The sequence below is a fragment of the Pseudomonas sp. KH_046_2 genome (assembly GCF_057838985.1).
On record NZ_CM174480.1, the window covers coordinates 683,379 to 741,049 of the forward strand.

Sequence of the window (57,671 nt, forward strand, 5' to 3'; positions counted from 1 at the left end):
CTTCCAGCCACTGATGCCGCTATAACCGGCCATCCGTGGTTTGAGGCCGAGGGCGAGCATCATCTGGGTCATGTTGATGTCGTGGCTGAGGGCGTGTTGCGGTGCCTGCTTGAAGGTCACCTCGCGGTTGCAGCTTTTGATTGTCAGCGGGTAACGGGTGGCTTCGGCCAATGCCTGGGCGCTGCCCAGCAGCATCACGAGAGGGAGGCAGGAGCGCAGCAGGGAACGCAAAGTCATGATTGGGTTATCCAGGTGATTCGTGGGTAGCCGTGCAGTGGATGTTCATCGATCAGTGCTTCGACGCCGAACACATTGCGCAACAGCGCAGCGGTCAGGACTTCTTTCGGTGTGCCGCTGGCGACGATACGGCCATGGTTGATCACGTACAGCCGGTCACAAAAAGCCGCCGCCAGATTGAGGTCGTGGATGCTCGCCAGGGTGCCGATGTCCAGGCGTTTGACCAACTGCAAAAGCTCAAGCTGATAACGCGGATCGAGGTGGTTGGTCGGCTCGTCGAGGATCAGCAATTGTGGTTGCTGGGCCAGGGCGCGGGCGAGGATGACCCGCTGCTTTTCACCACCGGAGAGAGTAGCGAACCCGTGGTCTTCGAAGCCCTTGAGGCCGACGGATTCCAGGGCCTGGTTGATCAGGTCGCGGTCTTCAAGGGTGTCGCCATCGAACAGGCCTTTGTGCGGCGTGCGGCCCATGGCGACCACTTCCTCGACGGTCAGGCCGAAGGCATCGGGGAACTCCTGCAACACCACGGCGATGCGTTGCGCGCACCAGCGCGAGGATTGTTTCCAGACGTTCTGGTGATCGAGCCTGACCTCGCCGCTTTCCGGTCTGTTGAAGCGCCAGGCGCACCGCAACAGGCTGGTCTTGCCGCTGCCGTTGGGGCCGATCAGCCCGACGAACTCACCGGCAGCCACGTGTAGCGAGGCGTCACGCAGCTGGAACTGGTGGTGGCAATGGCCGTGACCCAGTGGGGACCAGGTGAGGTTTGTGAGGTTCAGCGAGGTCATGCAGTGGCTCTTGAGGTGATGCTGATGGCCCCTTCGCGGGCAAGCCCGCTCCCACAGGATTTGCGCGAACCCTGTGGGAGCGGGCTTGCTCGCGAAGGGACTGAGGTGATGCGCGGGGAGTTTACAGTGCCTTTCGCCCCGCGCATCTCGCCTGTTTCATGATGAAGATGAGGCGCTCTCAGTCTGCCGGGTGAAGCGCGACAGCAGCACGCGATCGAGCACCCACACCGCCACCAGCGAAGCGCCCACTAACGGAAAGGCCACCGCCAGGGCGAACATGATCACCATCGCGGTTTTCCATTTCGGCAGGTCGTGGCGCAGCGGCGGCACGCCGAGTTTCCCTTGTGGGCAACGCTTCCACCAGATCACCACGCCACTGACGGCGCTGAGCAGAATCATCAGGCAGATCAGCAACACGACGATCTGATTGAACGTGCCGAACATCTTGCCTTCGTGCAGCATCACGCCGATTTCCGTGGCGCGGGCGACGGTGCCGTACTGCTCGAAACGTACATCGGCCAGGACCTTGCCGGTGTACTGATCGATGTGCATCGTGGCGTCATTGCGCGGATCGTCGGCGAACAGCGCGATGGTGAACACACCCGTTGCGTTGGTCGGCAAGGTGATGCTGTAACCCGGGTCGACCTTGCTCTGCCTGGCGATGTTTTGTACGTCTTGTAGGCTGATGGTCGGTGCGGCAGGAGCGGTTGATGCACCGGCGTTGGCCATGTGTTCGGCATGGTCGCCGGACATCGGCATCGGCGTATTCTCCATGGCCCACGGCACGGTCTGGCGGGTCGCGGTGTTGAGGCTGCGGGCCTCGACGTCGGATTTCGGCACGTCATCCCACATGGTTGCCGGGAACACGTTCCACACGGCGGCGTATTGCTGGCCCCAGAACCCGGTCCAGGTCATGCCGCTGAGCAGCATCACCAACAGTAGGGAGGCGCCCCAGAATCCGGTGACCGCGTGCAGGTCGCGCCACAATACGCGACCACGACTGTTCAGGCGTGGCCACAAAATGCCTGCCGCCTGACCGCGCGGCCACCACAGGAAGATGCCGGACACCACCAGCACCACGCCCCAACCGGCGGCCAGTTCGATCAGCCGATCGCCGACGGTGCCGATCATCAGCTCGCCGTGAATCGCGCGTGCAATGGCTTGCAGGTTTTTCTTGGCGTCTTGTTCGCCGAGGATGTCGCCGTGGTACGGATCGACGAAAACGTTCAGCTCCTTGTCATCGTCAAGCACGACAAACTGTGCGCTGCGCTCGGCGTTGACCGGCGGCAGGTACTGGGTGACCTGACCTTGTGGATAAGCCGTTTTCACCCGAGTCAGGAGGTCGTCGGCGGGGACGGTGTGATGACCGGCCGGGACGTTGAGCAGGCTGCTGTACATCAGCGAGTCGAGCTGCGGTTTGAACAGGTAGACGGTGCCGGTCAGGGCCAGCATCACCATGAATGGCGCAACGAACAATCCGGCATAGAAATGCCAGCGCCAGGCCAGGTTGTAGAAATTCACTTTGGGCTGTTTCATCACGTTTGCTCCGCTTGGCTGGATCTTTTAGTTGTTTGATTGGCGGTTGCTTTGCAACCGATCGCGAGCAGGCTCGCTCCTACAGGGGAGCGAGCTTGCTCGCGAAGCTTTTAGAAACTCATGTCCACCTTGGTCCAGAGCGTTCGCCCCGGTTCCTTGATGGCTTGCGGGTCATTGGCGGGGTAGCCGAAACCGGCGTTGCCGGCCAGGTTCAAGTGCTCGGCGTAAGCCTTGCCGAACAGGTTGTCGACGCCGCTGCTGACCTTCCAGTTGCTGTTGATCCGATAGGCACCGTTGAGGGAGAACACGCCGAAGCCCGGCGTCTTGCCGAAATCCTTGCCGACCACGTTGCCCTTGTTCTGGTCGATGCGGTTTTGCGTGGCGACCAATCTCCACAGTGCGCCGGCGCTCCAGTTGTCTTCGCTGTAGGTCAGGCCGAAACGGGCATCCAGCGGCGGCATCTGCGGCAACGCACTGCCATCGCTGCTGTTCTTGCCCCAGGCGTAGGCCAGGGTCGCGTCGGCTTTCCAGTTGTCGGTGAAGTTGTAGGCGGCACCCAGTTCGGCGCCCATGATTCGCGCGTCGATGTTTTCGGCTTGCGAGGTCGTACCCATCATCGTCGGGGTGTAGTTGAACAGGATGTAATCGCGCACCTGGCCGACGTAAGCCGAGGCCCAGGCTTCGAGGTCTTCGGTCTTGTATTGCAGGCCGAAATCGAGCTGGGTGGTTTTTTCCGGTTTGATCGAATCGAAGGCATTCACCGAACCGGCGGGGCCGGACTTGGGTGAGAAAAGCTCCCAGTAATCCGGGAATCGCTGGGTGTGACCGAGGCCGGCGTACAAGGTGGTCGGGCTGTCGGCCAGGTCATGCTCGTAGCGGATGAAACCGCTGGGCAGGGTATCGGCGCGGGTGTCGTCGGCGGTCGGATTCGGACGGGTCATCATGCCCGAGCCGGTGGTCTGCCGATAATCTTTGGCCGAGGCGCGGTCCAGGCGCGCGCCGCTGATCAGGCGGTCACGGTCTGCGGCGTACCAGGTCAGTTCGCTGAACACACCGTAGTTATGGAAGTCGGCATCCTTGGTGTACGGCAGGTCCTTGTAGGTGTCGACACCCATGGCGCCGCGCTGGCGATGTTCGTTGGTCTGCGCGTCGATGCCGCTGATCAGTTGCACATCAGCCCAGCGCCAAGTGGCCTTGACCCGTGCGCCGAGGGTGCGGCGGTCGACGTTGGAAGCCATGGGGCCGGCCATCATCCCGGTGCCGGACGGCGTGCGCAGGGTGTAGTTGTCCATCACGTGGTCGGCGTAGTTGTAGTAGATCTGCGCCTCGACCTTATCCAGTACCTCGCCGATGTTGGACTGCTCGAACCGCAGGCCGAGGCTCTCGCGCAGGAACTGCGAACCGTCCATGCCGCGCCCGGCGTAGCGGGCTTCACCATCGCCACGGCCGGCGGTCAGCTCCAGCAAGGTGTCGGCATTCGGCGTCCAGCCGACGGCCACGTCGCCGTTCCATTTGTCATAGCGCGACGCCACGGTGTCGTTGTTGCCGTCCAGGTAGTCGTCGGAGTGCGCGGTGTTGCCGATGACCCGCACATAGCCCGACTGACCGCCGGCTGCGGCGTCCACCAGTTTGTCGAAGCGACCGTAGGAGCCAGCCAGAACGCTGGCGTTGACCCGCGTGCCGAGTTCGCCGAAGTGCTCCGGCTCGCGGTCGAACAGAATGGTCCCGGCCGAAGAACCCGGCCCCCAAAGCACGGTTTGCGGGCCTTTGATCACGGTGAGCTTGTCGTAGGTTTCCGGCGAGATGTAGGAAGTCGGCGCGTCCATACGGCCCGGGCAGGCACCGAGCATCATGCCGCCGTTGGTGAGGATGTTCAGCCGTGAGCCGAACATGCCGCGCAGCACCGGATCGCCATTGGTGCCGCCATTGCGCACCATGGCAAAGCCGGGGATGGTTTTCAGGTAATCGGCACCATCGCTGGCCGGCACCGGTTGGCGCGGCTCCTTGGGGTTGGTGACGATGGTCAATGGCGAACTCGGGGCAACGGCGGTGATCACCGTCGGGCTCAATTCTTCACTGTGACCGGCATGGTCGTCGGCGAGCGCAGAGGGCGCCAGCAAGGCACCGCACAGGATGGCGGTGGCGTGCCTGAAACGAACGCCGGATTCGTTCAGGGCATAAGAGGCTTGGGCAGGGCTCAAGCACGGGACAGCGGAAAACCTGGACATGACAATTTCCATCGAACAGTCGTAAACGACACGGCCGGCAGCCCGCGCAATCCCTGTGGGAGTGAGCGTTGGCTGTCTTGCGGACCGTGTGAAATCAGAAGTGAGTGTTTACGCGACGACGGGCGGGGCGCGGGTGCGGGCGCCGGGGAAGAAGGTTTGCCGGGCATGGCCAAGGCGCACAGAGGGTGTGGTGAAGGTGTGGACGGGCGGGATGACGAAGTTGGCGAAAGACACGCCACCGGTTAGCGCCGGGCAATTGAACAGCAGGCTGCAATAGCCGCATTTTTCCCACAGCACATGGTGCCCGGGGGCTGGCGGGCAATGCTCGGCGTTGGCTTGCGTGGCTTGCATGCCATGGTCGGCATGCTCCATCGCCGACATGTCCATGTCCATGCTCATACCTGCCGGCATGGTCATCGACATGGCGCGCGAATCCATCGGCATCGACTGAGAAATCAGCGGGCCGATAAAGATCATCAGCATGGCGAACAGGCTGATCCAGCTGCCGCGTGTCAGGCTCAATGCCTGATTGCGTGACCTGGATGACCTGGCGCTAAGCGGGCGCATGGGCGCTTTCAGCTCAGGCGATTACGGCTTGTGCACGTGCGCTTGCATGGTATCCGGCGCCTGCTTCTGCACCGCGACTTCGACCGTCACATCACCGGACTTCTCGAAGTGCAGCGTCATGGGGAAGCGCTTGCCGTCAGTGAGCAGGCTGCGGTCCTTGAGGCCCAGCAACATCACGTGATAGGCCATGGGTGCAAAAGTGACCTCGCCACCGGCGGGCACTTCCACGCTCGGTACGTGCTGCATTTTCATCATGTCGCCTTGCATCACGTGCTCATGCAGTTGCGCTTCGCCCGCAATCGGGGTGTCGACGCCGAGCAGGCGGTCGGCGGTCTTGCCTTCATTGTTGATCACGAAATACGCCGCAACGGTGGGCGCATTGGGTGGCAACTCCTGGGACCATGGATGAGCGATTTCCAGTGCGCCGACCTTGTATTCGTGGGCATTGGCAAAGCAGGCAGGCAGCAGCAACGCAGCCAGAACGATGAGTTTGTTCAACATGGCAGTTCTCCGGAACGATTTAAAACGCAGTCAATTGCGAGAAAAAATCACACCAGAGGGGACGCGCGGGGGTTGAGACTCGGCCATTGCTGGCGCGGTGACGGGCTGTCGAGCGAGGTGGCGGGCAAGCCGCGGTTGGACTCGAAGCGGGCGAAATACAGCTGTGGCGAATGCCCCGGCAACGCCACCAATGGCGCAGAACCCGAGCAGCACCAGCAATGCTGCATGTTGGAATGATCGTCGTTTTGCGGGGCTTTCTGTTCAAGGTCCCCGATGGAAATCGCCACCATCCTGGTGCCGCTGGAGCTGCAGAAACTGCCCCACAACAACTGTTCGGCAGGTGACTTCGCCGTTTGCGCCATCGCTCCGGACATCGGCATGGCGAGCATGTTGAACAGCACTGCGAAGCAGGCTATCCAGGCAATTGCGAGCCGTTGTCGGGACATGGGACAGAATCCGTTTGAGTGGGCGATCAGGCGCGGGCTATTTAGCCTGATCAAGGCCGATAAGTAAAAAGGCGGTGTGCGGTTTGGTGTCGCAGCGTAATCAGACAGCGATGGCATGCAAGCGCAGACCCAAGGCTTTCATAACTTTCATGATAGTCGCGAATTCCGGATTGCCACTACTGCTCAGCGCTTTGTAAAGACTCTCGCGTCCCAGACCCGCATCACGGGCAATTTGTGTCATGCCCTTTGCTCGGGCGATATCGTTGAGCGCTGCACGTATCAGCACGCCGTCTCCAGCATCCTCTTCAAAGCAGGTACCCAGATAAGCCGCCATTTCCTCCGGCGTTTTGAGAAACTCGACGGCATCAAAACGGGTAAATTGTTCGGCCATGATTTACTCCTCATTACCGATATTGTGTGCCGGGTGCGCTTGATTGGTTCAGGAGGAGGCGAACTATAGGATTGAGGCCGTAGAGTCGATAGCCAGCTTCGTCTGAGAATACTGTCAGCGGAATCGTAAGGTTTAGCGGGTCTAAGGAATAGTCCTACACTGATAGGGCATCCAGCATATCTGCCACCGAACCAAACTCCCGTTCCACACCTGGCAATTCGGGGCGCTTCAAAACAATCACCGGTACCCCACGCTCACGCGCCACTTCCAGCTTCGGCTCGGTCGCCGTGCTGCCGCTGTTCTTGCTGATCAGCACGTCGATGTTTCGCCGTTCGAACAACTCACGCTCATCGTCAATTAGGAAGGGGCCCCGTGCGCCGATCACTTCGCAGCGCTCGTTGCCCGGATACACGTCCAGTGCGCGCAGGATCCAGAATTGCTTCGCAGGAATTTCGTCCAGGTGTTGCAGGGGCTCGCGGCCGAGGGTGAACAGCGGGCGACGGAAGGGTTCCAGGGCTTCGATCAGTTCGGCCCAGTCGGCGACTTCCCGCCAGTCGTCTCCCGCCTGGGCTTGCCAGGCCGGACGCCGTAGCGCCCAGCAGGGGACGCCGCTCAAATGCGCGGCCGTCGCGGCGTTGTGGCTGATTTGGGCGGCGTAGGGGTGAGTGGCGTCGAGCAGCAGATCGATGCCTTCATCGCGAACAAATTGCGCCAGACCCTCGGCACCACCGTAGCCGCCGACGCGCACCTGGCATTGCAGGTCGGTCGGCACCCGACCGACACCGGCCAGGCTGTAGATATGCTGCGGTCCCAGCGTGCGGGCAATGACCATGGCTTCAGTCACGCCGCCGAGCAACAGGATGCGCTTCATTGAAATGCTCCGGCATGGCCAACGATCCCGCCCTGGCGATCGATGGCAAAGACTTCCACCTGAACCTGCGACGGCACCACGCTACGGGCAAAGTCCAGGGCGTGTTGACAGACTGCATCACCCAGGGCGACCCCGGCGGCGGCGGCCATGGCCAGTGCCTGCTGGCTGGTGTTGGCCTCGCGGATGCTCTGCTGCAACGCCGCATCGGCGCCGACCTGCGCCGCCCATAACGCCAGTTGCGGCAGGTCAATGCTCGAATGACGACTGTGCAAATCCATGTGCCCGGCCGCCAGTTTGCTGATCTTGCCGAATCCACCGCACAGGCTGAGTTTATCCACCGGTACTTTGCGCAGGTGCTTGAGCACGGCACCGACGAAGTCGCCCATTTCAATCAGGGCGATTTCCGGCAGGTTGTAGACCCGGCGCATGGTGTCTTCGCTGGCGTTGCCGGTGCAGGCAGCGATGTGCAGGTAACCGTTGGTTTTGGCCACGTCGATGCCCTGGTGGATCGAGGCGATGTAGGCGGCACAGGAAAACGGCCGGACAATGCCACTGGTACCGAGTATCGACAGACCGCCAAGAATGCCCAGGCGCGGGTTCATGGTCTTCAGTGCCAGTGCTTCGCCGTTCTCGACATTGACCGTGACCTCGAAACCGCCGCTGTAGCCGAGTTCGTCGGCCAGTCGAGCCAGGTGTTCGCTGATCATTTTGCGCGGCACCGGGTTGATCGCGGGCTCGCCGACACCCAGCACCAGCCCGGGGCGGGTCACGGTGCCGACGCCGCGGCCGGCCTTGAAGCGAGTCCCCGGTTCGGCGCTGAGGCGCACCTGGGAGTAGAGCAGGGCTCCATGGGTCACGTCCGGATCGTCACCGGCGTCCTTGAGAGTTCCCGCTTCGGCGCCGTCCTCGGTGAGGCGGCAGAACTCCAGGCGCATCTGCACCTGTTTGCCCTTGGGCAACACGATTTCCACCGCATCGGCCGCCGTGCCATCGAGCAGCAGGCGCGCGGCGGCGAGGCTGGTGGCCGTGGCGCAGCTGCCGGTGGTCAGGCCACTGCGCAGGGGGGCAGGTTGTTCGGCGGTTTCGTCACGCATCGAAGGGTTTCGTCACGTCCAGCAAGGTAATCGGCAAGGCCTGGCGCCAGGTGTCGAAGTCGCCCAGGGGTTGGGCCTGGGCGATATGAATGCGCGTCAGCTCCCCACCGTGTTGCTCGCGCCAGGCCATCAGGGTCATTTCACTTTGCAAGGTGACTGCGTTGGCAATCAGCCGGCCCCCGGGTTTGAGTTCGGCCCAGCAGGTATCGAGCACACCTTCGCGGGTGACACCGCCGCCGATGAAAATCGCATCCGGCCGCTCCAGCCCGGCCAGAGCCTGTGGCGCGCTGCCGCGAACCAGTTGCAGGCCGGGAACGCCGAGGACATCACGGTTGTGCTCGATCAACGCTTGTCGGCCCGCATCGGCCTCGATGGCCAGTGCGCGGCAACTGGGGTGAGCGCGCATCCATTCGATGCCGATCGAGCCGCTGCCGGCGCCGACGTCCCACAACAATTCGCCGGGGATCGGCGCCAGGCGCGCGAGGGTGATGGCGCGCACATCGCGTTTGGTCAGTTGGCCGTCGTGCCGGAACGCGGAGTCCGGGAGGCCGGCCAGTCGCGACAGGCGCAGCGTGTTCGGCTCGGCGATGCATTCGATGGCGATCAGGTTCAGGTCGGCGATCGGCGGATCGCTCCAGTCGCTGGCAGTACCGTCGACACGCCGCTCGGCTTCTCCGCCCAAGTGTTCCAGCACGGTGAGACGGCTAGGGCCGAAGCCACGTTCACGCAGCAGGGCGGCGATGGCGGTGGGGCTGCTGCCGTCGTTACTCAACACCAGCAAGCGCACACCACTGGACAATTGCGCGTTGAGTGCGGCAACGGGACGGGCAACCACTGACAACGTGACAACTTCCTGCAAGGGCCAACCCATTCGCGCTGCTGCGAGCGAGCAGGAAGAGGGGGCGGGCAGAATAAGGATTTCATCGCTGGATAAATGTCGGGATAGACTGGCACCCACCCCGAAAAACATCGGATCACCGCTGGCCAGGACGCAAACGGGTTCTCCCTGTTTCGTCAAAACCGGTTCAAGGGCGAAAGGACTGGGCCACAATTGCCGTACACCGCGGATGCAGGCTGGCAACAAGTCCAGCTGCCGTTGACCGCCAATGATCCGTGTAGCGTTCAGCAGAGCGTGTCGGGCATTTTTGCCAAGCCCCTTGTAGCCTTCTTCTCCAATGCCTACCACTGTCAGCCAGGGGGTCATGCTGTTCCTCTTCTATCAAGCGAAGCCAAATCATCACGCTGCCGGTCTGTGTCGGTCTGTGCGGTTGTGCATCATAGCGCGGTGTGGATTGAGTTCGCCTCTCGTCAGTGTCTATAAATGTGGTCAGGGCTTATCCGGTTAATGGTTTTTTTCAGGTCGAATCTCTTCATTCTTATGTCGAGCCGCTTGCGTTCCATGAGCGGTCTTTTGCTTTCGAGTATGTTTTTGTCCAGTTTAAGATATGCGCGTTGCTGGGTGATTTTTGCAGTGTGGTCTTCCGTGTTGAAAAATAGAAAACCACTTTTTTTAATCGTGGTAACTAATTCAAGATTAAAGACTGCGATTTCAAGAAACCCCTTTGAATCGTAGCGTGCGGGTATTACTTGAAAGCGCTCTCCCAGGGAGCTTTGTTGGTCCAGTGAATAAAGTGCCGGCTGGTTGGGCTTCAGTGCGTCGAGTGTGTCAATCATGGCGTTTCCTTGCCGGCTATCCGGCATGGTTTGAGCGCTTTGGACCAAAAACTCGGCAATGCTTTTCGAAACGGAGTGTTGAGAGCGGGTGAAGATGGCATCCTGAAAGACAGACCAGCCTAAAAAATTCAACGTCGTAATGTATTCATTCAACCATATTGTCGAGTCGGCGAAGCGGCTGCCGACCATGTCTGCGGACTGGGTGGCTATTTGTGTGCAATGGGTGAAGTCGTCGTAATCTTGCAGTGAAATTTCTTCAATGCATGAAATAATATTGTGGGCAGTCAATATTCCAGTCGTTTTTTCAAAGTTCATTTTTTTGTTCCTTTGATATAGCTGAATTTTTACTATTGTTCTTCTTTTGGGTGTTGTGAAAAGTACAAGAGTTGGTGTGTGGTTTAAATAAGTCTGGTTGGTTGAATTGATTCTTGCTGTTAGCATTTTTCGCTGGGTGTTCAAATAGAACTTGCGATGGCGGTTCAGGCTTGCAGCGAAAAGCCTGGGCCCGGGATCACGCTTTTCGTCGTCAACCTGCCAGGGTTTTTCATCAGGCCGGGCAAAGCAGGCATAATGCTGTCCTTTGTCTTGTACCGGTCGTCCTGTGAAGTCACGTCAGATACCCAACCGCTTGCGCCCTTCCGCCTGTCCAGGGTTGTTGCGTGTCGTCCAGGCATTGGACGGTGGTATTTGCCGGGTCAAACTCGACGGTGGCGCCATCGGTGCGCAACAGGCAATCGCTGTCGCCGATGCCGCCGAGCGATATGCCAGCGGAGCGATCGAGGCGACCAACCGGGCCAACCTGCAGATCCGCGGCATTGGCAACGAGCAAGCGGCGTTGATCGACAGCCTGCTGGCCGCCGATCTGGGGCCGCGCACGGCGGCTGGCGACGATGTGCGCAACCTGATGCTTAGCCCCGGCGCCGGGATTGATCGGCGCATGCTGTTCGACACTCGCCCGCTGGCCGGGCAGATCCTCGCCACACTGCAAAGCCACGAAGCGTTCTACGACCTCAGTGCCAAGTTCGCCGTGCAACTCGATGGTGGCGAAGACCTGACGATGCTCGAACATCCCCATGACCTGTGGCTCTCGGTGTTTGAGCAAGCCGGCGAACTACGGCTGGCGTTCGGTCTGGCGGGATGCCCGACGGACAGCCCCGCCGGTTCGGTGGCACTGGCTGACGGGCACGCCTTGGTGGTTGCGGTCCTTGAGTTGTTCCTTGAACGGGCACGCCCCGAGCAGACGCGAATGCGCCATTTGCTGGCCGAGTACCCGATCGAGGGTGTTCTGCTTCGACTGGCCGAGCGAGTGCCGCTGCAAGCCGTTGTCGGTTGGCAGCGGGTTTCGGGCTCCAGTGATTTGCACATGGGTGCCCATCCCCAGGCCGAGTCCGGCGTTGTCTATGTGGGGGCCGTCCCGCCACTGGGGCGGCTCGATCCGGCGATGCTGCGGGGGGTGGCACAACTGGCACGCGAGTTTGGTGATTCCAGCCTGCGCTTCACACCCTGGCAAAGCCTGCTGCTGCCCAATGTCCGCATGGAAAACGCCGCTGAAGTCTTGGGGCGTTTGCAACGCTTGGGCTTGTCCTGTGAAGCCGGTCAACCATTGTCCCGGTTGATCGCCTGCACCGGTTCCAGCGGTTGCGCCAAGGGGTTGGCCGAGACCAAGGGCGATGCCCTGCAACTGGCCACGCTGCTGCACCGCCATGGATCGGCACTGAACATTCACCTGAGCGGTTGCCCGCGCTCCTGCGCCGCCGCGCATACGGCGCCCGTCACATTACTGGCCGTCGCCCACGGTCGTTACGATCTCTATTTCCGCGATGCAGCGCAGCCGGGCTTCGGCGCGCTGCACGCACGCAACCTTACTATTGAAGCGGTCGCGGCCCTGCTCGACGCCCGCTCACGGAGCCCCCTTGATGCTTGATTACATCCGCGACGGTCAGGAGATCTATCGCAACTCCTTCGCGATCATTCGCGCCGAGGCCAACCTCGACCGAATCCCGGCCGATCTGGAGAAACTCGCGGTCCGTGTCATTCACGCCTGCGGCATGGTCGATGCCATCGACGGCTTGCAGTTTTCCGCAGGGGCGGGCAAGGCCGGGCGTGATGCGCTGGCGGCCGGCGCGCCGATTCTGTGCGATGCGCGGATGGTCTCCGAAGGCGTCACCCGTGCGCGGTTGCCAGCGAACAATCCGGTGATCTGCACCTTGCGCGACGAGAGCGTTCCGGAACTGGCCCGTGAATTGGGTAACACCCGCTCAGCCGCTGCGCTGGAACTGTGGCGCCCGCACCTGGAAGGCAGCGTGGTGGTCATCGGCAACGCCCCGACGGCGCTGTTTTACCTGCTGGAAATGCTCGACGCCGGTGCGCCGAAACCTGCACTGATCCTCGGTTTTCCAGTGGGCTTCGTCGGCGCCGCCGAATCCAAGGCCGCGCTGGCCGCCGACAGCCGTGGCGTGCCTTTTGTCATCATGCAGGGTCGCCTGGGCGGTAGCGCCATGGCCGCCGCCGCCGTCAATGCCCTCGCCACGGAGATCGAATGATGCAGCAATCTGGACGTTTGATCGGCCTTGGCGTCGGCCCCGGTGATCCGGAACTGATTACCGTCAAGGCCTTGCGCTTGCTGCGCGAGTCGCCGGTAGTGGCGTACTTCGTGGCCAAGGGCAAGAAAGGCAACGCCTTCGGCATCATCGAAGCGCATCTGCAGGACGCGCAGAATCTGTTGCCGCTGGTGTACCCGGTGACCACCGAAGCCTTGCCGGCACCGCTGTCCTACGAGCAAGTGATCAGCGACTTCTACGATGACGCCGCCGACGAACTGGCGACGCATCTCGATGCCGGTCGAGACGTGGCGGTGATCTGTGAAGGCGATCCGTTCTTCTACGGCTCCTACATGTACCTGCACGACCGGCTCGCCGATCGTTATCAGGCTGAAGTCGTGCCCGGTGTGTGTTCGATGCTCGGCGGGGCCTCGGTGCTCGGTGCGCCGCTGGTGTATCGCAATCAGAGTCTGTCGGTGTTGTCCGGTGTGCTGCCGCACGACGAACTCAAGCGTCGCCTGGCCGACGCCGATGCGGCGGTGATCATGAAGCTTGGGCGCAACTTCCCCAAGGTTCGCCAGGTGCTGGAAGAGCTCGGCCTGGCCGGGCGCGCGTTGTACGTCGAGCGCGCGACCATGGCCAATCAGAAGATCGTGCCGCTGGACCAGGTCGAGCCGATGTCCTCGCCGTATTTCTCGCTGATCATCGTTCCCGGTGAAAGGTGGCAAGGCTGATGACCCGTCCAGTTCCGGCGATTGTCATTCTCGGCAATGGCAGCCTCGCTACCGCGCGCAGCATTCAGCAGGTGTATCCCGAAGCCCTGATCCATGGCCTGGCCGAACGGGTTGAAGGCGCGGATCGGGTCTATCACGAATTCGGTGCGACCCTGCGCGAGTTATATCAACAGGGCACACCGATCATTGCCCTGTGCGCGGCCGGGATCGTGATCCGCACGCTGGCGCCCTTGTTGCTGGAAAAAGGCGCCGAACCACCGGTATTGGCGGTGGCCGAAGACGGCAGCGCCGTGGTTCCACTGTTGGGCGGTCTTGGCGGAGTAAATGTGATGGCGCGGGAGATTGCCGCCGCGCTTGAAGTCGCCGCGGCGATCACCACCAGCGGCGAGTTGCGTTTCGGCACCTGCCTGCTCAACCCGCCCAGCGGTTATGCCCTTGGCGATCTGGAGCTGGGCAAGCGTTTCGTTTCCGATCTGCTCGCCGGCGAAACGGTGCGCATTGAGGGTGAGGCACCGTGGCTGGCGCAGGCGCAGTTGCCCGAAGATGCGCAGGCCCGACTGGCGGTGCATGTCAGTCATGTCGAACGGGTACCTGCGGCCAACGAATTGTTGATCTACCCGCGCAATGTGGTGGTCGCCGTGGACGCTGGCCTGGTGAACGTCGCGGGGGCGGTGCGCGAGGCGTTGCATCAGGCAGGGATCGCCGTGCAGTCGCTGGCCTGCCTGTTGGCCGCCGATATCGAAATGGCCAGCGCGGCGTTGCGCGAAGCAGCGCTTGAATTGGGCGTGCCGTTGCGCTTTGCCCACGCACGGAAGGTGCTTGGCGAACGTCTGCGTACTGTCATGGGTCAACCCGTTTCCATGCTTGGTAACGACACTGTTGCCATTGGGGTAGCAGACCAGCCGCTGGACCCGTTGCAGATCGGCCGCCCTCGCGGACGCCTGGCCGTGATCGGCTTGGGGCCAGGTGCCGCCGAGCTGATGGTGCCGGCCGTGAAGGCGGAATTGGCCCGGGCAACCGACGTGCTGGGTTACGAAACCTACGTGCGCATGGCCGGGCCGTTTCGCGACGATCAGGTGCTGCATTGCACCGACAACCGCGAAGAGATGCAGCGTGCCCGCCACGCTTTCGAACTGGCGGCCCAAGGGCGCTCGGTGGTGGTGGTTTCTTCAGGCGATCCGGGTGTTTTCGCCATGGCCGCGGCGGTGCTTGAGGCGCTGCACGAGTCCACCGACGTCCATTGGCACAACGTCGATCTGGAGATTCTGCCAGGGGTTTCCGCCTCGCTGGCAACCGCGGCCCAAGCCGGTGCGCCGCTGGGGCATGATTTCTGCGTGCTGTCGCTGTCGGATAACCTCAAGCCATGGGCAATCATCGAGAAACGCCTGGACCTGGCAGCGCAAGCTGATCTGGCAATGGCGTTCTACAATCCGATCTCGCGTTCCCGACCTTGGCAATTGGGGCGTGCGCTGGAGATCCTCGCCCAACATCGCGCACCTGAAACGCCAGTCGTGCTAGGGCGTGATGTCGGACGCCCGGGGCAGACATTACGCGTGACGACGCTTTCTCAATTGACTCCAGACCAGGTCGACATGCGGACCATGGTGTTGATTGGTTCATCCACGACTCGCGTGTTTCATCGTTCGCAAGGAATGCCGTGGGTTTATACGCCGCGTAGTTATGGTGATAAATTAAGCGATATCAACTAATTTAATATCATGGTTTAGTGCAGTGTTGTTCGAGCTGAACTGCTCGACAACTGCTGCATGGTTGATGCGTGCTTACATATGTCGACATTCAATCGGGTTTGATAGCGGTGTTGGGGTGATTTAGATTCGTTTTGTCTCTGCTGGAGACTTAAACGAATTTAAAAGGAATAGTTCGATATGGAAATCGTGGAAGGTTTTATCACTCACAAACAATGCACCGATATTGGGAGAGCTCGTCTTGCCAGGTCAAAGGCGTTGTTGAGCAGTGCTCCTCGTGCGAAAGCATTAATGTCGACCACTGCGTCGAGCTCACCCAAGGCATTGGACGATTCGAGTCCTACCAGGGAACTGGATGCTTTGGTTTTGGGTAATACGCTCATTGGTTATGGCGATAATATTTCGCTTGAAAACATGACGATTATCGAAAACCTCATAAAGTTTTCGAAGTTGGAGGCCGATCGCGAGACTAAAGACAGCCATAGCCCCGCCGCTTGGCACCGAGCCTTTCTCCAGTGCATGGAGGATATGGGGTGTTCTGTTCCCATCAACGCGAGCATCGAATACAAAAAAAGGTCTGGTAGCGGGACAATGAAAAATGTTGTCACCTCTATTATCCAGGCGGGCGTTGAAGCGGCAAAAGCTGCCATTCCTGGTGCAACCGTGCTAAGTGCCGTCGCAGACAGCACATTGTCAGCATTGGAAAAAGAACCTGAAACAATCAAGGTTTTCAACTATGAAGTTACTAAGGCCAAGGGTATAAAGCTGGCCTTGTTGCCTTGCGAGCAAACCAAGAACGGATTGGTTATGGTTTCGTTTTCATCCGTTAATCATGTCGGAGATCAAGTGGGTGGTGGGGTTTTGTTCTTGGATCTGAAAATTGCAAGTCTCGATATTTACCAGGGTTCCAACTTTCTCGCCTTTAATCCTGCTGCTTACGCTGAAGTAAAAGATGATGTCGAATTTATCCTGGCGCAGAATCGAAAAGAAGTGTTGGCTAAAAGATTTGTGCGTCGCAGGCAGTGAACTTAATCAAACCGGTTCAGAGGTTGGTGGTCTCGGGTCTGTTTGAGAGGGGGAAAGGGTTAACCGGTTTGCATTGCGAGGAGTACGAAGCAGGCGCCGTGCAGCGGTGAGGCACACGGCGACATCCTGGATGCTTCGAGTCTGCCAGCCCCACGATTTGCCAGAACCGGAGTGCTTTATGTTCAAGGCACCAGATAACCCTTCACCCCGGTGAAGATGATCTGCGCCGCCAGTGCGCACACGAACAACCCCATCAATCGGCTGACGATCTGTAGTCCCTGGTCGCCGAGAATGCGCTCGATACGACCGGACAAAAACAGCACCACGCCCACGGTAAAACTGGCCAGGGCAATGCTGACAATGGCCGTGAGCTTGTCGTCCCAGTGCGGCTGGCTCACGCCCATCACCAGCAAGGCGCCGATGGTGCCGGGGCCGACTGTCAGCGGGATCGTCAGCGGAACGATGGTGACATCCTGCTGCACGTTGTCGGTCTGTACCGCCGATTTGCCTTGCGCCATGCCCAGTGCCGAGATGAACAGCACGCTGCCTGCGCCGATGCGGAATGCGTCCACGGTAATGCCGAACACACTGAAAATCACTCGACCGAACAAATACAGCAGAACGCTGGAGACCAGGGTGGCGACCGCTACTTTCCAGGCCAGCCGACGCTGTTCCTTGCGCGAATAACCACGGGTCAGGCTGATGAAGCAGGACAACACGAAGAACGGGCTGTAGAGCACCAGCATCTTCAAGTAAACGCTGAACAACACATGGAGCATGGTGCCGGGCTCACTGGCGAGGGAAGTCGAGGGGGAGTCTATCAGGGGTTGCGCAGTCTGTCGGCTCAGGACGTTTGGGTCGTTGCGCGATTCTGCTGGTCACGCTGGGCGACCCAGTGCTCGATCAGTTCGCGCAGCTGCGACAGTTCCACCGGCTTGGCCATGTGCCCGTCCATGCCGGCCTGTCGCGCACGTTCTTTGTGTTCGGCAAGGATATGGGCGGTCAGCGCCACTACAGGGGTGCGAGCCCGCTGGTTGCCGACTTCCCAGGCGCGCAATTGTTGGGTGGCCGAGAAGCCGTCGAGGATTGGCATTTCGCAGTCCATCAGCACCAGGTCGTAACGCTGGGCTTTCATCGCCTGCAAGGCTTCTTCGCCGTTGCAGGCGGTATCCGGTTGCAGGTTGAGCTTGCTCAACATGCCGCGGATCACCTTGGTCGAGATGCTGTTGTCTTCAGCCACCAGAATGCGGAAGTCGCAGGGGACCTTGACCGGTAGCGCCGGGCCGCTTGGCACGGGCAGGGTCGCGACGAGTCCTTTGTTGCGCTGGGTCAGTTCGTCCGCCAGGGTGGTCTTGAGGGTGTAGCCGGCCACCGGCTTGGCGAGAATGCGCTTGATCCCGGAGTTGCGTGCGATGATCTTGCTCGGCGCGTTGCTGATGCCGGTGAGCATGATCAGCAGTATGTCATGGTTCAGGCTCGGGTCTTCCTTGATCTTGGCCGCCAGTTGCATGCCGGTCATGCCGGGCATGTTCTGGTCCAGCAGGACCACATCGAAGTAATCGCGCAAGTGAGCCTTGGTGCGCAGCAGGGCCAGCGCTTCCTTGCCGGAAGGTGCGGCGCTGACATTCAGGCCCCAGGCGCTGCATTGCTGCACCAGTACCTTGCGACAGGTGTCATTGTCGTCCACCACCAATACCCGCGCACCTTGCAGCGGGCCGTCGAGGTCTGATGTCGGGTGTTCGAGGCGATCCGGGTCCAGCGGCAGGGTCAGCCACAGGGTGCTGCCCTGGTTGTTGCCGCTCTTGATCCCGAATTCACCCTGCATCAAGCGGATCAGCTGACGGGCAATCACCAGCCCCAGGTTGCCGCCCAGCTGGGTGGCCGAAAGAAAATGCCGGCTGTGCAGTTCGGCGTGCATCAGGGCGTCGCGTTCTTCGACGTCCATGGGCTCGCCACTGTCCTGCACGGCGATACGCAGGCGTGGTTTGGTGTTGCGCTCGTCGAGCGCAACGACGATCAGGATTTCGCCTTCATCGGTTTTTTTCAGGGCGTTTTCAAGCAAACTCAACAGCGTCTGGCGCAAGCGTGTCGGGTCACCGCTGATCACCCGCGGCACTTGCGGCTGGATGAAGCTGATCAACTCGACGTTTTGCTGCTCGGCCTTGGCGCGGAAGATGCTCAGGCAGTCTTCGATCAGTGCATTGAGGTCGAACTGCACATCGTCCAGCTCGATCTGCCCGGACTCGAGTTTGGAAATGTCGAGAATTTCGTTGATCAGTGTCAGCAATTCGTTGCCGGCGCTGTGGATCGTCTGCACATAGTCGCGTTGCTTGACCGAAAGTGGCGTGCCCAGCAGCAGCTCGGTCATGCCGAGGACGCCGTTCATCGGAGTGCGGATCTCATGGCTGATCTTCGCCAGGAACTCGGCCTTGGTGTTGATCTCGGCGTTGCTGGCCGCCAGGTCACGGCTGATGCTGAAACGGTCTTCGGTGATGCGGCGCTGGCGCTCGCTCAGCGCAATGCTCATCAGCAGGCCGCTGATGCAGATGAACACCAGCAAGGTAGTGATCAGGCCATTGGGTTCGACCAGAGTCAGCCCCAACAGCGCGGGCAGGATGACCAGTGTCCCGAGGTTGAACACCACCATGGCCGCCACGAAGAGGCGAGCCGGGCGATAACCTTTTTGCCAGTGATAGGCGCTGATGAACAGCATGGTCAGACCTGCCAGGGCTACCAGGCCGTAGGTAATGAAGTTCAGCGGCAAGGTATTGACGAACAGCAGCATCAGGCCGCACGCGGTGATGAGCAGGACCTCGCCAAGCAGCAACCGGTTCAGCGGGTGCGGGCCCAGCGGGGCGAAGAAGCGATAGGCAAGCATCAGGCCGCAGGGCGCAGTCATGATCAATGCCAGGTAAGCCCCCGGTGTTTGCAGTGCATGCCAGTCCGGCAGCCAGGGGCCGGCGAGGTTCAGCAACAACAGCAGGCTGAGCATCAACAACCCTTCGCACGACGCCAACCAGAGGGCGCTGCGCGAGCGGGTGTAGGCGTAGCGGATGAGGTTGTGCAGGATCAGCATGGCGATGCAACCGAACAGCAGGCCATAGATCAGCGTCTGGTTCTGGTTGGCGGCCGAGAGGATCGCCGATTGCAGGGTGATATAGGGCCGTAGCTGGTGGTCGGAGGCCAGTCGCAGGTATACGTCAAGGGGGGTGTCGCTTTGCGGCAGGGCCAGCATGAAGTCGTTGCTGGGCAATGGTCGCTCGGATTGGGGGCGTTCGTTGCCCGTGCTGGATTGATCGATCAGCTTGTCGCCGTCCAGTACGTACATGTTGAACTGGCGCAGATCGGGTGCGAACACCCGCAGCAATTGTTCGTGTTTGCCCGGTGCAAGCCTGAATCGCAACCATAGCGCGCCATCGGGTTCGGCTGCGGTAATGCGGTCGAGTTCGATAGGGCTGAATTGATTGGTGTAGCGTGCGGAACGGATGTCGCTCAGTTGCAGGTCGCCCTGTTCGTCGAGCAATACCGCCCAGCCACTGCCTTGCGTGGCCTGGGCCGGTAGCATGCAGAGCAAGGTCAGCAAAGTGACGGTCAAGCTTATGGCAATCCTGAGCCAGCGCACGGCGAAATCCCTTCTTAGGTTGATGCCAGAATATAACGATGCGCGGCGCCGGAACAGCCAGGCAATAAACGGTGTTCATTGCCTGGCGCGGTGTTTGCCTTATTCCTGATTTTCGCCACGCTCGCGGGCAATGGCACGGTAGCCAATGTCCTTGCGATAGAAACAGCCTTCCCAGTCAATCGATGCCGCCAGCTTGTAAGCCTGCTGCTGCGCAGCATCAACGCTGGCGCCCATGGCCGTAGCGCAAAGCACCCGACCACCGGCCGTTACGACTTGACCGTCCTTGAGCGCAGTACCGGCGTGGAAGACTTTGCCTTCCAGTGCGGCGGCGGCATCCAGGCCATTGATGGCCACGCCTTTGGCGTAGTCACCAGGATAGCCGCCAGCGGCCAGGACGATGCCGACGCTCGGGCGTGGATCCCATTGTGCTTCTACTTTATCCAGTGCCTGCGCCAGGGCTGCTTCGACCAGCAACACCAGGCTCGACTGCAGGCGCAGCATCACAGGTTGGGTCTCAGGGTCGCCGAAGCGGCAGTTGAATTCGATGACTTTTGGGTTACCAGCCTTGTCGATCATCAGGCCGGCGTACAGGAAGCCAGTGTAGACGTTGCCTTCCTCGGCCATGCCGCGCACGGTCGGCCAGATCACCAGGTCCATGACGCGCTTGTGCACCTCGGCGGTGACCACTGGCGCCGGGGAGTAAGCACCCATGCCACCGGTGTTTGGACCGGTGTCGCCGTCGCCGACGCGTTTGTGGTCCTGGCTGGTGGCCATCGGCAGCACGTTCTTGCCGTCGACCATGACGATGAAACTGGCTTCTTCGCCGTCCAGGAACTCTTCGATGACCACGCGCGAACCCGCATCACCAAAGGCATTGCCCGCCAGCATGTCGCGCACGGCGTCTTCGGCTTCGGCCAGGGTCATGGCGACGATCACGCCTTTACCGGCGGCCAGGCCATCGGCCTTGATCACGATCGGAGCGCCTTTTTCACGCAGGTAAGCCAGGGCCGGCTCGATCTCGGTGAAGTTCTGGTAGTCGGCAGTCGGGATCTTGTGGCGCGCCAGGAAGTCCTTGGTGAAGGCTTTCGAACCTTCCAGCTGCGCAGCGCCAGCGGTCGGACCGAAGCAATCCAGGCCACGGCTGCGGAACAGGTCCACAACACCGGCAACCAGCGGCACTTCAGGGCCAACGATGGTCAGGGAAACGTTTTTCTCGGCAAAGTCTGCCAGTTGCTCAAGTGCCAGTACATCGATGGCGACGTTCTCGCACTTGGCTTCGATGGCGGTACCGGCGTTGCCCGGAGCCACGAACACCTTCTGCACACGCGGATCCTGAGCTACTTTCCAGGCCAGTGCGTGTTCACGGCCACCGCTGCCAATGATCAAAACATTCATTTCAAAAACCTCGGATGACGCTAATTCTGTGGGCAGCGCTGAAGCTGCTTTTCTGTAGGAGTGAGCCTGCTCGCGATGATGGCGTTACAGTCAGAATCAATGTGTCTGAAAGGACGCTATCGCGAGCAGGCTCACTCCTACAGTTGATCGTGTACTCAGTGGCGGAAGTGACGCATGCCAGTAAAGACCATCGCGATACCGGCTTCGTCAGCGGCCGCAATCACTTCATTGTCACGCATCGAGCCACCAGGCTGGATCACCGCAGTGATGCCAACCTTGGCCGCGTTGTCCAGACCGTCACGGAACGGGAAGAACGCGTCCGATGCCATCACCGATCCTGCGACTTGCAGACCGGCATGTTCTGCCTTGATCGCAGCAATACGCGCGGAGTTCACGCGGCTCATCTGGCCGGCGCCGACACCGATGGTCTGGCGATTCTTGGCGTAGACGATGGCGTTGGACTTCACATACTTGGCGACTTTCCAGGCGAAGATCAGGTCGTGGATTTCCTGTTCGGTCGGAGCGCGCTTGGTCACCACTTTCAGGTCATCGGCGCCGATCATGCCGATGTCTCGGCTCTGTACCAGCAGGCCACCGTTGACGCGCTTGTAGTCCCAGGCAGCAGCGCGGTCAGCCGACCACTCACCGCAGGCCAGCAGGCGTACGTTGGCTTTGGCAGCGACGATAGCGCGGGCCTCTTCGCTGACGCTTGGGGCAATGATCACTTCGACGAACTGACGCTCGACGATGGCCTTGGCAGTCTCGGCGTCCAGCTCGCGGTTGAAGGCAATGATGCCGCCGAACGCGGATTCGGTGTCGGTAGCGTAGGCCAGTTCGTAGGCCTGACGGATGCCGCCTTCGGCATCGGGGCTGACAGCCACGCCGCACGGGTTGGCGTGCTTGACGATCACGCAAGCTGGCTTGACGAAGCTCTTCACGCATTCCAGCGCGGCGTCGGTGTCGGCCACGTTGTTGTACGACAGTTCCTTGCCTTGCAGCTGGGTCGCGGTGGCGATGCCGACTTCGGCAGGCTTGGCTTCCACGTAGAACGCCGCGCTCTGGTGCGGGTTCTCGCCGTAGCGCATTTCCTGGGCCTTGATGAACTGGCTGTTGAAGGTGCGCGGGAACTCGCTGCGACCGGAGGTCGAGAGGGTCTCGGCAGCCTGGTTCACGGTGCCCATGTAGTTGGCGATCATGCCGTCGTAGGCGGCGGTGTGCTCGAACGCCTTGAGCATCAGGTCGAAACGCTGGGCGTAGGTCAGGCCACCGGCCTTGAGGTTTTCCAGGACGCTGGCGTAATCGCTGGCGTTAACCACGATGGCCACGTCTTTGTGGTTCTTGGCTGCCGAACGGACCATGGTCGGGCCGCCGATGTCGATGTTCTCGATGGCGGTCGGCAGGTCGCAGCCTGGCTTGTTGATGGTGGCTTCGAACGGGTACAGGTTGACCGCTACCAGGTCGATCGGCTTGATGCCGTGCTCGTTCATGATGGCGTCGTCGATACCACGACGACCGAGGATCCCGCCGTGGATTTTCGGGTGCAGGGTCTTCACCCGGCCGTCCATCATTTCAGCAAAACCTGTGTAGTCCGCGACTTCCACTGCGGCAACGCCGTTGTCCTGCAGCAGCTTGAACGTCCCGCCGGTGGAGAGGATCTCGACGCCCAGGGCTTCAAGCTCCTTGGCGAATTCGAGGATCCCGGTCTTGTCGGAAACGCTGATCAAGGCGCGGCGGATCGGCAGGCGGGTAGTCTGGTCGGTCATCTCAATTTCCATCAAAAGCAAAGGAAGTCAGCAAAAAAGGCGACCGGTTTTACGCGGGCGCCTTTCTGGTTTGATTGAATGCTTACAACAAATCGTACTGCTTGAGTTTCTTGCGCAGCGTGCCCCGGTTAAGCCCGAGCATCTCGCTGGCCTTGGTCTGGTTGCCCTTGACGTAGTTCATCACGCACTCGAGCAGGGGAGCCTCGACTTCGGAGAGCACCAGGTTGTACACATCCGTGACGGCAGCGCCCTCAAGGTGGGCGAAATAATTGTGCAGCGCCTTCTCGACACTCCCGCGAAGGGTCTGGCCTTCTTCGCTTGGCGTATTGAGGTGCTGTTTCAAATTCACGTTGTCGCTCACGGGTGTTGTTCCACTCACTAAAGTCTCGGTCATCATCGTCATGCGGCCACCCACTCTCCGTCCCCTGTCAGGCTCTTGTAACGCTCGGCGAAAAACGCCCGAACGTTGGCGCATTGTGCATCCGTACCATCCAAACGATTGAAGTGGGCGCGAAACTCCCTGGCGCCCGGCAGGGTTGCGAGATACCAGCCCACATGCTTTCGAGCAATGCGCACACCCATGACATCGCCATAGAAGGCGTGCAGGGCAGCCAGATGCTCTAGCAGAATGCGTTCCACCTCGATCAGTTCCAGCGCCGGGAGTTTCTCGCCGGTACGCAGGAAATGATCGATCTCGCGAAAAATCCATGGCCGCCCCTGGGCAGCCCGGCCAATCAACAGCCCATCGGCACCGGTCGCGTCGAGCACGTACCGGGCTTTTTCCGGCGAATCGATATCGCCATTGGCGAAGACCGGGATCGACACCGCCTGCTTGATCGCGGCAATGGTGTCGTACTCGGCTTCACCGGTGTACAGGTCGGCACGGGTGCGGCCATGCACCGCCAGCGCCGTAATGCCTGCCTGTTCGGCGATCTTCGCCACCGTCAGGCCGTTCTTGTTGTCCCGGTCCCAACCGGTCCGGATCTTCAGGGTAACCGGCACATCGACCGCAGCCACGACGGCCTGCAGGATCTCGGTTACCAGGGGTTCATCCTTCAACAGTGCGGAACCGGCAGCCTTGTTACAGACTTTTTTTGCCGGACAGCCCATGTTGATATCAATGATCTGCGCACCCATTTCAACGTTGGCACGGGCGGCGTCCGCCAGCATCTGCGCGTCCCCACCGGCGATCTGTACCGAGCGTGGCTCGGGATCACCTTCGTGGATCATGCGCATGCGCGACTTGCGGGTGTTCCACAAGCTCATGTCGCTGGTGACCATTTCCGAGACGACCAGTCCCGCGCCCAAGCGCTTGCACAGCTGACGAAAGGGCTGGTCGGTGACTCCCGCCATGGGGGCGAGAATCAAGCTGTTATGTAATGTGTATGGGCCGATGCGTACCGCCGACATAGGACTTCCCTGTTGTGGGGCCGGATCATGAGAGTTCGAAAAAGGGTTGGCATGATACCCGCTCTCGATGACTGGATAAAGGCTGAATTGAACAAATTCTGAACAGTTATTCTGTTATTACCCGTGGTTTGGTTGGCCAAGGGCAGTCAGAAAGCCGACGTTAATCCGGGGGCAATGAAGCGTTTCACTCCGGAGAGTGAAAGCTCAGACTGTAGTTCACGGCCTTGGCGCCTGGGTCGAGAATGTCCAGGGCAATGTGGATCGGCGTTTGCGGAGGCATTTCCGCCATGCCTTCGAGATCGCCATTGAGGTACTCGCCAGGTTTGAAGCGGCGACTGGCGATCAGGTGGCCATTGAGGTCGGCGAAGCGCAGCTCCAGCAGCGGGAAGGGTTGGGAGAACGGCGCGCGGTTATAGATGATCGCATCGACCACCAGGGCGCCATTGAATTCGGGATGGCTGCGCACCACCAGGTTGCTGCTTTTGATTTTCGCGATGTCGACTTTGGAGGGCACGGTGCAGCCGATTTGCGGGCACAGTTGCTGGAACCACGGGCGATATTGATCCTGTCGCGCCAGTTCGTCGAAATGGTAGGCGATGTACTGGCCGGCGAGGGCGCCAGCGGCAATCAGCACCAGCAGCAACCAAAATAGCCGTCGGCCCCAGGGCGAGCGGCGTTTTTGCCAGTCCAGTTGCAGCGGGTCGTCGGTCAGGTCTTGCAGGACTTCGGCGCGCACGCCCGGTTCGCTGCGTTCGCGTCGCTTGCGCAGCGGTTCTATCGAGGGCAGGTTGTCGTCGATTTCGCTCTCGTCGGCGGCCGACAGGCGCTCGTGGTTCAGCGGCGCATCGAGAGGGTCGTGCAATCGCAAGTGGGGTGGCTGCAGTTCGTCGTCGAGATCAACCGGTTCCAGGGACAGCGAAGGTTCGGTGCGCGAGGCTTTGCTCGGTTCGACCGTAGGCTCTGGCGTTTCAAGGCTGTCGAGCGGTTCGTCGAGTTGCGCACGATCGGCCGCCGACTCACTGAACAGGCTGTCGGACCACGGCTCCTCGTCATCCTGCCCGGTGCTGTCGCGACGGGCACTCAGTGAGTCGTCGCGATGGCGGCCGAGTTCGGTGGTCGGCTGAATTTCCCGCTGTTCGAGCCGGGCGAGCTCTTCGTCGAGGTCGAGACTGTCCAGGTCCAGTTCGGTCGCGCTCCATTGCTTTTGGCTGATGGCGCGTGGCTGCGATGGTTCGACCGGCTCCACAGGCGGGAGCGGCATCGCGACTGGTGGCTCCTTGCCAGCCTGCTCAAGCAGCTGCCTGGCGGCATTGAACACCTGCAGGCAGGAGCCGCAACGAACCACGCCACGCGCCATGCTCAACTGGGCATGGCTGACGCGGAAGCTGGTTTGGCAATGCGGGCACTGGGTGACGAAGCTGTCGGTCATGCGGCGATCCGGATTATGCAGGCGCTCATTCTAGCGCCGACGGCCAGTGATGCGCACCCAGCCATCGCGATTGGCGATCGGGTCCAGATCGAAGTCCTTGGCGTAGGCGGCAGCGACTTCATCGCCCTGTTCGGCGAGGATGCCCGACAGCGCCAGGCGACCGCCCGACTTGACCAGGTCCGACAGCTGCGGCGCCAGGGAAACCAGCGGACCGGCGAGAATGTTGGCCACCAGTACGTCGGCCTGCACCTGCGGCAGGTCTTGCGGCAGGTACAGCGGGAACAGCTCGTCGGCGATACCGTTGCGCCCGGCGTTGTCGCGGGAGGCTTCCAGCGCTTGCACGTCGATATCGGTACCGACGGCTTCCTTGGCGCCCAGCAAAAGTGCGGCAATTGCCAGAATCCCCGAGCCGCAGCCGAAGTCCAGCACGTTGCAGTCCTTCAGGTCCTGACCGTCGAGCCATTCCAGGCACAGTGCGGTGGTCGGATGGGTGCCGGTGCCGAACGCCAGGCCCGGATCCAGCAGCAGATTCACGGCGTCAGGTTCCGGCGCGGCGTGCCAGCTCGGCACGATCCACAGGCGCTGGCCGAATTGCATTGGCTGGAAGCCATCCATCCAGCTGCGTTCCCAGTCCTGGTCTTCGATCACTTCGCTATGGTGTTCGGGCAGCGGGCTGCCGGTCAGCAACTCCAGATGGGCCAGTACCGGGCCAGGCTCGGTGCCACCTTCGAACAGGGCCAGCAGGTGCGTGTGCGACCACAGCGGCGTGGTGTTGAGTTCCGGCTCGAAGATCGGCTGATCTTCGGCGTCCATGAAGGTCACCGACACGGCGCCCACTTCAAGGAAAGCGTCTTCATAGGTTTCGGCTTGTTCTGGGCTGATGGCGAGACGTACTTGCAGCCAAGGCATGGCGGGCACCTTTGGAAAAAATCTACAGGGGGGCAGCCCAAGGCTGCGAAAGCGCGCAGTGTACGCCAGGTCGTAGTCAAAGTGGATAAGCGAGTCTCGTACCACGGCGGTTGGCGCTTCGATATACATATGTATGACCTGGGCGTGTTGTCTGCTGGATAAGGTGAGGGTCCATACAACGGGAGAGAATGTGATGGACAACACTATCGAGCTGCAAAGCAATGTGAACGGCGCGGGGCCGGATCCTTCCCCGCCGCAGGCAACTGCACAAGCGATCCTGGAGAAATTGACTCGATGGCAGGTTGTCATCGATGCACGGCTGCAGACCCAGCTGACTATGCTAGAGGTGCTGGAAGAGTATCTGTTGATCGAGCTGCGCACCCATTACAACGAAGGCAACATAGATCCACGCTTCATCCAGACCGTGCTCGACACGGTCCTGCAACGAATGATTGACCAGAAACCTGTGGCCCATGACGAAGAACAGGATGCACCCTACCGCTGGCCAGGGGCGGCTGACCAGGGTATTCCGGCCGAGCGTCGGGATGCCATAGCCCAGGCTGTGGAAAGTGCGGCCTTGGGGTTTATCGTGCACTACAGGGACTATCTGCTTCGTCATTGGACGTTGGCAGGGGACGATGCCTCGCTTGCTCAGATGATCAACAGCAAGCTTTATCAGCACATGGTGGCATTCAGCACGATTTTCAAAACCGACCAATTGGCTGGCCTGAGTGTCGATGAGCTACGAGGGAAAATTGAAGAGCTCCAGGATGCCTGGCATCAGACGGGGCAAATAACCGCGCTGGCGACAATGCAGGAACGCCAGCAACTTGAGGCTCAAGCGCGTTTGCAATTGCCTCATTGGCTGAGGGTACTGAAAGAGCCTGACCGAACGTTGTTAGAGGCTTTTCAGGAGCAGACCTTACAAGCGCAGGCACTGGTGGATGAGCTGCTCGACGGCCTGGACTCGTTACGGGCCTACACTCGTCGACTGGTCAAGGACTATGTCAGGCTTGAACTGGACATGGAGGTCGAGCCCGACAGCATTCAAGTGCAGCTGCAATGGAAAGCGGTTGTCGGCAAACCGACGCAAACCTACAACCTGAGCGAGCTGCTGGCGGGGGGGGCATTAAGGAAAGACGCCATTTCGGTACTCTCGGTAACAAACGGAACCACGCTGCGCAACCAGCCCCTTTCGCTCGCGTTCATGAGGCAGTTGCTATCGGAAGTGGATGCCCCTGCGGGGTATTTACAACCACTTACCGATCAGTATGGCCGCGCAGAACTGAAAGACGCCATGCTCGATTGGTACACGGCTCGACTGCAGCAAAGCGCATTTATTGCGCGTTGTGCAGGTCATTTGAGCGTGACCAACCATGACAATCTCAAAGCCCTATGGGAGAGCGAAACCTCGCAGCAGTCTGCCTCCGCTTTGCGCGTCGCCGGTCTTGTGTTGCCCAATACCATGAAATGTGCCGACCTTCTGTTGTTCTACCGCGAAGATGTACCGGGTACGGTCAGCGACCTGTTGTTGTATGCCCCCGGCAAGCCCGATGGCCAAGAGTGGATCGAGTTGGCCTCTCTGAGGGGCGTGAGTGGGGAGATAGGCGGATGGACCAAAAGCAAGGCAGGTCGTGAGTACCTGTTGCAGCAACTCAATCCAATCAGTCGTGATAAGGCTGAGGCCTTCCTTATCAAGGTGACGAACAAGCCGATATCATGGGATTTGAACAAAGATCTTAGGGGCGCGGTGGTTGGCTTCAGGGCATGCCTTGAGGACGCTGTTGCGATGGGCCTGACCAATAATCTGAAACACGTAGAGCTGAACGAGTCCCCCCGATGGTACTCCGCTCTGTCGATGGACTCCCGGCGAACCATTAGCAGTTTGAGGCATGAGTTCCGGGTCCATGAGCAGAAATTCAACGAACAGCTTGCGAGCTATGAAGTTTTTGTGGACTTCGCCAAACGAACCGTCACGCAAGATATTGCATCTTACATGCGCAGCAAAGGCGTGCATGAGCCGGTCGACCCTGCAACTGTTCTCATTGACTACCGCCCGGGGCTGGCAGATGGGCGGACGGAGGTAGCCAGTTTGCTGGATCTTGCGATCTATGGTTATGACGACAATTCGGGTATCGATAACCCCCGAAGGGGTGTGCGCTCTTCTGTTGGGCAGGACTTGACGCAGGTCCGCAGCGCGGATCTGGCGATATATATTCGACGTGCGTACCTGGGCGAAAAATATGCGGAGCATATACGTGCCCAATTTCTTAAGGCCGAGGACCCTGCGTACTATAGTCGCCGCGATACCTTCCGCAGAATGCTGCTGGTCAAGATGGACCGCGACCTGCGTGTCGCGTATGGCAAGTCCGTGTTGAATGCCGATGAATTCTCGAGCCTCACCCGGCAAGTCACCCTTCTAGACCATATAGTCTCTACGCGCAGTCCGTCGAACCCGGAAGATGTCGTGAGCCGTGAGGGGCTGATCAAGTTCACCGTCGGCGGTCATGTGGTGCAGGGCGTTTATGTTTTTACCTATGATTCGAAGGGTGCAAATCCTTGGTTGTACACCCCCGATGCTCCGGACGGCGTCATGTTTCGCAAGTATTGGGGCTTCTCCGGGGAGGTTGTCGCACAACTGCATGATTACATACTGGAGCGGGTAGCACTCAGTGCGCGCACCGCGGTAAGTGGCTCGCTGGAGGCTTTGACGGCGGCGACCACGCGCGTCGATACATTACGCGAGCTCAATCGTGTGACTGATATCAAGGCTGAGTTCGATGCTTACATCACGCGTGCTATCACCGATGTGGAGGACATCACCACAAGTCGTGCCGAGATGATCATGGAGCAGGTCTTAAAGGGGCTGTACTTTGCGGCCATTCCTGTGTGCATGGTTTGCCCCCCTTTTGCCCTGCTGCTGGATGTCACCTTTGTTGTCATCAGTTCCAAGCAGGCGATCGAGGCACACTTGAAAGGCGACACGGCCGACGCACTGGAGCACTGGCTGGAGGCATCATGGGGAGCACTGTTCGCGGCGCTCGGGGCAAGGTCCGCCCTCAAGTCACTAGGGGCGATGGCCAGGAGCTTGAAATTTGCAGTGAGGCTAATGTCATTGTCCGCCCAGCGCTTGAGTAAAGTGACTTCGGTCGCTGCCAAGGAGGCCGGGCCGTTGATTCGGTCAATACGCTTCAAGCCAAAACAAGCGGTCAAGACAACGCCTGAAAACCTGCGGCTGGTGACCGAGGAGGGCATTTTCCAGGGCACCTATCGCAGCCCATCCAGCGCATCGCAACGGGAAAGTACTTACTATATACGGAGTAAAGGCAGGTACTACCAAGTGACGAAGGATGTCTATTTTGACGGCCTGTGCCTGGTGGATGCCAGTCGTCCCGGAGCGATTTACAAACAGCCGCTACGCAAAATGCCGAATGGGAAATGGACGCACAATAAAGTGGGGTTGAGGGGTGGGAATGATACGGTGCGCAACCTCGACCGAGTGAATGATTTGCGGATGGCGTTTCCTGGGCATGCCAACCCGCAAGTGGCAAGAGGGGCGTTGCAGGGCGAAGCAGTGGTTGCGAGGTTCAGTGAGGCTGCGGCCGACAACTATCTGTTCTCACTGAACGCGCAGTCGTGTGTGATAGCTTCGTTGTACAACCCGATCACCAAGGTCGGGGCAGTCATTCATTTCGATCACAACATCGGCACGCTCATCGAGCGCAGTATCCGGGATGTGACGCAGCGCCTGGGGGGATCTGCGAAGGATATTCGCGCCACCCTGGTGGGTGGGGACTGGCTGACGGGTGCCGACATTGGCGGGCCGGTCAGGTCGGTGATGAAGCGCCAAGGTCTGCAGCCAACCTGGGATCACTGGTCGTACTCTTCCTGTTTGGGTAATACCTATGGCGCGTCACTGGATCTGCGCAGTGGTGTCACTTCGGTATTCAAGACATCACAGAGTCAGGTCGCAAGCTACTACAATCCAGTGCTGGCGGGGGCGAGAGGGGGCACTGATTCGGTGTCAGCGCGTGCACGCGGGTTCATGGCGCGCTTCAGGAGGGAGCCGCTGGTAGAGAATACCAATGGTGTCGTTCGCAATCAGCAGGGCAGCCCAGCGACTTTATCGCAGATCGAATTACACGCGATCCCTACAGTGGCGCTGAACTGATTCATTCGCTGCCATCGTGAGAGGCGTGCAAAAAAAAGACCCCGGCCAATGCAGACTGTGTGAAAACCTAGCAATCTGCTGGCCGGTTAAAGAAAATGCCCGTATCGCAAGGTACGGGCATTTTTCTTATGCGCTATATCCAAGGTGAAAACCGCTCCCAGAGCGCGCTGTTTCCACTTTCGCTGGACGAACTTATCCCCGATGACCATCTGGTTCGGGTGATCGAGGCCTATATTTCCCTTCTGGACCTTGAGCAGTTGGGCTTCGACAAAGCCAGACCCAAGGCCACGGGGCGCCCTTCGTACGATCCCGCGGATCTGCTCAAACTCTACCTGTACGGTTATTTCCAACGTATTCGCTCGAGTTGGTAGCTATCGACGGCAGCAAGTTTCAGGCGGTGGCGTCTAATCGCAAGCACATGACGCCGAAAAACCTCAAACACCAGGAGGCGGCGCTTGAGCAGCGGATCGCTCGTTATTTGGCGCAACTGGAAGAGGCGGATCACAGTGAAGAAAGCGACCCCATTGACCGTTCAGCGGTGCGGGCGGCGCTTCGTGAGTTGCAGGTAAAAAAGGCCAATAACCAGACCTGCCAAGGGCTGATGGAGGCTCAAGGTCTGGTTCAACACATTGTGGGCGAGTCCGAAGCCCAGAAAATGCGGACACCTTCCGGTAAGTTCGTGGCGTACAACATCCAAAGCGCTGTAGATGCTGAGCATTGCCTGATTTTGCACCATGAGGTGACTCAGGACGGCGCAGACCGGCAGCAGCTTGAGCCCATGGCAAAAGCCGCCAAAGCTGAATTGCAGCAGCCGCAACTCAGCGTGACGGCCGATGCTGGTTACTCTAATGGCGAGCAGTTTCAGGCCTGTGAAGAGGCCGGCATCACGGCTTTTGTGCCCGCTAATCGGTCGGTTAACAATCCAGGTGGCGGCACTGAGTTTTTCGATCGTGCGGACTTCAAATACGAGGCGGACAGCGACAGTTATCAATGCCCTGCTGGCCAGTGGCTAACGCTCAAGCAGATGAACAAAGACGAGCGAATTTATCAGGCGGCTATCGCCGATTGCAGCGTTTGTCCGTTAAAAAGTCGCTGTCCCCAAGCGAGCCGCCGCTACCTCACGCGTCATGCTCAAGAGGCCGCCTTCGAACGCATGGAGCAACGAATGCGAGCCCATCCCGAGATGATGGCCAGCCGGCGCTCCATCGTCGAACACCCCTTCGGCAATCTCAAGCAATGGCTGTTTGGCCCTTTATTTTTCCGATTTCAGAAAAACAAATGCCCCGACAAGTCGGGGCATTTGTTTTTGATCTTGGCAGACCGCGTTTTCACACGGTCTGCTTTAGGCCGGGGTCTTTTTTATCACTGGGACATCAATGCTGGCCAGCCAGCTTGTGCTCGAGGTAGTGAATGTTCACGCCCCCTTTGCAGAAGCCTTCATCGCGGGTCAGGTCGCGGTGCAGCGGGATGTTGGTCTTGATCCCGTCGACCACGATCTCGTCCAGCGCATTGCGCATGCGCGCCATGGCTTCGTCGCGGGTTGCGCCGTAGGTGATCAGCTTGCCGATCAACGAATCGTAGTTCGGCGGAACGGCATAACCACTGTACAGGTGCGAGTCGACGCGAACGCCGTTGCCGCCTGGTGCGTGGAAATGCTTGACCGTGCCCGGGCTCGGCATGAAGGTTTTCGGGTCTTCGGCGTTGATCCGGCATTCCAGCGCGTGACCGCGGATGACCACGTCATCCTGGGTGAACGACAGCTTGTTGCCGGCGGCGATGCTGAGCATCTCCTTGACGATGTCGATGCCGGTGACCATTTCCGAAACCGGGTGCTCTACCTGGACACGAGTGTTCATCTCGATGAAGTAGAAGTGACCGTTTTCGTACAGGAACTCGAAAGTGCCTGCGCCACGGTAGCCGATATCGATGCACGCCCTGACGCAGCGTGCGAGTACTTCCTCACGTGCGTTCTCGTCGATGCCCGGTGCCGGCGCTTCTTCAAGAACCTTCTGGTGACGACGTTGCAGCGAGCAGTCGCGGTCGCCCAGATGGATAGCATGGCCCTGGCCATCGGAAAGTACCTGAACTTCCACGTGACGTGGGTTGGTCAGGAATTTTTCCAGATAGACCATCGGGTTGCCGAACGCCGCGCCTGCTTCGGAACGGGTCAGTTTCGCCGAGGAAATCAGGTCTTCTTCTTTATGCACAACGCGCATGCCGCGACCACCGCCGCCGCCAGCGGCCTTGATGATCACCGGGTAACCGACTTCGCGACCGATGCGTAGAGCGGTTTCTTCGTCTTCCGGCAGCGGGCCGTCAGAGCCCGGAACGGTCGGTACGCCGGCAGCGATCATGGCGTGCTTGGCCGATACCTTGTCGCCCATCAGGCGAATGGTTTCGGCTTTCGGGCCAATGAACGCGAAGCCGGATTTCTCGACCTGTTCGGCGAAGTCGGCGTTTTCCGCAAGGAAGCCGTAGCCAGGGTGAATGGCGGTGGCGCCAGTCACTTCGGCCGCGGCAATGATTGCCGGGATGTGAAGGTAGGAGTGGGCGGCCGATGCCGGACCGATGCAGACGGACTCGTCTGCCAGGCCCAGGTGCATCAGTTCCTTGTCAGCCTTGGAGTAAACGGCGACGGTCTTGATGCCCATCTCTTTGCAGGCGCGCAGGATCCGCAGGGCGATCTCACCGCGGTTGGCGATCAGAACTTTTTCCAACTTCGCAGTCATCAAAGGCTCTCCGCGGTTCAAACGATGGTGAACAGCGGTTGGTCGTACTCAACCGGCTGGCCGTCTTCGACGAGGATGGATTCGATCACACCGCTGGTTTCAGCTTCGATGTGGTTCATCATCTTCATGGCTTCAACGATGCACAGGGTGTCGCCTTTCTTCACGGTCTGGCCGACTTCCACGAAGGACGGCGAGGTTGGCGAAGACTTGCGATAGAAAGTTCCGACCATCGGCGAACGGGCAACGGTGCCGTTCAGTGCTGGCGCGGCCGGAGCAGCAGGTGCGGCAGCGGCAGCCGGAGCGGCGGCAGCGACAGGCGCGGCAACCGGAGCATGCATTGGAGCTGGTGCGTAGTACTGCTGAGCCGGGGTCTTGCTATGACGGCTGATGCGTACGGACTCTTCGCCTTCCTTGATCTCGAGCTCGTCGATGCCGGACTCTTCCAGCAATTCGATCAGTTTCTTAACTTTACGGATATCCATGAATCATCAACTCCCAAGGGTCGGTCAGGGGCGTTTAACGCTTGTTGTTCAAGCCGTTGCCGGTCTTTCAAGCTGCTCTAGTGCGGCCTCCAGGGCCAGTCGATAACCGCTGGCGCCAAGGCCGCAGATCACTCCCACCGCTACGTCGGAGAAGTAAGAGTGATGGCGGAAAGGTTCGCGTTTGTGCACGTTAGACAAATGCACTTCGATGAATGGGATGCTCACCGCCAGCAGCGCGTCACGTAATGCGACACTTGTATGTGTAAAAGCTGCTGGGTTGATCAAAATGAAGTCCACGCCTTCGCTGCGGGCAGCGTGAATGCGGTCGATCAATTCGTACTCGGCGTTGCTTTGCAGGTGCAGCAAATGGTGACCGGCTTCGCGGGCACGGCGTTCCAGGTCCTGGTTGATCTGCGCCAGCGTCGTGGCGCCGTAGGTGCCCGGTTCGCGAGTGCCGAGCAGGTTCAGGTTGGGTCCGTGCAGAACGAGTAACGTCGCCATCGGCGGTTCCTATGTTATCTGTGAGCAATTGTCAGAACCCGGCGACTATGCCGCAAAGCCTTTGTGACTGTCCAGTTCTCTGCAATAGCCAGCACGATGACCGATGTTTGCGCGAAATATATGACTGCTTGATTAAATTTGGTCATTCGCCCTGGTTATACGTTCGGCGAAGTCTTTGGCGTTGATCTCGCCGATCACCCGCACATCGGCGCGTTCGACACCGTCCTTGCCGAAAAACATCAGGGCAGGGGGGCCGAACAACTGGTAGCGGTCGAGCAGGGCGCGTTGCTCGGCGTTGCTGGCGGTGATGTCGAAGCGGATCAGCCGGTAACCCTTGAGGCGTTCGATGACGACTGGGTTGTCCAGCACCTCATGCTCGATGACTTTGCAGCTGATGCACCAGTCGGCGTACCAGTCGAGCAGCAGCGGTGTGCCGGATGAGCGTGCATCGGCGAGTGCGCGGTCCAGATCGGCCGGCGTGCTGACGGTTTGCCAGGTGCTGGTGTTTTGCGCGGGGCCGCTGTTGGCAACGATTCGGGGCTGGCCGATCGGGTTGAGCGGGTCGGTCTGGCCGCTGAAGGCGCCGTACCAGCAGGCCAGTGCGTAAAACAGCAGGAACATGCCGAACAATTGGCCCAGGCGTTTGCGCGGTGGTTTATAGACGAACTCCAGCGCCCCCATGAACAAGCCGACACCGCCAGCCAGTAAACCGATCAGCAGCAAGGTGACCTGGCCCGGCAAGACGCGGCTGAGCAAGCCGACGGCCAGCCCGAGCAACAGTACGCCAATCGCGTTTTTCACATAGACCAGCCACGGACCGCTTTTCGGCAGCCAGGCTGCACCGCCGGTGGCCACCAGCAACAGCGGAGCGCCCATGCCGAGACCGAGCATGAACAGTTTCAAACCACCGCCCAACGCATCGCCACTGGCGCTGATGTATAGCAGCGCCCCGGCCAATGGCGCCGAAACGCAGGGTGAAACCAGCAGGCTGGAGACCACGCCCAACACCGCGGCGCCCAACAGTGAGCCGCCTTTGGTACGGCCGGCGATACGGTCCAGGCGACTGCTGATGGCGTGTGGCAACTTGAGTTCGAAGACGCCGAACATCGCCAATGCAAACACGGCGAAAAACATCGCGAAAGGCACCAGCACCCAGGCCGATTGCAGCCGCGCCTGCAGATTGAGCTGGGCACCGAACAGGCCCATCAGTGCACCGAGCAGGGCAAAGCAGGCGGCCATCGGCAGCACATAGGCCAGTGACAGATTGAAACCGCGCCAGCCACCGACCTGGCCCCGCAGCACCACGCCTGACAGGATCGGCAGCATAGGCAGCACGCATGGCGTGAACGTCAGGCCCAGGCCCGCGAGGAAAAACAGCGCCAGTTCGCGCCAGCTCCATGGATAAACCGTCGCCGGAGCGCCGCTGCCGTCGATGCTCAGGCGTTCGGTTTCCGGTGGATAGCACAGGCCTTTGTCGGCGCATCCCTGATAGGTCACGACCAGGGTGAAGGCGCGTTGATCGGTACGCGGCAACTCGACGTCAAGAATGCCGTGGTAGACCTCGACATCGCCGAAGTATTCATCGTGCTTTTTCTGACCGTCGGGCAGTTTCGCCGCGCCGAGGACGACATCGGCCGGATCGGCGCGAAACTGAAAGCGGTGACGGTAGAGGTAATAGCCTTCGGTGGCGACGAAGCGCAGCTTGATCGATTGCGGCGTGCTTTCTACCAGGCTCAGCTGGAACGCTTCGCGCACCGGCAGGAAGTCGGCGCTGTTGTTGATCGAGCCCAGGCTGGAGCTGGGTCGGTTCTCCAGCAAGCCAGTGGCGCTGGCCGGCAGGGCGAACACTAGAAACAGCAGGCAAAGCAAACGGCGCATGACGATCTCGCGTATCGGAATTGGGGGGATGATAGCGGACAGTCGTTCGGTGTGCCGAGCCAAGGATGTGTGGTGATTGATCTGACGTCATCGCGGGCAAGCCCGCTCCCACAGTGATCTTCAGTGAACGGGAACATTGTGTACTGCCGAGAACCCTGTGGGAGCGGGCTTGCCCGCGATAGCTATCTATCAGACGCGAAATGCCTGAACGGCTGTGTGCAGTCGACCGCCCAACACCAGAAGATTTTCTCCTTGCTCACGGCCTTCACCAATGCGCAGCAAGTTATCCCCACCCAACTGATGAATCCGCTCACTGTGGTCGCGGATTTCGCTGACAGCCCCACTTTGCTGGGCTGTGACATCGGCGATGCGGACCGCCGTGTCGGAAATGGTCTGGATCGCCCCGACGATTTTATCCAGCGCGCCATCAGCGGCCTGGGCCTGGCTGGCCGTGGCTTCGGCGTGTTCGACCTGGGCGCGCATGCCTTCCACCGATTGCCGCGCCGCGGTTTGCAGCCCTGCGATCAGCGTCTGGATTTCTGCCGTGGCCCCGGCGGTACGTTGCGCCAGAGAGCGCACCTCTTCGGCCACTACTGCAAAGCCTCGACCCATTTCCCCGGCCCGGGCCGCCTCAATGGCGGCGTTCAAGGCCAGCAGGTTGGTCTGGTCGGCAATCGAGCGGATCACCGTCAACACGCCGCCGATGGTGGCCGATTCTTCGGCCAGGTGTTCGATCATTTGCGCATTGCCTTGCACTTCATCCACCAATGCATGCAGGCCGGTTAGGCTCAGGCCGATGACTTTCTGCCCGTGCTCCACGGCCAGGCCTGCGTGGCGGCTGGCGTCGGCGGCCTGGCTGGCATCGCCGGCGACTTGTTGAATGGTCGCTTCCAGTTCGCTGAGGGAGTCGCGGATCAGTGCCGTATCACCGGCCTGATGCTCGGCGCCGCTGTGCAGGTCGTTGCTCAATTCGGCGAGGGTTCGGCTGCTGCCGGCGACCTGTTCGGCGTTGCGGCGAATGGTCCCCACCAGGTCCACCAGATAAGCGCGCAAGCGGTTGAGCGAGGCTTCAATGTCATGCAATTCGCGGTTGGTGTTGCCCAGTTGAATGTCGCGGCTGAAGTCGCCTTCGGCCCAGGTCGAGAGGGCCGGGGCGAGGTTGGTCAGGGTCCGGGCGAGTTTGCGCTGCAAGGTGTCGATCAGCAGTGCGATCAACAGAATCAAGCCGATCATCACGCCTTGCATCAGCCGCACTTCACCCTGGATCTGCCCATGCTGGGCGCGTACCACCGGTTCCAGCGCGGCAATGGCCTGTTGCACGTCGGCGATTTTCAGGTGGGTCGCCGCGCTGAGGTCGGCGCGCTTCTGGATTTGATCGCGGGTGCGCGAGAGCTCGGCCGGGTAGCGGGTGAGCAGGCTGTTGAGCTCCCGCTTGAGGCCCACGCCGGCATCTTCGGCGACGGTTTTTTCCTTGTTCTCTAGGCCCATCATCGAGGCGAAATCATCGGTGTTCGATTCGCTGCTGGTGGTCACGCCCAATAATGGCAGGGCGTCGAGTTTTTCGGCCTGGGTGCGGATGTTGGCTACTTCGCGTTCGACATCGGCGGCCAGTTCACTGCGTCCGCTGCTGACCAGTTTGTCCCGGGCCAGGGACAATTTGCCCAGGTGCTGTGATGCGGTGAGCAGCGGCGTCAGGTAGGCCGCATTGCCACTGGCGTACTGGCTGAGCTGATCGAGACTGGCGCCCAGTTCGCGCTCGGCCTGCAGCAGCAAGGCCTGCGGATCGCCTGCCAGTTTGCCGACTGCCAGCAGGTCGGTCTTGCTGAATTCTTCAAGGGTCGACAGGCTGGGGCGCAGTGTCTCGGCCAGGGCCGGTGGCAATTCGCCGAGTTCTTTTTGCAGGCTGTCGATGCCTTGGGCGGCACTGCTCAGGCGCAGCGCGTCGCCGATGCCAAGGTAATCCTCGACGCTGCGGGCGACGTCATTCTGAAACTGCTGCGACAGGCCCAGGTAGCGCTCCATTAATAGATACGGGCGCTCGAGGGCTTTCTGCGACCACCACAGGGTGGCGCCGAGGGCCGCGCACACGGCCACCAGAAGGAGGGTATTGAGATTGGTCAGCAGCTTCAGGCGCATTACGGACTACCAACGGCGGAAATGGTAAGTGCCTGAAGTTATTGCGTTTCTGTTACAGCGTTATGACTGTATCGGTCAATTCCGATAAAAAAGTGGCACTTTGCTTTGACACCCTTGCAGCTTGCACGCGGTTGCGTCCGCCATGTTTGGCGCGGTACAGGGCCTCGTCTGCCTGGCTGGCCATCGTCAGGCTGTCCGAGCTTTCGCACAGTTCGACCACCCCGGCGCTGAACGTGCACCAGAGGTCCTGGGGCTGCGCCGGGTAATGAATCTCGGCAAAACGCTGTCGGATTTCGTCGAGCACGTTGTAGGCCGCTTCGATATCGGTGTCCGGCATCACAATCGCGAATTCTTCGCCGCCGTAGCGGCCGATGAAGTCGGTTTTGCGCAGGCGTTGCTTGAGAAAGAGCGCCAGGCTCTTGATCACCCGGTCGCCCATGGGGTGGCCGTGGCTGTCGTTGACCCGCTTGAAGTGGTCGATGTCGAGCATGGCAAAGCTCAGCGGTTTGTTCTCGCGACGGGCGCGGAACGAGCAGTCTTCGAGCAATTGCAGGATATGCGTGTGGTTGTACAACCCGGTGAGGCTGTCGCGGACCATCCGGGCCTTGAGGTTGCGCGCTCGTGCCGCGCGGTTGCGCACGGTGGTGATCAGGTGCCGGGGCTTGATCGGTTTGGTCAGGAAGTCATCGCCGCCCTCGCTCATGGCGTCGAGCTGCTTGTCCAGGTCGTCTTCGGCCGACAGGTAAATGATCGGCACGCTGACATAGCGGTCGTTATGGCGAATGACCTTGGCCAGTTCCGTACCGGTGCAGGCCGGCATGTACATGTCGAGGATGATCAGGTCCGGCTGGAAATCCGCCAGTTCGGCCATGGCCTGTATCGGCTCGATCAACGTGCGGGTGACGATCCCGGCGCTGTTGAGCAGGCGCTCGGTGTGCAAGGCCTGGGCGCGGGAGTCGTCGATGATCAGCACTTTATAAGGTTCGTACTGGGCCACGCAGGTCAGGACTTCGATTTTCTCCAGCAGGCTCGAGGCTTCGAGGGTGCCGGTGAGGAATTCCTGGCCGCCGGCACGCACAGCGGCCAAACGGGTCGGGGTATCGGTTTCGTGCAGGCTGAAGAACAGCAGCGGCAGTTGATGATCGAGGCCTTCCTGGGCTTCAGCGGCCAGTTTCAGGCCGACGCCGGCACCACTGAAATCCACGTCCATGACAATCGCCGCCGGCAGGCGCTCGACTATCGATGAGCGAAACGCGTCTACGCTGTCCAGGGACTGGGCGCTGAGGCCGAAGAATTCCAGTTGCTTGGCCAGGCGCTCGGCACGGTCGTGATCCTGCAGCATCACGTAGATGGGCTTGCGCAGCGGCGGCAGGAAGGTTTGATCGAGTTGGTCGCCATGGCGCAGGCCGGTGCGCGACAGGCGCTGCATCAAGCGATTGAGGTCGGTGATCAGGCCACTGCTCAGGCGCCCGCGATTGGCGTCGACCGCCTCCAGGGACTGACCGATGTGGCGTGCCAGTTGCGTGTGTTCCGGTTGTTCGAAACGCTCGGCGAAACGCAGCAGGCGCAGATTGGCCTCGCTCAGTTCCGAAAGGTCGGCGGTGGACCACTCACTGCGTTGCAGGCGCTGCCATATCTCAAGAATCTGACGAGCCTGATGAATTACCCGCTGGGCAAAGTGGTGCTTGAGGCGCTCGCGGCTGGGGTCTTCTGGCTCGGTCATATCCTGACTACTAGTTAGGGTGCACACTGAGGTCGAGTGGTGGCTCTATGCTAGCACCACTTTTCCGTTACATGAGTGCTGTACGTCAATAATCTGCGATGTGACCTTATTCAGTTTATGACCGATCGGTCTGATTCGAGGATGAGAAGTCGCGGTGTGTGGGGGGAAGTGCCTTGAATCAGGGCACTTGATGGGTGTGAGGCGAAAATTGGCGAGTGGCCGACCATTGGTCATTTACGACTTTCTGGCCGGTGCGGATCTGTGCGTTTTTTTTGCTTAAGGGGATCGGGGATTCCCTTAGGGTGGCAATCCAAACCATTAGGGGTGGATTTCGATGGCCGCGGTGTCGTCGGGTGCACAGGTACTCGTTTGATCCGCAAGCCCGGTAATTTTCCGCATCGGTGCGATGGCGGGTGCCGGGCCAAGGCACGTTGTTGTATGGTTGCGGTCGAACCGTTGAACTCAAGAGCTTGAAAGGATATCGCCATGCTGGACTGGAAGAACCGCACAGACAGTGCGCCTGAACGTGCCGCTGAACCGAAGTCGGAGACCCGCAGTTACCTGGGTGGTCTGTTGTTCAGCCGGGCGCTGGCCACTCTGCTGGGCATTTACCTGTTGGTGGCGAGTGTCCTGGGCTGGTACTGGAGCCAGGAGCCGGCGCTGTTCCCGGTCCAGCAAACCGCGCAGCTGGCGGCCGAGAAAGAAGGCAAGCAGATGGTCGTCGGCTACACCACGGTGGAAACCCTCAAGACCGTCGCCGGCAGCTTGCTGACCAAGCCGGGCGGCTATATTTCCAACGACCGGTTCCCGCCGGGCTTGTGGATGGACAACATGCCGAGCTGGGAATATGGCGTGCTGGTGCAGGTTCGCGACCTGAGCCGGGCACTGCGTAAAGACTTCGCCCGTTCGCAGTCGCAGTCCGCAGAAGACGCCGATCTGGCCAAGGCCGAGCCACGGTTCAACTTCGACAACAAGAGCTGGGTGCTGCCGTCCAGTGAGTCCGAGTACCAGGAAGGCATCAATTCCCTGAGCCGCTATCAGGCGCGTCTTTCCGATCCGAACCAGAAGAGCGCGTTGTTCTATGCCCGCGCCGACAACCTGAACAACTGGCTGGGTGATGTCGGCACCCGTCTGGGTTCGCTGTCGCAACGACTGTCGGCCAGTGTGGGCCGGGTCAAGCTCAACACCGCGCTGAAGACCGAGGTCGTGGCGCCGGGTGTGGCACCGCAAGTCGACGAAGAAGTCGTTGAAACCCCATGGCTGCAGATCGACAACGTGTTCTACGAAGCCCGTGGCCAGGCCTGGGCCTTGTCGCATTTGCTGCGCGCCATCGAGGTCGACTTCGCCGATGTACTGGCCAAGAAGAACGCCACGGTCAGCGTGCGCCAGATCATTCGTGAACTGGAAGCATCGCAGGAGCCGGTCTGGAGCCCGATGATCCTCAATGGCAGCGGCTTCGGCGTGCTGGCCAACCACTCGCTGGTCATGGCCAACTACATTTCCCGGGCCAACGCGGCAGTGATCGATTTGCGTCAACTGCTCAATCAGGGCTGAGTCATGGTCGATAACGCCAGGGAAGCCGCGCACCGTGCGGCTTCCGATGCCGAACAGATCGCCTGGGTCGACGAGCAGGACAACCTGCTCGGCGCCCTGGTCCGTTCCGATTTGCGTGAACGCGGGCTGATCGGGCGCGGTACCTACATTATGTTGTTCAACTCTGCCGGCGAGCTTTGCGTGCATCGGCGCACGTTGAGCAAGGCGATCTATCCCGGTTTCTGGGACGTAGCGGCGGGCGGCATGGTGCTTGCCACGGAAACCTATGCCGAATCGGCGGCCCGGGAGCTGGAGGAAGAACTGGGTGTGAGCGGTGTGGAACTGACTGCCCATGACCACTTTTTCTTCGAGGACACTGGCAATCGACTGTGGTGCTCGGCGTTTTCGGCAGTGTGGGATGGCCCGTTGATCCTGCAACCGGAAGAGGTGCTCGAAGCGCGCTTTATTCCCATCGAACAGGTGATGCTGGAAATCGGGCAAAAGCCTTACTGCCCGGACTCTTTGGCCGCGTTGAAGCGCTATCTGCGCTCACGGGGCGAAGACGTCGCAAAAGAGGCATAAATTGGCGCCGATTGGCTCTTAGCAATCGGCGTTTTTGCCGTTACACTGCGCGACCTTTTTAAACTGAACCGGTATTGCTTCACTTGTAGGAGCGAGCTTGCTCGCGATGGACGTCAACGATAACGCGCGGTATCAGACAGCACGTGTTGTCCGTGGGTTTTTCGCGAGCAAGCTCGCTCCTACAAGGGTTGTACCGTTTCAGTAGCGCTGCCCCTGCCTGAGTGGGGCTTCGCGGTCGATAGCCTTCCCAAGTGCTGCGACCAGTCTTTGTCCTCCCAAGAGGATTGCCGGTGGCCAAAAAAGCCGCATCCTTCGCCGCCCTGGGCGGCCTGGTATTTTCCACCGACGCAGGTCGTCATTGCCCGGAATGCAGTAAACCGGTGGACGCCTGTATCTGCAAACAGACCGTTATCCCGGCCGGCGACGGCATCGCGCGCGTGCGTCGCGAAAGCAAGGGCCGTGGCGGCAAGACGGTGACCACCATCACCGGCGTGCCGTTGGCTGAAGACGCGCTCAAGGACCTGGCCACGACGTTGAAGAAACGTTGCGGTACCGGTGGGGCGCTGAAAGACGGTGTCATCGAAATCCAGGGCGATCATGTCGAGCTACTCTTGGCAGAACTGATCAAGCTCGGTTTCAAGGCGAAGAAGTCCGGCGGCTAGCAGCCTCTGTGAAAACCACCCGCGGCTTGATCCGGTCCTGATGACATTCAGGTCCGGCATCGTCTACATGGTTTTCACAGAGCCTGTTCATGACCGGTATCTAAACTCACAGCGGTCGGCGGGGTCTATTGCCTCGTTGACGAACCGTCATTTTCATTCTTTAGACTGCGCCGGCCTGAACCCAGGCGACGCACTATGACTTCTTTATAGGGGACTTCGATGTCCGTACGACGCACACGCAAAGACGATGGCAGCCAATGGACAGTTGCGGACAGCCGCAGTGTTTACGGGATTCGCCATTGGGGGGCCGGGTATTTCGCGATCAATGACGCCGGTCGCGTCGAAGTTCGTCCGAACGGTCCGAGCAGCTCGCCTATCGACCTGTACGAGCAAGTTGACCAGCTGCGCAAAAGCGGCCTGTCCTTGCCGTTGCTGGTCCGTTTCCCGGACATCCTGCAAGACCGCGTGCGTCAGCTGACCGGCGCGTTCGACGCCAACATCGAGCGTCTGGAATACCAGAGCAAGTACACCGCGCTGTACCCGATCAAGGTCAACCAGCAGGAAGCGGTGATCGAGAACATCATTGCCACCCAGAACGTTTCCATCGGCCTCGAAGCCGGCTCCAAGCCTGAACTGCTGGCGGTGCTGGCACTGGCGCCGAAGGGCGGCACCATCGTCTGCAACGGCTACAAGGACCGCGAGTTCATTCGCCTGGCGCTGATGGGCCAGAAGCTCGGCCACAACGTGTTCATCGTGATTGAGAAAGAATCCGAAGTCGGCCTGGTGATCGAAGAAGCCAACTCGCTCAAGGTCAAGCCTCAGGTCGGCCTGCGCGTGCGCCTGTCGTCCCTGGCCTCGAGCAAGTGGGCTGACACCGGCGGTGAGAAATCCAAGTTCGGCCTGTCGGCGGCGCAACTGCTGTCGGTGGTCGAGCGTTTCCGCGCGGCCGGCCTGGACCAGGGCATTCGCCTGCTGCACTTCCACATGGGCTCGCAGATCGCCAACCTCGCTGACTACCAGCACGGCTTCAAGGAAGCGATCCGTTACTACGGCGAGTTGCGCAACCTCGGTCTGCCGGTGGATCACATCGACGTCGGCGGTGGCCTGGGCGTCGACTACGACGGTACGCACTCGCGTAACGCCAGTTCGATCAACTACGACATGGATGACTACGCCGGTGTCGTGGTCGGGATGCTCAAGGAATTCTGCGATGCGCAGAGCCTGCCGCACCCGAACATCTTCTCCGAAAGCGGCCGTTCCCTGACCGCGCACCATGCCATGCTGGTGATCCAGGTGACCGACGTCGAGAAACACAACGACGACGTGCCGCAGATCGAGAACAAGGAAGCGCTGCCGGAAACCGTGCAGTGGCTGGTGGACCTGCTGGGTCCGACCGACATCGAGATGGTCACCGAAACCTACTGGCGCGCCACGCACTACATGAGCGATGTTGCCTCCCAGTACGCCGACGGCAAGCTGACCCTGGCCGAGAAAGCCCTGGCCGAGCAGTGCTACTTCGCCGTGTGCCGTCGCCTGCACAACTCGTTGAAGGCTCGCCAGCGTTCCCACCGTCAGGTGCTGGACGAACTCAACGACAAACTGGCCGACAAGTACATCTGCAACTTCTCGGTGTTCCAGAGCCTGCCGGACACCTGGGCCATCGACCAGGTCCTGCCGATCATCCCGCTGCACCGTCTCGACGAAGAGCCGCTGCGTCGTGCGGTACTGCAAGACCTGACCTGTGACTCCGACGGCAAGATCAACCAGTACGTCGACGAGCAGAGCATCGAGACCAGCTTGCCGGTGCACGCGTTGAAAGAAGGTGAGGACTACTTGTTGGGTGTGTTCCTGGTCGGTGCCTACCAGGAAATTCTTGGCGACATGCACAACCTGTTCGGTGACACCGACTCGGTGAACATCTACCAGAACGCCGACGGCAGCGTGTACCACGCCGGTATCGAAACCCACGACACCATCGAAGACATGCTGCGTTACGTGCACTTGTCCCCGGAAGAACTGATGACCCACTACCGCGACAAATGCGCCAGTGCCCGTATCAGCGCCACCGAGCGCACGCAGTTCCTCGATGCCTTGCGTCTGGGGCTGACCCGTTCGTCTTACCTGTCTTCCTGAGGTAAGGGTCACGCTCACCAGGTTGTCTGAAAATTTACCGTTCGCTGCGGAAATTTCAGATGACCTGGTGCGGCGATTCTCCTGTTCCAGGCGAAATTTCCAGCATCTTCGACAACCCAACGCATTTGGTCTTCTTTTCGCGTAGGTTATTTCCTAATTTGTATTTCGGCACTCTACTCGGCCATGTCTCTCAGCGAGAATCCCCGGCCGCCCCTCCTGTAGAGAAACGCCGATGTTCAATCCAGTCAGCGAACCGTCATTTCGTCTGGATGTAGCAGGTCTGCCCGACTCCTTAGAGGTCCTGGCCTTTACCGGCAGAGAAGCCATCAGCGAGCCGTTCGTGTTCGACCTGGAACTGCTGATCGAAGACCCGATGCTTGACCTTGCCAGTTTGCTGTATCGCCCGGCCTCGTTGCATTTCGGACCGGCCGGAAGCCACGTGCATGGACAGTTGCATGAGCTCGTCCAGCGTGACCACGCCTGCGGACCCCGACTCTGCCAGGTGCGCCTGGGGCCAAGGCTGGCTTGCCTGGCCCAGCGCTTCAGCCGACGAATCTTCAGTGCCCGCTCAGTGCCGCAAATCCTCGACCTGGTGCTCAAGGAGCACGGCATTACCGGCAAGGATCGACGCCTGGAGCTACGTGGCGAATACCCGCCCCGGGATTTTTGTACGCAATATCGAGAGTCAGACCTGCAATTTCTTCAGCGACTGTGCGCCCGGGAAGGCCTTCATTACCACTTCGAACACCGGGCCCGCGGGCACTGTGTGGTGTTTGGGGATGACCGGCAGCGTTTTCCAACCGGCGAACCTGTGGTATTGCGCAGCGAGGGCGAACGGCCGGCGGTGCGGCAGTTCGAACGTCAGCGCCGCGGTGGGACAGTGGTGCAGTGCGCCGAATGCCGGACGGATCTGGCGACCTTGCGCAGCGGTCGACTGATGCCGCTGTCAGGTCATCCGGTTGCCGATTGCAATCGGCTCTGGCTGCTGACACGCGTTGAGCACTGGGGCAGTCAGGATGCGACGACGCCTTACCACAATCAGGCCCGTGCCCTGCAATGGCCGGCACCCATCGAGCCGCCCTGTGCGACGGTCCAACCAAGGATGCATGGCCCGCAACGGGCGTGGGTCGTCGAGGTCGATGAGCCAGGCCCCGACCCGGCAAGGCCGGTACCGGTGCAATTCGACTGGCTCTATCAGGGCGAAGGGGCGACAGCCAGTCATTGCTGGCTGCCCCTGGCCAGGCAGTTGCAGACCCCGACGTTCGTGCCGATGCGGGAAGGGACTGAGCTGGTCGTGAGTTTTGCCGATGGCGATCCCGATCAACCGCAGATAACCGCGGTGCTGCATGCATCGGCAACGGTCGAGGTGACGGATGCCGACACCCCCCACCCCGGCAGCACCCATGATGAGGGGCTGGAGCAATGGTTGCGCTCGGGGGAGCCATTGCTGATGTTGTGCCTGCTGCCCGGTGGCGGCAGCTTCAACCATTGCGCACAGGCTTTGTGCACCTGTCGTCTGGCGACGCAGCTTGGCCAGAGCTCTGGAGCATGATCGCCACACGCACGCCCGAGGCCCCCCCGCAGTGGCTGTTGCTGGATGTGCCGAGCGCGCCGCAGGCGGGTGTCACACTTCGGCAGATGTTTGCCCAGGCCCGATGGTTCGGGTTGTTCGACGGCACGGAGTGGCATGCGCAGCATGAACAGGGGCCGGTCCTGGTCGATCTGCGCTCCTGTCCGGCATTGGCCGATTTATGCATCGTCGACGGACAACGCTGGCCCGGATTGCTGATGGTCAGCGAGGCCAGCGCTTCGTCGTTGCTGGCGCATTTGCGGCGCATGCTCACGGTCACGCTTGGCCGGCACCGGGCCCTTTTGAGTTACTACAACCCAACCACGACCAGCTATTTTTTCGATACCTGCGATGCCGTTGAACTGAGTCGCTGGCTAGGGCCTATCCACCAGTTACGCTGGTTCGGCGGTAGCTGGGCCGACCGCGCGATGGGATGTGAGGGCTGGCAGCGCTTGTCCAACCCGGGGTTGGCGGTCAGCCCGTTGGCCGTCGAGGAAAGCCTCAGCGCCGGGCAGCAGGGAACATTGCAAACTTGTCTGCTCGAACAGCATGCCTGGCGCTGGAACCGATCCACAGGTATCGATTTCCCCCGTCTGTGGACCTATGTGCAGGAAGGGCTGGCGCTGGGTTTCAGCGAACGCCCGGTGCTCGATGGCTGGATATGGCTACGTTTGCAATATCCCGATGCCGTTCCCGTGCAGCCGTTGCCAGGCGGAACTCAACAGGAACGCCTCGATAACCTGCGTCGCCTGTGGCAGAACGATTCCCCCTGGCCATGAGGTCGACCCGTTCAGTGAGTGCTGCCGGCAAACCAGCCATCGTTAAGGCGCAGGCGCCAGGCAATCACGCCGAGGGTCAGACTGCGCAGCAGCATGAACAACAGAAAGGTTATCCACAGACCATGATTGCCGCCGCCTTGCAGTGCCCAGCCGAAGGGCAGCACCAGCGCCACGGTCAGCAGCATGCCGTTGCGCATTTCCCGGGCGCGGGTAGCGCCGATGAACAGGCCGTCGAGCAGGTAACTCCAGACGGCAATCAGCGGCAGTACGGCGAGGTAGGGCAGGTAGATGAACGCGGTGTCGCGCACACTTTGAATGTCGGTCTGCATCTCGATGAACAGATGCCCGGCGAACAGAAACAGCGCGGCAAAACCCAGGCTGGCCAGCAACGACCAGCCACCGGCCACCACCAATGAACGGCGCAGGGCATCGCGGTCACGGGCGCCAAGCGCATGTCCGCACAGGGCTTCGACGGCGTGGGCCAGACCATCGAGGGCGTGGGCGGTCAGCAGCAGGCCATTGAGCAAAAGAGCGTTGGCCGCGACCGTGGCGTCGCCCATTCGTGCGCCTTGCACCGTGATCAGGAAGAACACCGATTGCAGCGCCAGGCTGCGGATGAAGATGTCGCGGTTGACCGCCAGCAATGGCCGCCAACTCTGCCACAGCGCCAATGCCGCCCAGACGATATGCCCGGGGTAGGCGCGCAGGGCTTTGCGGGTCATCAGCAAGCCGATCAGTGCACCGGTCCATTCGGCAATCACCGAGGCCCGGGCAGCTCCGACCACGCCCCATTCCAGGCCGAGGACGAACCACAGGTTCAGGGCAATGTTGACCAGGTTGGTGCTCAGCAAAATCGCCAGGGGCGCCCGGGCATTCTGGGTACCGAGAAACCAGCCGACCAGTGCATAACTGGCGAGCGCCGCCGGCAGGCCGAACAGGCGGGTGTGGAAGAACTCGCGGGTCAGTTTATCGAGCTCAGCCGACGGTTGCATGAAATGCAACGCGACCCCACTCAAAGGCACGCCCACCACTCCCAACACCACGGCCAGGCCGATGGCGAGCAACAGGCCTTGCAACAGAATCTGCCGCAAGGCCGCGCCATCCCCGCGCCCGGCCGCCTGGGCGGCGAACCCTGTGGAGCCCATGCGCAGAAAGCCCATGGCCCAGGCGAGGAAGGTGTACAGACTGGCCCCGACTGCGACAGCGCCGAGTTGATGGGCGTGGGGCAGGTGACCGATGACGGTGCTGTCGACCAATGCCACCAGCGGTACGGAAATGTTCGAAAGAATCATCGGCGCGGCGAGCGCCCAGACCCGGCGATGGGTAGGGCGGTCGCGCCAGTCGGCGGTCAGGTTGGACATGCAGGCTCCTTGGGGGAGCGGGCATTGTAGCGGCACGTCAAGAGCAAGCCGCGATCAATGTGGGAGTTCGGTGGTGTCAGTGGATGATCCAGCTGAGCAACCAAAGCCCCAGCACCAACCAGATGAAACCCATGATGAACGACGCATTGAGAAAGGCGCGGATCGCCGACCACAGCAGGATCAGCCCCAGGATCAAGGTCACGATGCTGATGACCGAGGTATCCATGCCCAGCGCCTGGGACAGGCCTTCGACAAAATTGCTGCTGGCGTTGCTCAACAGATTGAACAGCCCGCTGAGGCCATCAACGATGAAGCGGATGATCGAGCCGAGTACCTGGCCGAGCCATTCGGAAAAACCTTCTACCTGCATGGAGTGAACGTCCTGATTAAAGAGAATTGAGTCTTGGGCTGTCGATCATGCTGCCGAGTTCCCACAAGCATAGAGGGTTGCACACAGAGCATGCATCTTCTGCCCCTTGCCTTCACCTGTGATCCCCCCGAAGCTATACGCCTTCAGGAGAGCCCGATGAACCTTGTTGAACTGACCGAACGCCTGCACGCCATCCGTGACCGCAATGACTGGCAGCAATTTCACAGCCCGAAAAACCTGGCCATGGCCGCGAGCGTGGAAATGTCCGAGCTGGTGGAAATTTTCCAGTGGCTGACCGAAGACCAGTCACGGCAGTTGCCGGCGGACAAACTCGCCCATGCCGGGCAGGAAGTCGGTGACATCGTGCTTTATCTGCTGCTGTTGTGCAGCGAACTGGGTCTGGATATGGATGCCGTGGTGCGCAGCAAACTGGCGGACAGCGAACGGAGGTTCAACTGATGAGCGACCGTCATTTCGATCAACTGGCGACCCGTTTCGCCGAAAAAATCTACGGTGGTGCCAAAGGGGCGATCCGTCTGGCGGTGTTGCAGGCCGATCTGGCCGAAATCCTGCCCGACCGCCCGCTGCGCGTGCTGGATATCGGTGCCGGCCTTGGCCACATGTCGCTGTGGCTGGCCCAGCGTGGTCATCAGGTGACCCTCGCCGAGCCTGCCGAGCCGATGCTCGAAGGCGCCCGCCAGCGCTTTGCCGAAGCCGGGCAGAGCGCGACATTCATTCAGGCGCCCTGGCAGGAGCTGCTCGGGCAGCTCACCGAACCCTACGACCTGGTGCTGTGCCACGCCGTGCTGGAATGGCTGGCCGAACCCCATGCCATCCTGCCGGTGCTGCATCAATTGACCAAGCCGGATGGCTGGCTGTCCCTGGCGTTCTACAACCGCGACGCGCTGATTTATCGCAACTTGCTCAAGGGCCATTTCCGCAAGATGCGCAAGAACGACATGGCCGGTGAAAAGCAGAGCCTGACCCCGCAACAGCCCCTTGATCCGCGCGAGCTGGCGGCGCAACTTGAAGGTCTGTGGCAGGTCGAAACCATGAGTGGCGTGCGGGTTTTCCACGATTACATGCCGGTGGAATTCCAGGCCCGCGCCGAGTTGGCGGATCTGCTGGAAATGGAACTGGCCCACCGTCGTCATCCGAGTTTTGCCGGGCTTGGGCGTTACTTGCACTGGATCTGTCGGCCTGTCTGATCGGAGCACGCAATGAAAAGTCATTCAGGTGTACTGGTGTTCTGCCTGGGGCTGGCGGCCTGTCAGGGCAGCAACCCCTATGTCGCTACGTCCAATCCTTTGCCACCGGCACCGCCCCAAGCCGCCAAGACCTTTGACCGCAGTGCTTACCCGGCAGCGCCGCGTGACTATGGGCGCTACCGCAGTTGGGCCTGGCTTGACGGGCATCTGCCACCGGGCACCGCCTGGGCCGACTCGGCGCAGATCGCCGAAGCGGTCAGCAATGCGCTGGATCAACGCGGCTTGCGCCCGCTGCACGACAATAGCCCGGCTGACCTGTTCGTCAGCGCCGACCTGCGGATGGAAACCCGTTTGCGTCAGGTTCAGGACGACTATTACGGCGGCGGGTATGGTGGCTACAACGGCTACGGCCCTGGATATGGCGGGTACGCCACCGTACCGATCGTTCGTACCTATCAGGAGCAAGTCGTGGTGGTTCAGGTGGATATGTTTGACGCCAGGAGCGGCCAGCCGGTGTGGAGCGCCAGCGCTGAAACCGGCAACCGGGGCAGCGAAAGCGAGCGGGCCGATGCCATACGGGAGGCTGTGGAAAAGGCAATGTCGGCGTATCCTCCCAGTTAGCTTCTTGTAGAATAAGAAGCATTGCGCAGGACCATGCCTTCAACCGGAGACTCATCATGTTCCGCCGTTTTGTTTTACTGGCAGTGGCCGCGCTGCTCAGTGCCTGCGCCGCCAACCAGGTCAATCATGACTTCGACGCCAGCCGCGACTTTGCTGCCTATCGCAGCTGGACCTGGAAAGAGCCCGCCCTGCAATACCGTCCCGACGATCCACGGATCAAGAGCGACCTGACCGAACAGCGCATCCGTCAGGCGGTTGCCGATCAACTGGATCAGCGCGGTCTGCGCCCGGCCGCCGCAGGCGCCAAGGGCGATTTGAATGTGCAGACCTACCTGATTGTCGAAGAGCGGCAACAACAGGTGACCACCAATTACGGCGGCGGCTGGGGTAACCCGTGGTATGGCTACTACGGCGCCCCCATGTATAACGAAACCCGCAACATCAGCTACAAAGTGGCGACCATCCAGATCGACCTGCTCGATGGCAAGGACGGCAAACTGGTGTGGCGCGGCAGTGACGAGCAGATACTCAGCCGCACGCCGAACCCGACGGATCGTCGCGATGCCATCTGGGAAACGGTCACGCGGATATTGGCCAACTATCCACCGCACGCCTCCTAGAATCAGCCAGTCTCCCAACCCCTGTGCTTCCCACAGGGGTTTTTATTATCTGCGATGGCAAGTTGCCAGCAGTCTCGGCCACCCTTGTCTACACTGCTTGTCACCAACGGAGGTTGCGCCCGGCAGTGCGCCGGCAAAGGAGTGCGCCATGTCTCCCCGCCTGCAGTTTCGCGGTCCGGCCCGGCAACGGGGGGCGATCGGATTGATGGCCGCGTTGACCCTGACTTTGGCTTTGGCATTCATGTTGTTGGTGGTCGATACCGGCAGGCTGTACCTGGAAAAACGCAGTTTGCAGCGCGTGGCTGACATGGCCGCACTTGAGGCGGCCACAAGGGGTGGAGACTGCTCCGGTGGCTCAACCGCGAACACCTATGCCACGGCCAGCGCGCAACGAAACGGTTTCGCCATTCCCTCCACCGGGCGCGCACTGGCTGTGGCGTGTGGTGCGCTGACTCTGGATGCCAACAACCTTCGGGTATTCGGTGCAGACCCAAGCAAAAGCGAGGCTATCCGGGTTATCGCCAGCCATGTCGTGCAACAGAGTATTGCCGGCGGCATCGGCGCGTTGGTCGGTGGTGCACCGGCGGGCTCAACGCTGATACTGAGCGCTACGGCGGTCGCTGCGCTGCCGCCTCCCGTGGCTTCATTGACGATCCGCAGTGCGGCCCTGACCTTCGATACCAGCAAGGCCGCCATTACCAGCCTGCTTTTCGGGGGGTTGCTGGGAGGCAACGTCAGTATCAGTGCGGCGGGCTGGAACGGTTTGGTCAACACCGACATCAGCCTGCTCGGCTACCTCAACCGGTTGAAAATCGACCTCGGCCTGACTGCGGGCGGCTACGACCAGGTACTGGGTAATACGATCAATGTCAGCCAGTTGATCCAGACCGCCATCAACGTACTGGACCCCAACGGCACACTTGGAGCATCGGCAACCATTGTCAGCCTACAAGCGTTGAAGGTGGCAGCGGGTACGACGTCCGTTGTGCTGGGTAATATGTTGCATGTTGAAAGTGGCACCGACATCTCGACCCTTGCCGTGAATCTCAAGGCCTACGATCTGATCGAAGGGTTTGTGCAACTGGCCAACAAGAAGAATGCCTTGGTCGCGACCTTGCCGATCAACATCGCGGGCCTGGCGCAAATCAATGCACGGGTGCAGGTGATGGAGCCGCCGCGACTGTCGGCAATCGGTAATCCAAAAAACGCGGCATTGGCCCCTTTGGGCCCCGACCGCATCTATGTACGCACGGCTCAGGTCAAGACATTGTTGTCGATCAACCTGCCCGTGCTGGATGCCATCACGCCTCTGGTCAACGCCGTCATCGATCTCGCTGCACCCCTGGCCAACATTCTGAACTCATTGTTTGATTGGGACCTGGTGGGCGTCGTCAACGCATTGACCTGCGCGTTGCTCGTGCCCTGCGACACGCCGGAAATCAAGCTGTTGCCACCACCGATACGGATCGACGTGGCCCTGGAGGCGGCCGGTGCCTGGAGTTATGTCACGGCTTACAGTTGTGTAAGTACGACGAATAAAAGCCTGACGACCAGCACCACCACCACACTGATCGGATTGAAGATCGGGCAGATCGACCCCGCCGATGTGTTTGGCTCGCCCACTGCTCCACCCAGCAACCACGTCAATCCCCTGAAGGTCATCGATATCGGCGTGCAGACCTGCCAGCGGCTGCTGATCTTGCCGCCAACCTGTTACAACCATCAGCCCGGCGTTGGCGGTAGCATCGATATCATGGTCAACACCGCGGTTGCGCAAAATGCCAACATCCCCCACGTCTATTCCGCGCCGGCGCCTGCCAACTTGCCGGAGATCAATCAGCCACCGTTTTACTACGCATTTACCACGACCAATATCGTCAACAGCCTGAGCACCACCGTGAGTAACCTCGGCGTGAACATGTATGGGCCGTCGGGCAGCATCGTGGGTGGCTTGGGCAGTATTTTGAGTGATGTCACGACTGCGTTGGTCAATGCGATCAATACGGTACTCAGCCCGTTACTGGATACGCTGATCAATACGTTGCTGGCGAGCCTGGGGATCGACCTGAACAAAGTCGAGGTGGGTGCCAACCTCAGTTGTCACTCGGGTCGAGCGACGCTGGTGATCTAGTCCGGCGTCACAATCGGCAGTTCGATGCAGAAACGCGCGCCCTCGGTGGCGTTTTGCACGCTCAGTTTTCCGCCCATGTTCTCGACGATGCCGTAACTCACCGACAAGCCCAAACCCGTGCCCACGCCGACGGGTTTGGTGGTGAAGAACGGCTCGAAAATCCGCTCCAGCAAACGCGGGTCGATACCGCCGCCGTTGTCCTCGACCCACAGGCGTACCGAGTGTGTATCCCGTTCGGCGTACACCGAAATCCACGGTTTGAAATCAGGGGCGGTCTCGCGCTTGCCGAGCAGTGCATCCCGGGCGTTGACCATCAGGTTGATCAGCACCTGTTCAAGTTGATCGACGTAGCCGCGCACCTGCACTTCAACCCCGGGTTCGCTGATGCGCAGGTCGACGCCTTTGCCGCGCATCCCCTCGGACAACAGCGACAGGGTGCCTTCGATGGCCAGGGCCGGGTTGAACGGTTGCTGCTCGACCTCCGAACGACGGCCGAACACCCGCATGTGGTCCACCACCCGCGCGGCGCGCTGCACCTGGGTGTCGATGCGGGTGAGCTTGTCGATCAAGTAATCGACCTGCACGTCGCCGTTGTTGAGGCGCTTGAGTACGTTGACGATGGCCATGCGCATCACGTTCAGTGGCTGGTTGATTTCATGGGCCAGGCCGGTGGTCATTTCACCGAGAGTGGCCATTTTCGCGCTTTGTGTGAGCTGCTGCTGCGAGCGCCGCACCTCGGTGTTGTCGCGCCCCACGGCCTGGACCTCGAGCAACCGGCCCTGTTCATCGAACACCCCGCGATCGGACCAGACCCACCAGGCGTGTTCGCGGCCGGGCAGTTGCAGGTTGATCTCGGCGGTGCTGACCGGGAACTCGGGGCTCAACTGGTTCAGCCGTCGGGTGAATGCCTCGCGCTGTTCCCCGGACATCCAGTTGCCCAGATTCACCCCAGGCAATTGTTCGGGCGCCAATTCAAGATAGGTGGCCAACGGGCGGTTGCCGAAGGTCAGGGTCAGGTCCGGCTGGTAGCGGCAGATCATCGCCGGCGAGTCTTCCACCAGAATCCGGTAGCGTTCTTCACTCTGCCTGACCTGTTCGGTGGCCAGGGTCGCTTCGGTGATGTCCAGCCAAAGGCCCACGGCTTCCACCGGCAAGCCGAGATCGTCGCGCAACAACTTCGCTTCATCCAGCAGCCAGTGATAGTCGCCGCGACTGTCACGCAACCGATAGCGGGCGCGCACCGAGCCTTCACGCAGCAACAGCCGCGTGCGCTCGAAATACTGCAGGCGGTCGTCGGGATGCACCCGCTCCACCAACGCCCCGGGTGCGCAGTCGGCGAGAGTCCAGCCGAGCAGCGGCAGCAGGCTGTCGCTGAAGAACACCGGTTGCAAGGCGCCTTCGACATAGCGCTGTACGTAAATCACCGCCGGAGAGCTGGCGATCAGATTGTCTAGGCGGGCATGGGCGGCGGCGGCGCTCTGCTCCTGGTTCTTGATGTCGCTGATGTCGAGCATGAACCCCACCAACCGACGGTTTTTCCCCGCGCCCAGGGCTTGGCCCTGCAGGCGATACCAGATGGGTTCGAGCGCACCGTATTGGCGATACAGGCGCACGCACAGCAGCAGGGGAGTGCCTGTCTCCTGCAAGTCTTGCAGGCAGATGCGCAGCTCTTCGCGGTCGGCGGGATACACCTGATTGAGCCAGTCCTGCATGGATAAACGCGACGTCCCAAGGTTCAGGGTCGTGGTCAGCGAAGGTGCCAGCAGAACCTCGTCGCTGTCGCTGAAGACTTCCCACCAGCCGGTTCCCAGCAAGGCTTGCAGCGACTCCAGGCGTTCCAGTTGCAAATGATGCCGGTGCTCGCGCAGGCGCTCGAGCAAGGGGCTGGCGAGCGCGGCGGTGATTTGCAGCCAGTCGCGTTCCGTGACATCGGGTGCGCGTTGTTGCGCCGTGTAGAAGCCGCACAGCAACCAGGCGACCACCCCTTGTGCATCGTGATAAGGCACGGCGAAGCCATCGGTATTACCGAATGTGCCTTGCAGGCGCGGGTGCTCGCGCGGGGTCAGGTGCTGCGGTGCCGAGCCGCTCAAACTGTCCAGCCCCGTGCCCAGGCGTTGATCGTTTTGCCAAAGTTGCGGTGCATCGAGGGCCGCGTAGTGCTGGTAAATTTGCCATCCCTGTTCCTGCTCATCGAGCAAGGCCAGGGCAATGCACGGAATCTGAAAGCGCTGGGCCAGGTTTTGCAGTTGTTCGGCCAGCACCTCGGGCAGGCGAGTCAGGCTGCACAGGCGCAATTGTCCGGCGATTTGCATCGCCAGCACCTGGCACTGTTCGCGGTTACGTGATTGCCGGCGTTCGAGCAGCAAGTCGCCGATGTCCAGCATCTGCAACAGCCAGGCATCGGCCAAGGGTTGCACCCAGCCGCGCAAATGCAGCGGAGGACCGTTGAGGCTGCAGAAGTCCAGGTCCAGGGTTTGTCCCTGCCAGTCCGCCGGCGAGCCTTCGATGGCGAGGCTGCTGTGGGGCAACAGGAAGTCGAGCAGGTGCGGTGCCTGTGCGCTGGGGGGGTGTTGGGCCAGCAAGTGCCGCAGCGGACCGCTCGATTGAACGACACGCCCCTCGGCATTGAGCTGCATCTGCAAGCCGAAACTGTGCACCCGCAGTGCCTCCGGCGGCTCCGGTGGAGGCGGCGGATGGCGGTGGAGCAGGCGCCCGAACAATTTATCTCCGGCACTCAAAATTGCAGGCTCGCACTGGCCGTGAGGGTCGGCGGCAGATTGGGCACCCGACCGATGCCGGGCAGGTTCAGGAACGGGATGACGGCGCTGATTTTATTGGTGGGGTAACTGATGCGGACTGTCAGCAACCCGCCCACGTAAGTGACGGTGGCATCAGTGGCGACATTGAAATTCAGGGCCGGCGCTATCCAGGCCGTTTGCGTGGTCAGCTCCGTCGTGGCGCGGGCGATCAGTGCGGCGCTGTAGCCGGGGGTGGCCGGGTCCAGCGCCACGCTGCGGCGCACGGCTTCGGCGGTCGACTGGTTGAATGACTGCATCAACAGCAGCGGCAGGCTGTAGCTGATGATGCCGTAGAACACGCCAAAAAAAATGATGAACACCAGGGCGAACTCAATCGCGGCGGCGCCTTTTTGTTTGTGGGGGAGGCTGGCTTTCATGAGTGCGTCTACCCTGACCAACACTGAGTAATGTCAGCATAGAATCATTCAGCCAAAACGGACGTTTTTTACCGAATGCAGAGCTTTGTCCTATTGATCTGGCTGGCGCTTTGCGCCGCACAGGATGCCCGGCAACGGCACATCGCCAATGGCCTGACCCTGGGTGTCGGTGCCCTGGCCCTGGCGTGGCTGCTTTGGAGCGGCACGACCTGGCTGGGGGCCGAGGCGCAACAGGGCGGCTGGGCTTTTTTGTTGGCCCTGGCCTTCACGCTACCGGGCTACACCATGAAGCGAATGGGCGGCGCAGACGTGAAACTCATGGCCGCCCTGGGTCTTGCGACGGACGGTATGCATGTGCTCGGCACGTTTATTGGCGCCGGATTGGCCAGCGTTTTCTGGCTTCTGCTGGCGCCAAGAGTCTGGCTTCATATGAGTCAAGGGT

At 60.5% G+C, this 57,671-nt stretch carries 48 protein-coding genes and 1 pseudogene (2 of these 49 cut by a window edge); 19 read left to right on the plus strand and 30 right to left on the minus strand.

The annotated features are described in order from the left end of the window. The 12 genes from AC3IX1_RS03080 to AC3IX1_RS03135 form a co-directional block, all read right to left on the minus strand. Positions 1–237: the 5' portion of an ABC transporter substrate-binding protein gene (locus tag AC3IX1_RS03080; RefSeq protein WP_489387089.1), read on the minus strand. The gene continues 723 nt to the left of window position 1, outside the view; only the first 237 of its 960 coding nucleotides appear in the window; the start codon lies at positions 235–237; its stop codon lies off the left edge, out of view. After that, complete coding sequence (locus tag AC3IX1_RS03085) at positions 234–1,022, minus strand: ABC transporter ATP-binding protein (RefSeq protein WP_489387090.1); 789 nt, start codon at positions 1,020–1,022, stop codon at positions 234–236. Before AC3IX1_RS03085 ends, AC3IX1_RS03080 begins: the two co-directional genes overlap by 4 nt. Positions 1,023–1,178: 156 nt before the next feature. After that, positions 1,179–2,558: a PepSY-associated TM helix domain-containing protein gene (locus tag AC3IX1_RS03090; RefSeq protein WP_489387091.1), complete on the minus strand. Its 1,380-nt coding sequence runs from the start codon at positions 2,556–2,558 to the stop codon at positions 1,179–1,181. 110 nt (positions 2,559–2,668) lie between these two features. Next, positions 2,669–4,786: a TonB-dependent copper receptor gene (locus AC3IX1_RS03095; protein ID WP_489387092.1), complete on the minus strand. Its 2,118-nt coding sequence runs from the start codon at positions 4,784–4,786 to the stop codon at positions 2,669–2,671. Between the two features lie 108 nt (positions 4,787–4,894). After that, positions 4,895–5,353, minus strand: a complete 459-nt coding sequence (locus AC3IX1_RS03100) for a DUF2946 domain-containing protein (protein WP_489387093.1) — start codon at positions 5,351–5,353, stop codon at positions 4,895–4,897. Between the two features lie 21 nt (positions 5,354–5,374). Continuing rightward, positions 5,375–5,854, minus strand: coding sequence for a copper chaperone PCu(A)C (locus AC3IX1_RS03105; protein WP_489387094.1), 480 nt, complete (start codon positions 5,852–5,854; stop codon positions 5,375–5,377). A gap of 47 nt (positions 5,855–5,901) precedes the next feature. Next, complete coding sequence (locus AC3IX1_RS03110) at positions 5,902–6,300, minus strand: DUF2946 domain-containing protein (RefSeq protein WP_489387095.1); 399 nt, start codon at positions 6,298–6,300, stop codon at positions 5,902–5,904. A 100-nt stretch (positions 6,301–6,400) separates the two neighbouring features. Next, positions 6,401–6,691, minus strand: a complete 291-nt coding sequence (locus AC3IX1_RS03115; protein ID WP_489387096.1) for an addiction module antidote protein — start codon at positions 6,689–6,691, stop codon at positions 6,401–6,403. A 154-nt stretch (positions 6,692–6,845) separates the two neighbouring features. Further along, positions 6,846–7,562, minus strand: coding sequence for a cobalt-precorrin-6A reductase (locus AC3IX1_RS03120; RefSeq protein WP_489387097.1), 717 nt, complete (start codon positions 7,560–7,562; stop codon positions 6,846–6,848). Then, the gene (locus tag AC3IX1_RS03125; RefSeq protein WP_489387098.1) at positions 7,559–8,656 is read right to left on the minus strand and encodes a cobalt-precorrin-5B (C(1))-methyltransferase; all 1,098 of its coding nucleotides are present in this window, start codon (positions 8,654–8,656) and stop codon (positions 7,559–7,561) included. The genes AC3IX1_RS03120 and AC3IX1_RS03125 overlap by 4 nt, the downstream gene beginning before the upstream one ends. Continuing rightward, a complete protein-coding gene (cbiE, locus tag AC3IX1_RS03130; protein ID WP_489387099.1) occupies positions 8,649–9,860 on the minus strand; it encodes a precorrin-6y C5,15-methyltransferase (decarboxylating) subunit CbiE in 1,212 nt (403 codons plus the stop codon). Before cbiE ends, AC3IX1_RS03125 begins: the two co-directional genes overlap by 8 nt. A 104-nt stretch (positions 9,861–9,964) precedes the next feature. After that, complete coding sequence (locus AC3IX1_RS03135) at positions 9,965–10,645, minus strand: hypothetical protein (protein WP_489387100.1); 681 nt, start codon at positions 10,643–10,645, stop codon at positions 9,965–9,967. Between the two features lie 301 nt (positions 10,646–10,946). On the opposite strand from AC3IX1_RS03135, the gene cobG reads away from it, so the two are divergent. The 5 genes from cobG (at position 10,947) to AC3IX1_RS03160 (ending at position 16,336) form a co-directional block, all read left to right on the plus strand. Further along, on the plus strand, positions 10,947–12,254 hold the full coding sequence (gene cobG / locus AC3IX1_RS03140; protein ID WP_489388680.1) for a precorrin-3B synthase: 1,308 nt from the start codon (positions 10,947–10,949) through the stop codon (positions 12,252–12,254). Further along, on the plus strand, positions 12,247–12,873 hold the full coding sequence (locus tag AC3IX1_RS03145) for a precorrin-8X methylmutase (RefSeq protein ID WP_489318183.1): 627 nt from the start codon (positions 12,247–12,249) through the stop codon (positions 12,871–12,873). The genes cobG and AC3IX1_RS03145 overlap by 8 nt, the downstream gene beginning before the upstream one ends. Beyond that, complete coding sequence (locus tag AC3IX1_RS03150) at positions 12,873–13,604, plus strand: precorrin-2 C(20)-methyltransferase (protein WP_489388681.1); 732 nt, start codon at positions 12,873–12,875, stop codon at positions 13,602–13,604. Before AC3IX1_RS03145 ends, AC3IX1_RS03150 begins: the two co-directional genes overlap by 1 nt. Continuing rightward, entirely contained in the window at positions 13,604–15,313 is a 1,710-nt protein-coding gene (gene cobJ, locus AC3IX1_RS03155) for a precorrin-3B C(17)-methyltransferase (protein ID WP_489387101.1), read from the plus strand. The genes AC3IX1_RS03150 and cobJ overlap by 1 nt, the downstream gene beginning before the upstream one ends. Before the next feature lie 177 nt (positions 15,314–15,490). Further along, positions 15,491–16,336, plus strand: coding sequence for a hypothetical protein (locus AC3IX1_RS03160; protein ID WP_489387102.1), 846 nt, complete (start codon positions 15,491–15,493; stop codon positions 16,334–16,336). 182 nt (positions 16,337–16,518) lie between these two features. Here the strand turns inward: AC3IX1_RS03160 and AC3IX1_RS03165 are convergent, their stop codons facing one another. From AC3IX1_RS03165 to prmA, 8 genes are all read right to left on the minus strand, one after another. Beyond that, positions 16,519–17,115, minus strand: coding sequence for a MarC family protein (locus tag AC3IX1_RS03165; protein WP_008053960.1), 597 nt, complete (start codon positions 17,113–17,115; stop codon positions 16,519–16,521). Positions 17,116–17,180: 65 nt separating this feature from the next. After that, entirely contained in the window at positions 17,181–19,958 is a 2,778-nt protein-coding gene (locus tag AC3IX1_RS03170; protein WP_489387103.1) for a hybrid sensor histidine kinase/response regulator, read from the minus strand. 99 nt (positions 19,959–20,057) lie between these two features. Beyond that, entirely contained in the window at positions 20,058–21,353 is a 1,296-nt protein-coding gene (purD, locus tag AC3IX1_RS03175) for a phosphoribosylamine--glycine ligase (RefSeq protein ID WP_095944207.1), read from the minus strand. A gap of 155 nt (positions 21,354–21,508) precedes the next feature. After that, positions 21,509–23,116 (minus strand): bifunctional phosphoribosylaminoimidazolecarboxamide formyltransferase/IMP cyclohydrolase, encoded by a 1,608-nt coding sequence (purH, locus tag AC3IX1_RS03180; RefSeq protein ID WP_489387104.1) that lies wholly within the window; start codon positions 23,114–23,116, stop codon positions 21,509–21,511. A gap of 82 nt (positions 23,117–23,198) precedes the next feature. Then, on the minus strand, positions 23,199–23,519 hold the full coding sequence (fis, locus tag AC3IX1_RS03185) for a DNA-binding transcriptional regulator Fis (RefSeq protein ID WP_015093301.1): 321 nt from the start codon (positions 23,517–23,519) through the stop codon (positions 23,199–23,201). Further along, positions 23,516–24,526, minus strand: coding sequence for a tRNA dihydrouridine synthase DusB (gene dusB, locus AC3IX1_RS03190; protein WP_057712163.1), 1,011 nt, complete (start codon positions 24,524–24,526; stop codon positions 23,516–23,518). The genes fis and dusB overlap by 4 nt, the downstream gene beginning before the upstream one ends. Before the next feature lie 184 nt (positions 24,527–24,710). Continuing rightward, positions 24,711–25,955, minus strand: coding sequence for a DUF3426 domain-containing protein (locus AC3IX1_RS03195; RefSeq protein ID WP_489387105.1), 1,245 nt, complete (start codon positions 25,953–25,955; stop codon positions 24,711–24,713). 30 nt (positions 25,956–25,985) lie between these two features. Then, positions 25,986–26,864, minus strand: a complete 879-nt coding sequence (gene prmA, locus AC3IX1_RS03200; protein WP_489387106.1) for a 50S ribosomal protein L11 methyltransferase — start codon at positions 26,862–26,864, stop codon at positions 25,986–25,988. A 193-nt stretch (positions 26,865–27,057) separates the two neighbouring features. Here prmA and AC3IX1_RS03205 point away from each other — a divergent pair, with 193 nt between their 5' ends. After that, entirely contained in the window at positions 27,058–31,035 is a 3,978-nt protein-coding gene (locus AC3IX1_RS03205; RefSeq protein ID WP_489387107.1) for a type III effector 1, read from the plus strand. Positions 31,036–31,163: 128 nt separating this feature from the next. Beyond that, positions 31,164–32,284, plus strand: a pseudogene (locus AC3IX1_RS03210) (transposase); the annotation flags it as partial. Between the two features lie 124 nt (positions 32,285–32,408). On the opposite strand, the gene accC reads toward AC3IX1_RS03210, so the two are convergent. The 6 genes from accC to gcbA all read right to left on the minus strand — a co-directional run bounded on the left by accC (position 32,409) and on the right by gcbA (position 40,484). Continuing rightward, complete coding sequence (accC, locus tag AC3IX1_RS03215; RefSeq protein WP_489387108.1) at positions 32,409–33,764, minus strand: acetyl-CoA carboxylase biotin carboxylase subunit; 1,356 nt, start codon at positions 33,762–33,764, stop codon at positions 32,409–32,411. A gap of 17 nt (positions 33,765–33,781) precedes the next feature. Beyond that, positions 33,782–34,246 (minus strand): acetyl-CoA carboxylase biotin carboxyl carrier protein, encoded by a 465-nt coding sequence (gene accB, locus AC3IX1_RS03220; protein ID WP_223461693.1) that lies wholly within the window; start codon positions 34,244–34,246, stop codon positions 33,782–33,784. A 48-nt stretch (positions 34,247–34,294) separates the two neighbouring features. Then, a complete protein-coding gene (gene aroQ, locus AC3IX1_RS03225) occupies positions 34,295–34,747 on the minus strand; it encodes a type II 3-dehydroquinate dehydratase (RefSeq protein ID WP_020797556.1) in 453 nt (150 codons plus the stop codon). A gap of 132 nt (positions 34,748–34,879) precedes the next feature. Then, entirely contained in the window at positions 34,880–36,625 is a 1,746-nt protein-coding gene (locus AC3IX1_RS03230; protein ID WP_489387109.1) for a protein-disulfide reductase DsbD, read from the minus strand. Between the two features lie 189 nt (positions 36,626–36,814). Next, the gene (locus AC3IX1_RS03235; RefSeq protein ID WP_489387110.1) at positions 36,815–38,761 is read right to left on the minus strand and encodes a methyl-accepting chemotaxis protein; all 1,947 of its coding nucleotides are present in this window, start codon (positions 38,759–38,761) and stop codon (positions 36,815–36,817) included. Between the two features lie 52 nt (positions 38,762–38,813). Further along, positions 38,814–40,484 carry a diguanylate cyclase GcbA gene (gene gcbA, locus AC3IX1_RS03240; RefSeq protein ID WP_489387111.1) on the minus strand — a complete coding sequence of 557 codons (1,671 nt, stop codon included), beginning with the start codon at positions 40,482–40,484 and terminating at the stop codon, positions 38,814–38,816. A gap of 486 nt (positions 40,485–40,970) precedes the next feature. On the opposite strand from gcbA, the gene AC3IX1_RS03245 reads away from it, so the two are divergent. The 6 genes from AC3IX1_RS03245 to AC3IX1_RS03270 all read left to right on the plus strand — a co-directional run bounded on the left by AC3IX1_RS03245 (position 40,971) and on the right by AC3IX1_RS03270 (position 47,743). Next, entirely contained in the window at positions 40,971–42,038 is a 1,068-nt protein-coding gene (locus AC3IX1_RS03245) for a DUF2333 family protein (RefSeq protein WP_489387112.1), read from the plus strand. A gap of 3 nt (positions 42,039–42,041) precedes the next feature. Beyond that, entirely contained in the window at positions 42,042–42,599 is a 558-nt protein-coding gene (locus AC3IX1_RS03250) for an NUDIX hydrolase (protein WP_489387113.1), read from the plus strand. 290 nt (positions 42,600–42,889) lie between these two features. Further along, positions 42,890–43,261, plus strand: coding sequence for a translation initiation factor Sui1 (locus AC3IX1_RS03255; protein WP_008053936.1), 372 nt, complete (start codon positions 42,890–42,892; stop codon positions 43,259–43,261). Positions 43,262–43,480: 219 nt separating this feature from the next. Beyond that, positions 43,481–45,394: an arginine decarboxylase gene (gene speA, locus AC3IX1_RS03260; RefSeq protein WP_489387114.1), complete on the plus strand. Its 1,914-nt coding sequence runs from the start codon at positions 43,481–43,483 to the stop codon at positions 45,392–45,394. A 232-nt stretch (positions 45,395–45,626) separates the two neighbouring features. After that, positions 45,627–46,946 carry a type VI secretion system Vgr family protein gene (locus AC3IX1_RS03265; protein ID WP_489387115.1) on the plus strand — a complete coding sequence of 440 codons (1,320 nt, stop codon included), beginning with the start codon at positions 45,627–45,629 and terminating at the stop codon, positions 46,944–46,946. Next, on the plus strand, positions 46,943–47,743 hold the full coding sequence (locus AC3IX1_RS03270) for a DUF4123 domain-containing protein (RefSeq protein ID WP_489387116.1): 801 nt from the start codon (positions 46,943–46,945) through the stop codon (positions 47,741–47,743). Before AC3IX1_RS03265 ends, AC3IX1_RS03270 begins: the two co-directional genes overlap by 4 nt. Before the next feature lie 11 nt (positions 47,744–47,754). On the opposite strand, the gene AC3IX1_RS03275 is transcribed toward AC3IX1_RS03270, so the two are convergent. Next, on the minus strand, positions 47,755–49,104 hold the full coding sequence (locus AC3IX1_RS03275; RefSeq protein WP_489387117.1) for an MATE family efflux transporter: 1,350 nt from the start codon (positions 49,102–49,104) through the stop codon (positions 47,755–47,757). Between the two features lie 76 nt (positions 49,105–49,180). Next, positions 49,181–49,474, minus strand: a complete 294-nt coding sequence (locus AC3IX1_RS03280; RefSeq protein WP_489387118.1) for a hypothetical protein — start codon at positions 49,472–49,474, stop codon at positions 49,181–49,183. Between the two features lie 156 nt (positions 49,475–49,630). Between AC3IX1_RS03280 and AC3IX1_RS03285 the strand changes: the two genes are divergently transcribed. The 5 genes from AC3IX1_RS03285 to AC3IX1_RS03305 all read left to right on the plus strand — a co-directional run bounded on the left by AC3IX1_RS03285 (position 49,631) and on the right by AC3IX1_RS03305 (position 54,054). Beyond that, entirely contained in the window at positions 49,631–49,933 is a 303-nt protein-coding gene (locus AC3IX1_RS03285; protein WP_489387119.1) for a MazG-like family protein, read from the plus strand. After that, on the plus strand, positions 49,933–50,682 hold the full coding sequence (locus AC3IX1_RS03290) for a methyltransferase domain-containing protein (RefSeq protein ID WP_489387120.1): 750 nt from the start codon (positions 49,933–49,935) through the stop codon (positions 50,680–50,682). The genes AC3IX1_RS03285 and AC3IX1_RS03290 overlap by 1 nt, the downstream gene beginning before the upstream one ends. Before the next feature lie 12 nt (positions 50,683–50,694). Continuing rightward, the gene (locus AC3IX1_RS03295; protein ID WP_489387121.1) at positions 50,695–51,303 is read left to right on the plus strand and encodes a DUF4136 domain-containing protein; all 609 of its coding nucleotides are present in this window, start codon (positions 50,695–50,697) and stop codon (positions 51,301–51,303) included. Positions 51,304–51,359: 56 nt separating this feature from the next. Beyond that, on the plus strand, positions 51,360–51,923 hold the full coding sequence (locus AC3IX1_RS03300; protein ID WP_489387122.1) for a DUF4136 domain-containing protein: 564 nt from the start codon (positions 51,360–51,362) through the stop codon (positions 51,921–51,923). A 148-nt stretch (positions 51,924–52,071) separates the two neighbouring features. Further along, positions 52,072–54,054, plus strand: a complete 1,983-nt coding sequence (locus tag AC3IX1_RS03305; RefSeq protein WP_489387123.1) for a pilus assembly protein TadG-related protein — start codon at positions 52,072–52,074, stop codon at positions 54,052–54,054. Here AC3IX1_RS03305 and AC3IX1_RS03310 read toward each other — a convergent pair. After that, positions 54,051–56,792 carry a PAS domain-containing sensor histidine kinase gene (locus AC3IX1_RS03310; RefSeq protein WP_489387124.1) on the minus strand — a complete coding sequence of 914 codons (2,742 nt, stop codon included), beginning with the start codon at positions 56,790–56,792 and terminating at the stop codon, positions 54,051–54,053. The genes AC3IX1_RS03305 and AC3IX1_RS03310 overlap by 4 nt on opposite strands. Then, positions 56,789–57,229: a TadE/TadG family type IV pilus assembly protein gene (locus tag AC3IX1_RS03315; protein WP_489387125.1), complete on the minus strand. Its 441-nt coding sequence runs from the start codon at positions 57,227–57,229 to the stop codon at positions 56,789–56,791. Before AC3IX1_RS03315 ends, AC3IX1_RS03310 begins: the two co-directional genes overlap by 4 nt. A gap of 75 nt (positions 57,230–57,304) precedes the next feature. Between AC3IX1_RS03315 and AC3IX1_RS03320 the strand changes: the two genes are divergently transcribed. Further along, positions 57,305–57,671: the 5' portion of a prepilin peptidase gene (locus AC3IX1_RS03320; RefSeq protein WP_489387126.1), read on the plus strand. It continues 104 nt past the right edge of the window; only the first 367 of its 471 coding nucleotides appear in the window; its start codon is at positions 57,305–57,307; the stop codon falls past the right edge of the window.

Excerpts from the sequence above, each read along its gene's own strand:
- AC3IX1_RS03085 (WP_489387090.1), bottom strand. The coding sequence starts at position 1,022 with ATGACCTCGCTGAACCTCACAAACCTCACCTGGTCCCCACTGGGTCAC.
- AC3IX1_RS03090 (WP_489387091.1), bottom strand. The coding sequence starts at position 2,558 with ATGAAACAGCCCAAAGTGAATTTCTACAACCTGGCCTGGCGCTGGCAT.
- AC3IX1_RS03095 (WP_489387092.1), bottom strand. The coding sequence starts at position 4,786 with ATGTCCAGGTTTTCCGCTGTCCCGTGCTTGAGCCCTGCCCAAGCCTCT.
- AC3IX1_RS03100 (WP_489387093.1), bottom strand. The coding sequence starts at position 5,353 with ATGCGCCCGCTTAGCGCCAGGTCATCCAGGTCACGCAATCAGGCATTG.
- AC3IX1_RS03105 (WP_489387094.1), bottom strand. The coding sequence starts at position 5,854 with ATGTTGAACAAACTCATCGTTCTGGCTGCGTTGCTGCTGCCTGCCTGC.
- AC3IX1_RS03110 (WP_489387095.1), bottom strand. The coding sequence starts at position 6,300 with ATGTCCCGACAACGGCTCGCAATTGCCTGGATAGCCTGCTTCGCAGTG.
- AC3IX1_RS03115 (WP_489387096.1), bottom strand. The coding sequence starts at position 6,691 with ATGGCCGAACAATTTACCCGTTTTGATGCCGTCGAGTTTCTCAAAACG.
- AC3IX1_RS03120 (WP_489387097.1), bottom strand. The coding sequence starts at position 7,562 with ATGAAGCGCATCCTGTTGCTCGGCGGCGTGACTGAAGCCATGGTCATT.
- AC3IX1_RS03125 (WP_489387098.1), bottom strand. The coding sequence starts at position 8,656 with ATGCGTGACGAAACCGCCGAACAACCTGCCCCCCTGCGCAGTGGCCTG.
- cbiE (WP_489387099.1), bottom strand. The coding sequence starts at position 9,860 with ATGACCCCCTGGCTGACAGTGGTAGGCATTGGAGAAGAAGGCTACAAG.
- AC3IX1_RS03135 (WP_489387100.1), bottom strand. The coding sequence starts at position 10,645 with ATGAACTTTGAAAAAACGACTGGAATATTGACTGCCCACAATATTATT.
- AC3IX1_RS03145 (WP_489318183.1), top strand. The coding sequence starts at position 12,247 with ATGCTTGATTACATCCGCGACGGTCAGGAGATCTATCGCAACTCCTTC.
- AC3IX1_RS03150 (WP_489388681.1), top strand. The coding sequence starts at position 12,873 with ATGCAGCAATCTGGACGTTTGATCGGCCTTGGCGTCGGCCCCGGTGAT.
- cobJ (WP_489387101.1), top strand. The coding sequence starts at position 13,604 with ATGACCCGTCCAGTTCCGGCGATTGTCATTCTCGGCAATGGCAGCCTC.
- AC3IX1_RS03160 (WP_489387102.1), top strand. The coding sequence starts at position 15,491 with ATGGAAATCGTGGAAGGTTTTATCACTCACAAACAATGCACCGATATT.
- AC3IX1_RS03165 (WP_008053960.1), bottom strand. The coding sequence starts at position 17,115 with ATGCTCCATGTGTTGTTCAGCGTTTACTTGAAGATGCTGGTGCTCTAC.
- purD (WP_095944207.1), bottom strand. The coding sequence starts at position 21,353 with ATGAATGTTTTGATCATTGGCAGCGGTGGCCGTGAACACGCACTGGCC.
- purH (WP_489387104.1), bottom strand. The coding sequence starts at position 23,116 with ATGACCGACCAGACTACCCGCCTGCCGATCCGCCGCGCCTTGATCAGC.
- fis (WP_015093301.1), bottom strand. The coding sequence starts at position 23,519 with ATGACGATGATGACCGAGACTTTAGTGAGTGGAACAACACCCGTGAGC.
- dusB (WP_057712163.1), bottom strand. The coding sequence starts at position 24,526 with ATGTCGGCGGTACGCATCGGCCCATACACATTACATAACAGCTTGATT.
- AC3IX1_RS03195 (WP_489387105.1), bottom strand. The coding sequence starts at position 25,955 with ATGACCGACAGCTTCGTCACCCAGTGCCCGCATTGCCAAACCAGCTTC.
- prmA (WP_489387106.1), bottom strand. The coding sequence starts at position 26,864 with ATGCCTTGGCTGCAAGTACGTCTCGCCATCAGCCCAGAACAAGCCGAA.
- AC3IX1_RS03205 (WP_489387107.1), top strand. The coding sequence starts at position 27,058 with ATGGACAACACTATCGAGCTGCAAAGCAATGTGAACGGCGCGGGGCCG.
- accC (WP_489387108.1), bottom strand. The coding sequence starts at position 33,764 with ATGACTGCGAAGTTGGAAAAAGTTCTGATCGCCAACCGCGGTGAGATC.
- accB (WP_223461693.1), bottom strand. The coding sequence starts at position 34,246 with ATGGATATCCGTAAAGTTAAGAAACTGATCGAATTGCTGGAAGAGTCC.
- aroQ (WP_020797556.1), bottom strand. The coding sequence starts at position 34,747 with ATGGCGACGTTACTCGTTCTGCACGGACCCAACCTGAACCTGCTCGGC.
- AC3IX1_RS03230 (WP_489387109.1), bottom strand. The coding sequence starts at position 36,625 with ATGCGCCGTTTGCTTTGCCTGCTGTTTCTAGTGTTCGCCCTGCCGGCC.
- AC3IX1_RS03235 (WP_489387110.1), bottom strand. The coding sequence starts at position 38,761 with ATGCGCCTGAAGCTGCTGACCAATCTCAATACCCTCCTTCTGGTGGCC.
- gcbA (WP_489387111.1), bottom strand. The coding sequence starts at position 40,484 with ATGACCGAGCCAGAAGACCCCAGCCGCGAGCGCCTCAAGCACCACTTT.
- AC3IX1_RS03245 (WP_489387112.1), top strand. The coding sequence starts at position 40,971 with ATGCTGGACTGGAAGAACCGCACAGACAGTGCGCCTGAACGTGCCGCT.
- AC3IX1_RS03250 (WP_489387113.1), top strand. The coding sequence starts at position 42,042 with ATGGTCGATAACGCCAGGGAAGCCGCGCACCGTGCGGCTTCCGATGCC.
- speA (WP_489387114.1), top strand. The coding sequence starts at position 43,481 with ATGTCCGTACGACGCACACGCAAAGACGATGGCAGCCAATGGACAGTT.
- AC3IX1_RS03265 (WP_489387115.1), top strand. The coding sequence starts at position 45,627 with ATGTTCAATCCAGTCAGCGAACCGTCATTTCGTCTGGATGTAGCAGGT.
- AC3IX1_RS03270 (WP_489387116.1), top strand. The coding sequence starts at position 46,943 with ATGATCGCCACACGCACGCCCGAGGCCCCCCCGCAGTGGCTGTTGCTG.
- AC3IX1_RS03275 (WP_489387117.1), bottom strand. The coding sequence starts at position 49,104 with ATGTCCAACCTGACCGCCGACTGGCGCGACCGCCCTACCCATCGCCGG.
- AC3IX1_RS03280 (WP_489387118.1), bottom strand. The coding sequence starts at position 49,474 with ATGCAGGTAGAAGGTTTTTCCGAATGGCTCGGCCAGGTACTCGGCTCG.
- AC3IX1_RS03285 (WP_489387119.1), top strand. The coding sequence starts at position 49,631 with ATGAACCTTGTTGAACTGACCGAACGCCTGCACGCCATCCGTGACCGC.
- AC3IX1_RS03290 (WP_489387120.1), top strand. The coding sequence starts at position 49,933 with ATGAGCGACCGTCATTTCGATCAACTGGCGACCCGTTTCGCCGAAAAA.
- AC3IX1_RS03295 (WP_489387121.1), top strand. The coding sequence starts at position 50,695 with ATGAAAAGTCATTCAGGTGTACTGGTGTTCTGCCTGGGGCTGGCGGCC.
- AC3IX1_RS03300 (WP_489387122.1), top strand. The coding sequence starts at position 51,360 with ATGTTCCGCCGTTTTGTTTTACTGGCAGTGGCCGCGCTGCTCAGTGCC.
- AC3IX1_RS03305 (WP_489387123.1), top strand. The coding sequence starts at position 52,072 with ATGTCTCCCCGCCTGCAGTTTCGCGGTCCGGCCCGGCAACGGGGGGCG.
- AC3IX1_RS03315 (WP_489387125.1), bottom strand. The coding sequence starts at position 57,229 with ATGAAAGCCAGCCTCCCCCACAAACAAAAAGGCGCCGCCGCGATTGAG.